Annotated in this window: 53 protein-coding genes and 1 pseudogene (1 of these 54 running past the window's edge); 34 read left to right on the top strand and 20 right to left on the bottom strand. The window is 67.5% G+C overall.

Annotated elements, in window-relative coordinates:
* From IAI59_RS19915 to IAI59_RS19905, 3 genes are all read right to left on the bottom strand, one after another.
* A protein-coding gene (locus IAI59_RS19915) for a sensor histidine kinase (RefSeq protein ID WP_207415169.1) crosses the window boundary here: on the bottom strand, positions 1-883 show its 5' portion. 446 nt of this gene lie to the left of the window's left edge; 883 of the gene's 1,329 nt are visible here — the first part of the coding sequence; it begins with the start codon at positions 881-883; its stop codon lies off the left edge, out of view.
* Positions 883-1,566, bottom strand: a complete 684-nt coding sequence (locus IAI59_RS19910) for a winged helix-turn-helix domain-containing protein (protein WP_207415170.1) — start codon at positions 1,564-1,566, stop codon at positions 883-885. Before IAI59_RS19910 ends, IAI59_RS19915 begins: the two co-directional genes overlap by 1 nt.
* A gap of 77 nt (positions 1,567-1,643) precedes the next feature.
* A complete protein-coding gene (locus tag IAI59_RS19905; protein WP_207415171.1) occupies positions 1,644-2,045 on the bottom strand; it encodes a helix-turn-helix domain-containing protein in 402 nt (133 codons plus the stop codon).
* Positions 2,046-2,747: 702 nt separating this feature from the next.
* On the opposite strand from IAI59_RS19905, the gene IAI59_RS19900 reads away from it, so the two are divergent.
* Positions 2,748-3,206, top strand: a complete 459-nt coding sequence (locus tag IAI59_RS19900; protein ID WP_207443987.1) for a YidB family protein — start codon at positions 2,748-2,750, stop codon at positions 3,204-3,206.
* A 662-nt stretch (positions 3,207-3,868) separates the two neighbouring features.
* Here IAI59_RS19900 and IAI59_RS19895 read toward each other — a convergent pair.
* The 3 genes from IAI59_RS19895 to IAI59_RS19885 all read right to left on the bottom strand — a co-directional run bounded on the left by IAI59_RS19895 (position 3,869) and on the right by IAI59_RS19885 (position 7,729).
* Positions 3,869-5,041, bottom strand: coding sequence for a mandelate racemase/muconate lactonizing enzyme family protein (locus tag IAI59_RS19895; RefSeq protein WP_207415173.1), 1,173 nt, complete (start codon positions 5,039-5,041; stop codon positions 3,869-3,871).
* Positions 5,038-5,937 (bottom strand): dihydrodipicolinate synthase family protein, encoded by a 900-nt coding sequence (locus tag IAI59_RS19890; protein ID WP_207415174.1) that lies wholly within the window; start codon positions 5,935-5,937, stop codon positions 5,038-5,040. Before IAI59_RS19890 ends, IAI59_RS19895 begins: the two co-directional genes overlap by 4 nt.
* Positions 5,938-6,004: 67 nt before the next feature.
* Positions 6,005-7,729, bottom strand: coding sequence for an SMP-30/gluconolactonase/LRE family protein (locus IAI59_RS19885; protein WP_207415175.1), 1,725 nt, complete (start codon positions 7,727-7,729; stop codon positions 6,005-6,007).
* A gap of 110 nt (positions 7,730-7,839) precedes the next feature.
* On the opposite strand from IAI59_RS19885, the gene IAI59_RS19880 reads away from it, so the two are divergent.
* The 3 genes from IAI59_RS19880 to IAI59_RS23485 are packed head-to-tail and all read left to right on the top strand — an operon-like array spanning position 7,840 to position 9,319.
* Positions 7,840-8,823: a Bug family tripartite tricarboxylate transporter substrate binding protein gene (locus tag IAI59_RS19880; protein WP_237180369.1), complete on the top strand. Its 984-nt coding sequence runs from the start codon at positions 7,840-7,842 to the stop codon at positions 8,821-8,823.
* Positions 8,823-9,203, top strand: coding sequence for a tripartite tricarboxylate transporter substrate-binding protein (locus tag IAI59_RS19875; RefSeq protein ID WP_207415176.1), 381 nt, complete (start codon positions 8,823-8,825; stop codon positions 9,201-9,203). The genes IAI59_RS19880 and IAI59_RS19875 overlap by 1 nt, the downstream gene beginning before the upstream one ends.
* On the top strand, positions 9,176-9,319 hold the full coding sequence (locus IAI59_RS23485) for a hypothetical protein (RefSeq protein WP_207415177.1): 144 nt from the start codon (positions 9,176-9,178) through the stop codon (positions 9,317-9,319). The genes IAI59_RS19875 and IAI59_RS23485 overlap by 28 nt, the downstream gene beginning before the upstream one ends.
* A 227-nt stretch (positions 9,320-9,546) precedes the next feature.
* Here the strand turns inward: IAI59_RS23485 and IAI59_RS19865 are convergent, their stop codons facing one another.
* Both IAI59_RS19865 and IAI59_RS19860 read right to left on the bottom strand, forming a co-directional pair.
* Positions 9,547-9,696, bottom strand: a complete 150-nt coding sequence (locus IAI59_RS19865) for a helix-turn-helix domain-containing protein (RefSeq protein ID WP_207415178.1) — start codon at positions 9,694-9,696, stop codon at positions 9,547-9,549.
* 321 nt (positions 9,697-10,017) lie between these two features.
* Positions 10,018-10,395: a hypothetical protein gene (locus IAI59_RS19860; RefSeq protein WP_207415179.1), complete on the bottom strand. Its 378-nt coding sequence runs from the start codon at positions 10,393-10,395 to the stop codon at positions 10,018-10,020.
* Positions 10,396-11,822: 1,427 nt separating this feature from the next.
* Here IAI59_RS19860 and IAI59_RS19855 point away from each other — a divergent pair.
* The 4 genes and pseudogenes from IAI59_RS19855 to IAI59_RS19840 all read left to right on the top strand — a co-directional run bounded on the left by IAI59_RS19855 (position 11,823) and on the right by IAI59_RS19840 (position 15,262).
* On the top strand, positions 11,823-12,134 hold the full coding sequence (locus IAI59_RS19855) for a hypothetical protein (protein WP_207415180.1): 312 nt from the start codon (positions 11,823-11,825) through the stop codon (positions 12,132-12,134).
* A gap of 158 nt (positions 12,135-12,292) precedes the next feature.
* Positions 12,293-12,730, top strand: a pseudogene (locus IAI59_RS19850) (transposase); the annotation flags it as partial.
* A 195-nt stretch (positions 12,731-12,925) separates the two neighbouring features.
* Positions 12,926-13,813, top strand: a complete 888-nt coding sequence (locus IAI59_RS19845) for an SMP-30/gluconolactonase/LRE family protein (RefSeq protein WP_207415181.1) — start codon at positions 12,926-12,928, stop codon at positions 13,811-13,813.
* 492 nt (positions 13,814-14,305) lie between these two features.
* Positions 14,306-15,262 carry a cytochrome c gene (locus tag IAI59_RS19840; RefSeq protein WP_207415514.1) on the top strand — a complete coding sequence of 319 codons (957 nt, stop codon included), beginning with the start codon at positions 14,306-14,308 and terminating at the stop codon, positions 15,260-15,262.
* 4 nt (positions 15,263-15,266) lie between these two features.
* On the opposite strand, the gene IAI59_RS23480 is transcribed toward IAI59_RS19840, so the two are convergent.
* Entirely contained in the window at positions 15,267-15,785 is a 519-nt protein-coding gene (locus IAI59_RS23480; protein ID WP_207415182.1) for a c-type cytochrome, read from the bottom strand.
* The gene (locus IAI59_RS19830) at positions 15,775-16,644 is read right to left on the bottom strand and encodes a cytochrome c oxidase assembly protein (RefSeq protein ID WP_207415183.1); all 870 of its coding nucleotides are present in this window, start codon (positions 16,642-16,644) and stop codon (positions 15,775-15,777) included. Before IAI59_RS19830 ends, IAI59_RS23480 begins: the two co-directional genes overlap by 11 nt.
* Before the next feature lie 133 nt (positions 16,645-16,777).
* On the opposite strand from IAI59_RS19830, the gene IAI59_RS19825 reads away from it, so the two are divergent.
* From IAI59_RS19825 to IAI59_RS19815, 3 genes are all read left to right on the top strand, one after another.
* Complete coding sequence (locus IAI59_RS19825) at positions 16,778-17,956, top strand: ATP-binding protein (RefSeq protein ID WP_336512453.1); 1,179 nt, start codon at positions 16,778-16,780, stop codon at positions 17,954-17,956.
* Between the two features lie 275 nt (positions 17,957-18,231).
* Positions 18,232-19,668, top strand: a complete 1,437-nt coding sequence (locus IAI59_RS23390; RefSeq protein ID WP_272877400.1) for a sensor histidine kinase — start codon at positions 18,232-18,234, stop codon at positions 19,666-19,668.
* Positions 19,669-19,702: 34 nt separating this feature from the next.
* Positions 19,703-20,059 carry a response regulator gene (locus IAI59_RS19815; protein ID WP_207415186.1) on the top strand — a complete coding sequence of 119 codons (357 nt, stop codon included), beginning with the start codon at positions 19,703-19,705 and terminating at the stop codon, positions 20,057-20,059.
* A 404-nt stretch (positions 20,060-20,463) separates the two neighbouring features.
* Here IAI59_RS19815 and IAI59_RS19810 read toward each other — a convergent pair whose 3' ends face one another.
* Entirely contained in the window at positions 20,464-22,383 is a 1,920-nt protein-coding gene (locus IAI59_RS19810) for a PAS domain S-box protein (RefSeq protein ID WP_207415187.1), read from the bottom strand.
* 543 nt (positions 22,384-22,926) lie between these two features.
* Here IAI59_RS19810 and IAI59_RS19805 point away from each other — a divergent pair.
* Entirely contained in the window at positions 22,927-24,147 is a 1,221-nt protein-coding gene (locus IAI59_RS19805; protein ID WP_207415188.1) for an MFS transporter, read from the top strand.
* A gap of 7 nt (positions 24,148-24,154) precedes the next feature.
* On the opposite strand, the gene IAI59_RS19800 is transcribed toward IAI59_RS19805, so the two are convergent.
* Positions 24,155-25,180 carry an ABC transporter substrate-binding protein gene (locus IAI59_RS19800; RefSeq protein WP_237180371.1) on the bottom strand — a complete coding sequence of 342 codons (1,026 nt, stop codon included), beginning with the start codon at positions 25,178-25,180 and terminating at the stop codon, positions 24,155-24,157.
* A 114-nt stretch (positions 25,181-25,294) separates the two neighbouring features.
* Between IAI59_RS19800 and IAI59_RS19795 the strand changes: the two genes are divergently transcribed.
* The 5 genes from IAI59_RS19795 (at position 25,295) to IAI59_RS19775 (ending at position 30,763) form a co-directional block, all read left to right on the top strand.
* Positions 25,295-27,496, top strand: a complete 2,202-nt coding sequence (locus tag IAI59_RS19795; RefSeq protein WP_207415189.1) for a TonB-dependent receptor — start codon at positions 25,295-25,297, stop codon at positions 27,494-27,496.
* 80 nt (positions 27,497-27,576) lie between these two features.
* The gene (locus tag IAI59_RS19790) at positions 27,577-28,242 is read left to right on the top strand and encodes an MBL fold metallo-hydrolase (RefSeq protein ID WP_207415190.1); all 666 of its coding nucleotides are present in this window, start codon (positions 27,577-27,579) and stop codon (positions 28,240-28,242) included.
* 156 nt (positions 28,243-28,398) lie between these two features.
* Positions 28,399-29,418, top strand: a complete 1,020-nt coding sequence (locus tag IAI59_RS19785; RefSeq protein WP_207415191.1) for a tyrosine-type recombinase/integrase — start codon at positions 28,399-28,401, stop codon at positions 29,416-29,418.
* Positions 29,415-30,005, top strand: a complete 591-nt coding sequence (locus tag IAI59_RS19780) for a hypothetical protein (protein WP_207415192.1) — start codon at positions 29,415-29,417, stop codon at positions 30,003-30,005. The genes IAI59_RS19785 and IAI59_RS19780 overlap by 4 nt, the downstream gene beginning before the upstream one ends.
* Positions 30,002-30,763, top strand: coding sequence for a segregation and condensation protein A (locus IAI59_RS19775; RefSeq protein WP_207415193.1), 762 nt, complete (start codon positions 30,002-30,004; stop codon positions 30,761-30,763). Before IAI59_RS19780 ends, IAI59_RS19775 begins: the two co-directional genes overlap by 4 nt.
* Here the strand turns inward: IAI59_RS19775 and uvsE are convergent.
* Positions 30,760-31,830, bottom strand: a complete 1,071-nt coding sequence (uvsE, locus tag IAI59_RS19770) for a UV DNA damage repair endonuclease UvsE (RefSeq protein WP_207415194.1) — start codon at positions 31,828-31,830, stop codon at positions 30,760-30,762. The genes IAI59_RS19775 and uvsE overlap by 4 nt on opposite strands.
* The gene (locus IAI59_RS19765) at positions 31,827-32,894 is read right to left on the bottom strand and encodes a single-stranded-DNA-specific exonuclease RecJ family protein (protein WP_207415195.1); all 1,068 of its coding nucleotides are present in this window, start codon (positions 32,892-32,894) and stop codon (positions 31,827-31,829) included. Before IAI59_RS19765 ends, uvsE begins: the two co-directional genes overlap by 4 nt.
* Before the next feature lie 133 nt (positions 32,895-33,027).
* Here IAI59_RS19765 and IAI59_RS19760 point away from each other — a divergent pair, with 133 nt between their 5' ends.
* The 3 genes from IAI59_RS19760 to IAI59_RS19750 all read left to right on the top strand — a co-directional run bounded on the left by IAI59_RS19760 (position 33,028) and on the right by IAI59_RS19750 (position 35,502).
* Positions 33,028-34,719: a methyl-accepting chemotaxis protein gene (locus IAI59_RS19760; RefSeq protein ID WP_207415196.1), complete on the top strand. Its 1,692-nt coding sequence runs from the start codon at positions 33,028-33,030 to the stop codon at positions 34,717-34,719.
* 73 nt (positions 34,720-34,792) lie between these two features.
* Complete coding sequence (locus IAI59_RS19755) at positions 34,793-35,098, top strand: hypothetical protein (RefSeq protein WP_207415197.1); 306 nt, start codon at positions 34,793-34,795, stop codon at positions 35,096-35,098.
* Complete coding sequence (locus IAI59_RS19750) at positions 35,095-35,502, top strand: acyl-CoA thioesterase (protein ID WP_336512455.1); 408 nt, start codon at positions 35,095-35,097, stop codon at positions 35,500-35,502. The genes IAI59_RS19755 and IAI59_RS19750 overlap by 4 nt, the downstream gene beginning before the upstream one ends.
* Here IAI59_RS19750 and IAI59_RS19745 read toward each other — a convergent pair.
* On the bottom strand, positions 35,499-35,660 hold the full coding sequence (locus IAI59_RS19745) for a hypothetical protein (protein ID WP_207415198.1): 162 nt from the start codon (positions 35,658-35,660) through the stop codon (positions 35,499-35,501). The two genes, IAI59_RS19750 and IAI59_RS19745, sit on opposite strands and share 4 nt — an antisense overlap.
* 280 nt (positions 35,661-35,940) lie before the next feature.
* Between IAI59_RS19745 and IAI59_RS19740 the strand changes: the two genes are divergently transcribed.
* The 4 genes from IAI59_RS19740 (at position 35,941) to IAI59_RS19725 (ending at position 39,915) form a co-directional block, all read left to right on the top strand.
* Positions 35,941-37,143, top strand: a complete 1,203-nt coding sequence (locus IAI59_RS19740; RefSeq protein ID WP_207415199.1) for an MFS transporter — start codon at positions 35,941-35,943, stop codon at positions 37,141-37,143.
* A gap of 92 nt (positions 37,144-37,235) precedes the next feature.
* On the top strand, positions 37,236-38,372 hold the full coding sequence (locus tag IAI59_RS19735) for a mandelate racemase/muconate lactonizing enzyme family protein (RefSeq protein ID WP_207415200.1): 1,137 nt from the start codon (positions 37,236-37,238) through the stop codon (positions 38,370-38,372).
* Positions 38,373-38,379: 7 nt separating this feature from the next.
* Complete coding sequence (locus tag IAI59_RS19730) at positions 38,380-39,078, top strand: GntR family transcriptional regulator (RefSeq protein WP_207415201.1); 699 nt, start codon at positions 38,380-38,382, stop codon at positions 39,076-39,078.
* Between the two features lie 48 nt (positions 39,079-39,126).
* Positions 39,127-39,915, top strand: coding sequence for a transporter substrate-binding domain-containing protein (locus IAI59_RS19725; RefSeq protein ID WP_207415202.1), 789 nt, complete (start codon positions 39,127-39,129; stop codon positions 39,913-39,915).
* Between the two features lie 54 nt (positions 39,916-39,969).
* Here the strand turns inward: IAI59_RS19725 and IAI59_RS19720 are convergent, their stop codons facing one another.
* On the bottom strand, positions 39,970-40,986 hold the full coding sequence (locus IAI59_RS19720; RefSeq protein WP_207443917.1) for a glycerophosphodiester phosphodiesterase family protein: 1,017 nt from the start codon (positions 40,984-40,986) through the stop codon (positions 39,970-39,972).
* Between the two features lie 491 nt (positions 40,987-41,477).
* On the opposite strand from IAI59_RS19720, the gene IAI59_RS19715 reads away from it, so the two are divergent.
* Genes IAI59_RS19715 through mdoH form a run of 10 tightly spaced genes read left to right on the top strand, consistent with a single transcriptional unit; the run spans position 41,478 to position 52,349 of the window.
* Complete coding sequence (locus tag IAI59_RS19715) at positions 41,478-42,683, top strand: inositol-3-phosphate synthase (RefSeq protein WP_207415203.1); 1,206 nt, start codon at positions 41,478-41,480, stop codon at positions 42,681-42,683.
* A gap of 29 nt (positions 42,684-42,712) precedes the next feature.
* A complete protein-coding gene (locus IAI59_RS19710; protein ID WP_207443981.1) occupies positions 42,713-43,573 on the top strand; it encodes an HD domain-containing protein in 861 nt (286 codons plus the stop codon).
* The gene (locus tag IAI59_RS19705) at positions 43,570-44,679 is read left to right on the top strand and encodes a class I SAM-dependent methyltransferase (protein ID WP_207415205.1); all 1,110 of its coding nucleotides are present in this window, start codon (positions 43,570-43,572) and stop codon (positions 44,677-44,679) included. Before IAI59_RS19710 ends, IAI59_RS19705 begins: the two co-directional genes overlap by 4 nt.
* Complete coding sequence (locus IAI59_RS19700) at positions 44,679-45,689, top strand: Gfo/Idh/MocA family protein (protein ID WP_207415206.1); 1,011 nt, start codon at positions 44,679-44,681, stop codon at positions 45,687-45,689. The genes IAI59_RS19705 and IAI59_RS19700 overlap by 1 nt, the downstream gene beginning before the upstream one ends.
* Complete coding sequence (locus IAI59_RS19695) at positions 45,680-46,531, top strand: MBL fold metallo-hydrolase (protein WP_207415207.1); 852 nt, start codon at positions 45,680-45,682, stop codon at positions 46,529-46,531. The genes IAI59_RS19700 and IAI59_RS19695 overlap by 10 nt, the downstream gene beginning before the upstream one ends.
* Positions 46,528-48,006, top strand: a complete 1,479-nt coding sequence (locus IAI59_RS19690; RefSeq protein WP_207415208.1) for a YcaO-like family protein — start codon at positions 46,528-46,530, stop codon at positions 48,004-48,006. The genes IAI59_RS19695 and IAI59_RS19690 overlap by 4 nt, the downstream gene beginning before the upstream one ends.
* The gene (locus tag IAI59_RS19685) at positions 48,003-48,830 is read left to right on the top strand and encodes a sugar phosphate isomerase/epimerase family protein (protein ID WP_207415209.1); all 828 of its coding nucleotides are present in this window, start codon (positions 48,003-48,005) and stop codon (positions 48,828-48,830) included. Before IAI59_RS19690 ends, IAI59_RS19685 begins: the two co-directional genes overlap by 4 nt.
* Complete coding sequence (locus tag IAI59_RS19680; RefSeq protein WP_207415210.1) at positions 48,827-50,065, top strand: glycosyltransferase family 4 protein; 1,239 nt, start codon at positions 48,827-48,829, stop codon at positions 50,063-50,065. Before IAI59_RS19685 ends, IAI59_RS19680 begins: the two co-directional genes overlap by 4 nt.
* A complete protein-coding gene (locus tag IAI59_RS19675; protein WP_207415211.1) occupies positions 50,062-50,790 on the top strand; it encodes a PIG-L deacetylase family protein in 729 nt (242 codons plus the stop codon). Before IAI59_RS19680 ends, IAI59_RS19675 begins: the two co-directional genes overlap by 4 nt.
* Complete coding sequence (mdoH, locus tag IAI59_RS19670; protein ID WP_207415212.1) at positions 50,787-52,349, top strand: glucans biosynthesis glucosyltransferase MdoH; 1,563 nt, start codon at positions 50,787-50,789, stop codon at positions 52,347-52,349. Before IAI59_RS19675 ends, mdoH begins: the two co-directional genes overlap by 4 nt.
* Here the strand turns inward: mdoH and IAI59_RS19665 are convergent.
* From IAI59_RS19665 to repA, 4 genes are read right to left on the bottom strand one after another with little or no spacing between them, the layout of a single operon-like run.
* Positions 52,337-53,413, bottom strand: a complete 1,077-nt coding sequence (locus IAI59_RS19665; RefSeq protein WP_237181241.1) for an SPL family radical SAM protein — start codon at positions 53,411-53,413, stop codon at positions 52,337-52,339. The genes mdoH and IAI59_RS19665 overlap by 13 nt on opposite strands.
* Positions 53,403-54,458 (bottom strand): spore photoproduct lyase family protein, encoded by a 1,056-nt coding sequence (locus tag IAI59_RS19660; protein ID WP_207443966.1) that lies wholly within the window; start codon positions 54,456-54,458, stop codon positions 53,403-53,405. The genes IAI59_RS19665 and IAI59_RS19660 overlap by 11 nt, the downstream gene beginning before the upstream one ends.
* Positions 54,459-54,510: 52 nt before the next feature.
* Complete coding sequence (gene repB, locus IAI59_RS19655) at positions 54,511-55,545, bottom strand: plasmid partitioning protein RepB (protein WP_207415215.1); 1,035 nt, start codon at positions 55,543-55,545, stop codon at positions 54,511-54,513.
* A complete protein-coding gene (gene repA / locus IAI59_RS19650; protein WP_207443964.1) occupies positions 55,545-56,750 on the bottom strand; it encodes a plasmid partitioning protein RepA in 1,206 nt (401 codons plus the stop codon). Before repA ends, repB begins: the two co-directional genes overlap by 1 nt.
* Between the last annotated feature and the right edge of the window lie 6 nt (positions 56,751-56,756).

The following is a 56,756-nucleotide window of genomic DNA, read 5'->3' as shown; positions in this document are numbered from 1 at the left end:
CCGGGATCATCGCCCCCTCCGGAACGCCGGCCTCGGCGCGGCCGATCCGCAGCAGGGCGGAGAAGGTGGCCAGCACGCCGTCCAGCTCATCCAGGCTGCGCTCCAGCGTTTCCGCATCCGCCTCGGGCGCGCGCGGGCGGGCCACCGCGGCTTCAAGCTGCTGGCGCAGGCGGAACAGCGGGCTGCGCAGGTCGTGCGCGACGTTGTCGGTGGTGACGCGCAGCCCCTCCACCAATGTCTCGATCCGCGCCAGCACGGCATTCATGGTGGCGGCCAGCCGGTCGAATTCGTCGCCGCGCCCGGCTAGCGGCAGGCGGCGCGACAGGTCGCCACCCATCACCGCCTGCCCGGCCTCGGACACCAGCCGCAGTCGCCGCTCCAGCCGCCGCGCCACGATGAAGCCGATCAGCAGCGCTGCCAGCGCCGCCAGCAGGCCTGCCACCGGCAGCGCCCCCACCAGCGCCGCGGCCCCGCGCCGCACCGGGGCAAGGTCGGCGCCAACACTGAGCTGCATCCCGCCGGGCAGCAGCGCGCCCAGCACCCGCAGGTCCCGCCCGTCCGGCGCGCGGATGGTGGCGAAGCCGCGCAGGCCGGCGGGCGCGCCATCCAGCCGGCCGGCGACGGCGGTACCATCGGCGGTGCGGAGCAGCATCAGCGCGCCACGCCGCCGCGACAATTCCCCCACCGCGATGGCGAAGCGCTGCGGGCCAAGGGTCTGGAAATCTTCCAGATAGCCTTCGGTATCGATCGCGATGGCGGCGTCGAGCTGTGCGCCCAGCGCCGCCGAGGCCCGCCAGTAGCCCCAGCCGAAGCCGGCCCCGCACACCAGCAGCACCAACGCCGCCAGCAGCCCCGCCACCCGCAGCGCGAAGCTGCGGGGCATCACGCCGCGCCGCCCCCCAGCACGTAGCCGGCGCCGCGCAGGGTGCGGATCAGCGGCGGCCCACCGGTGTCCAGCTTGCGGCGTAGTCGACTCACATGGACATCCACCACGTTGGTGGTGGGGTCGAAGTTGAAGTCCCATACCCGTTCCAGCAGCATGGTGCGCGTCAGCACCTCGCCAGGGTGGCGCATCATGTATTCCAGTAGCCGGAACTCGGTCGGCAGCAGCTCGATCGCCGCGCCGCCGCGGCGCACCGTGCGGCGCAGCAGGTTCATTTCCAGGTCTGCGACGCGCAGCACTGCCGCCTCCCCGGTATCGGCCTGGGCGGCGCGGCGGGTCATGGCGTCGAGCCGCGCGCGCAGTTCGCTGAAGGCGAAGGGCTTGACGAGATAGTCATCGGCACCGGCGTCCAGCCCCTCCACCCGCGCCTCGAGCTCGCCACGCGCGGTGATGACCAGCACCGGCGTCCGGTCGCCTGAGGTACGCAACGCGCGCAGGATGGAGATGCCGTCGGGGCCGGGCAGCATGCGGTCAGTGATCAGCGCGTCGAAGCTCTCGTTCAGCGCCAGGAACAGCCCATCGCGACCGGTGCGCGCCACCTCGACGACATGGCCGACCTCCTGCAGCCCCTTAGCAAGGTAGTCGGCGGTGGCCGCGTCGTCCTCGATGATCAGCACGCGCATGGTCGCCCGCCTCCCGTTGGACAAGGGATGCCATAGTAACCCGGTTCGCTGCTGCCGGATTAGATGCAACGGTCGCTTCAGGCAACGCCTTCGGCCCCGCATGTGGCATGAGGCAGAGCCGAGGCCGACATCATCCTCGCCACGGACATCAGAGCGTCGCGATGGCTAGGGTCGCGGATCGTCATAAATACTTCCAGCAGCATGGTCAGGTCGCTCACCGGACCTACAGCGCGGTTTGCGCCGTGGACGCCCTGCCCAGACTGTGTCGCCGCATTCAACAGGACATCAGCACGAATACCCAGTGCTTGGGCAATCGCCACCAGGCGGCTTGTGGTGATACCCGTGGTGCCGGTTTCGTAGCGATGCAGCTGGACGCCCGTGACACCAATGCGGGCTGCCACCTCCTTCAAGGTGAGCCCAGCTACGCGGCGCTGATGACGGATTTCCTTGCCAACGGCGGTCGATGTATTGTCCAGCAAAACACATTATCCTGGTTATTGAGACGCCATTTTGGATATATACCCAACCAGAAGTTGCTCTTATAGTTCCCCCAAATGTCTGAAAACGTAAAGATCTTGAACAAAACGTGATGGCTGCGCCTGGATATAGGTGTGATCCCCACGCTGAGGCATTCTCCTCAATCAACGGCACGAAGCCGACATGCCATGATGCATCGGCTAAAGCCTCGCAATTAAAGTTACCGAAGCGGCAACGTGAGGTCTGACAACCTGCGCACCGCACCCTACCGAAGCGTCAGCTGAACAATTGCTGTGAGTTGCAATGAGGTTTCCAGCGTGCATGGGGATCGATGGGAGGTAGCGTGCAACCAGGGCCGATTTGTCTTCGGAAGTTTAAGGCTGGCCTGCACCGATGCGCTGTAGACTGATCATCACCCAGCCGAAGCGCCATCACAGCCTTTAAGCCTCAGTTATCTAAAGCGGCTCACCGGGTGTCCGACCTCGGGTTCGGCGCAGCAGACAAACCTCGCGTCGCCCGCAGAGAGCTATCGAGGACCACTGAGTTCACGTGGGAAGACATGATGATTTGGTACATAGACGGCCGCATTCAGAGCTGGCCCCGTGAACGTCCAGACATACAAAAAACAAGAGAAAGTGAAAATAGCCGCAGTGAAACTTACTGAGCTAGCGCGTGCTTTCTTTGAACGTTTCCGGAGACATCACATGAATCGCGGCGTTCCATCCCTAACGGCTCTGCTGGGTGTGCTGGCGGTTGCCGGATATCAGAACCGTGACAAGCTTACGGAATTACTTGGAGGATTCACCAGTGGTGCTGCTGCCACTCCTGGTACAGGGAGTTTTCCAGCAACACAGGGACGCGAGAGAGAGCCTGGCGAAGTTCACAAGGACGGCAGCATTGCTGCGGTGCTGACGGATGGCCTGCGGAACTTAGTGGAACGTTTCCGCGAAGCTGGGCATGGGGAGACTGCGGATTCATGGGTAGCTCAAGGCCCCAACCGTGATGTCGCTCCGCAGCACATTGAAGGCGCGATTGGTTCCGATATGCTGGACACACTATCGAAACAGATCGGTCTATCCCGTGAGGAGATCATCTCTCGCCTCATCAAAGAACTGCCTAACGCAATCGACAAATATACTCCAGAAGGGCGGATTCCGGCTTAGGCCCGTTTGATAATGCTCGGGTGAAGTGTTTGGGCATCCTAGCGTGCCCAGAAAGACACTGTGACCAGCCCCCATTGAGTGGTCCTGGCAAAATGTTAGTACATGGCTGGCTTGGATAAGAAGGCGGCGCAATAAGCGTAGTACCATGCCTACCTGCAGACCAAGACCTGGCGCGCAAGGAGCCGCAAGGTGCTGCGCCGTGATCCTGTCTGCACAGCCTGTGGCAAAGCCCCATCCGAACAGGCCCACCACCTGACCTATGAGCGGATCTACCGCGAGCCCTTGTTCAACCCAGCCGGCGTTTGCCGTTCCTGCCACGCCAGTCTGCCTCGCCGGGACAAGCTCGATGAAGCCATCGAAAGCGTTGAACCCCCAGACGAGGACCTTAACTTCGGCTAGCGGGTGGTCAGGGGCAGGTCGAAGGACTGCACACCGGCGTGGCGTCCTGCACGTCGCCGACGCGGAAGCACTGCACTCGTCCAGGTAACAGGCCCTCCAGCGCTCGATCGGGTTACACGCCATCCAGTCGCCTTGGCGACTTGAATAGCGAGGCTACGCCACCAGCGAGGACGAGATTATCAGGCTGCATTAGTGCCCCGCCGCCTTCGCCATCCTGCCCTTCGGTTGCCATATGCCGTTGAACCAGGCGGAGCAGCCGCGCTTCAGCGTATCGGCTGCAGCAGCGCTAGTGTCTCAGCCGAAGGTGTGACGCCGAGCCCTGGCCCGGATGGCAGCGTGTAAACTCCACTTCGGCAATCCATATCGCCCTCCACCAGCCGCCTGTTCGGCTCGAAAACCGAATGCTGGTACTCGTGGTACTCCACCGCCGCCAATGCGGCACTGGCCTGTAAGCTCGCGGCCATGAAGATGCCTACGCCAATGGTGGCATGCGGCATGATGCGCAGATGGTGCGCCGTGGCGTAGTGCCCCATCCGCATGAATTCGGTAATGCCGGTATGGCCCATCTCGGGCTGTATGATGCCGCAGGCGCGCCGTGCGACGCGCGGCACCACATCAAACACCGTCCGCCATTCCTCGCCGGCCGCGACCGTGGTGGAAACCTGGGCGGCGACGCGGGCCAATCCGTCAATGTCCTCCGGCCGCACCGGCGCCTCGGCGAACCACAGGCCGTGCGGCTGCATGGCGTGGATCAGCGCGATCGCCTGCTCGGCGCTGTGCGCCCAATGCATGTCGCAGGCAATTCCGGCCTGCGGGCCGAGTGCCTGCCGCAGCGCCGCGATCTCGGCCACCACGCCATCATCGGCCACGGGCGCGGCGAATTTGAAGCGGTCGAAGCCGCGCGCCTGCCACTCCGCCGCCATCGCCGCCCGCTCGGGCAGCGTCGGCTTCGGCAGGCCGGAGATATAGGCCGGGATGCGCGCATGCCGCTGGCCGCCCAGCAGCTTCACCACGGGCAGGTTGCTGATGCGCCCTGCCAGGTCCCACAGCGCGATGTCGACGGCCGCCAGGGCATCGAGGTAGAAACCGCCCGTGTAGCCGCGCACCCGCATCAGGTCGTAAAGGTCGTCGTGGATGACCGAAACGTCGTGCGGGTCGCGCCCCACCACGAAGGGCGCCAGCAGGTCGTCGATGATCGCCATGGTGGCGCCGGGAGCGACGATGCCATAGGTCTCGCCCCAGCCGACGGCGCCGGAGGCGCTCTCGATCCGCACCAGCACGCTGCGGTCGACGGTGGGATAGACGGTGCGGTTGCCCCGCCGCACCAGGTAGCCGCGCTCGTTCACCGTCTCGCCCTCGCGCAGCGCGCCGAGATAGGGCGTGTCGCGCGGCACGGTGAGCGAGAAGACCTCGACGCGGGCGACGCGCTCGCTCATGGCCGCACGGCCAGCAGGTCGCCGATCCGCGCCAGCCAGGCGTCGATCTCCGCGATATCCTGCCCGTCCAGCGCCGGCAGGCGGGCGCGCACCGCATCGCCGTGCAGCACGCCGCGCCGCGCCAGCACGTGCTTGGTGAAGCGCATGCGGAAATTGGCCTGGATCACCAGCAGCGGCAGGCTGCGCATGTAGAGGTCGCGCGCCCTGTCCACCTCGCCGGCGCGGAAGGCGCGGTCGAGCGCGACATGCACGTCGGTCAGCTCCACCGCCGGCATCGCGCCGCAGGCGCCGCGCCGGTATTCCTCGACGATGTAGCGCGCGCCGCCGCCGCCGAGCACGCCCAGCAGATGCGGCGGCGCGCCGGCCAGGATGGCGGAGATCGGCCCGCCCGAGGGCAGCGTCTCCTCCTTGACGTAGGCGATGGCCGGGTTGTCCCGCACGATCTCCAGGATGGTTTCCGGGCTGAGGTCGGAGCCGCGCGGCGCGGGGGCGTTCTGCAGCACGATGCGCAGCCCCGGCACCGCTGCCGTGATGGCGGCGTAGAAGCCCGCCACGGCGGCGGTGCCGGCGCCGACGCTGCGCGGCGCCTGGATCATCACGGTGTCGATGCCGGCCGCCATGGCGGCGCGGCTATGCGCCACGGCCTCCTCCACCGTGCCGGCGCTGGCGCCGGCCACCACCGGCACGCGGCCGCCGACGCGCCGCACCACCAGTTGCAGCAAGGCCGTGCGCTCGTCCGGCGTCAGCTCGTCCACCTCGCTGGCGAAGCCGGGGAAGACCACGCCATCGGCGCCGCAGGCCAGGGCGAAGTCAACGATCCGCTCCATGCCGGCGGGGTCGATGGCGCCGTCCGGCAGGAAGGGGGTGGGTAGCACGGGCAGGATGCCTTGCAGCACGGACGCTCTCCCTCAAGTCCACATTATGGATTATGGTTCCTTCTTGTGGACTTGTGCCGGCCCGGCGTCAACCGGCGAAGCCCGGCTCCGGCAGCCCCGCCACCCCGGCCGCGATGGCAAAGACGCTGCCCGACAGCGGCGCCTCCCGCAGTTGCTCGGCCGACAGCCGCACCCGTGCGCTGGTGACGAACAGGGTCCGCAGGTCGGGGCCGCCAAAGGCGCAGCTTGTCGGGCGCGGCACCGGCAGCTCGACCCGGCGTTGCGGCACCCCGGCGGCGTCCAGCCGCTGCACGCACCAGCCGTCCCACATCGCCACCCAGACGCAGCCCTCGGCATCGACGGCCAGCCCGTTCGGCGTGCCCTGCCCTTCCGGCCACTGCATGAAGACCCGGCGGCCGGACAGTGCGCCGCTCTCCGGTTCGACATCGAAGGCGTCGATCCGGCGGCGGGCGGAATCCGCCAGGTAGAAGCGCCGCCCGTCCGGGCTGAAGCCCAGCCCGTTGGCGACGTGCAGGCCCGTGACCATGGCGGTGGCCGCGCCATCGGCACCGATGCGGTACAGCGCGCCGGCATCGGGCGTGGCGTCCAGCGCCAGGGTGCCCACCCAGAAGCGACCCTGGCGATCGCACTTGCCGTCGTTGAAGCGGTTGCCGGGGCGGTCGGCCTCCGGCACCGCCAGCGTCTTGCCCAGGCCCGTTGCTGGGTCCAGCGCCCGCAGGCCGGACCGCGCGGCGGCGACGAGCCCGCCCTGGCGGCGCGGCGCCAGGGCGCTGACCATCTCCGCCAGCGGCAACGCGGTGTCGGCGCCGGTGGCCGGGTCGCTGCTGTGCAGGGTGGGCTGCAGGATATCGACCCAGTGCAGCCGCTGCTCGGGCACCGACCACAGCGGGCCCTCGCCCAGCAGCGCCTCGGCCCGCACGGCCAGCGTGGCGCCGCTGCCGGCGCCGCCCGGGCGCGGCGCCACCTCCAGCGACATCGCCGATTGCCCGGCATGGCCGGAGGTGCGGCGCGCGGCCTCGATCACCTCGCGCCCCAGCGCGTGCAGCCGCGCTTCCGGCAGGCGGTAGGCGGGGCCGACGATGCAGATGGCGCCGAGCGGCCGGGCGCGGTGGTCCAGCACGGCGGCGGCGACGGCGTTCACCCCCTCCGACTGCTCCTCCAGCGAGATCGCGTAGCCACGCGCGGCGGTCAGGTCCAGCTCGCGCCGCAGTGCCTCGGGGTCGGTCAGCGTGCCGGGGGTGGGGGTCGGCAGCGGTTGCAGCCGGGCCAGGAAGCGGGCGCGCCCGGCGGGGTCGAGCTGCGCCAGCATCGCCTTGCCACAGGCGCTGGCATGCGCCTCCACCCGGCCGCCGACCCGGTTGGTCAGCCGCACCGCCTGCCGCGCCGCGTCCCGCTGGTCGACATACAGCACCCCGTCGCCGTCCAGGATGCCGAGCCGCGTGGTTTCGGCCGCCAGCTCGGTCAGCCGCGCCAGCTCCGGCTCGGCGGCGCCGCGCAGGTCGAACTCGTCCCACACGCGGTGCGCCATCTCGAACAGCCGCGGGCCCAGGCGATAGGTCTGGTTGCGCGGGTCCAGCCGCAGCAGCCGCGCCTCCACCAGCGCCGCCAGGATGCGGTGCACGGTGGGGCGGGACAGCTTGGCATGCGCCGCCAGGTCCACGAAGCGCAGCGGCTCGCGCGCCTCGGCCACGAAGCCCAGCAGGGCGATGCCGCGGGTCAGTGCCTGGGTGCCGGGCACGGCGGTGCCGGCGTCCTCGTCGGGCTCGGTGGTGTCGCGCTTGATCTTGGCCACGGCATTCCTCGGCTCGGGAAAGAGTTTGACCATCCCCGCCGCCCATTCCAAGATGTGGACAAGGATTTCAAAAAAATGTCCCGGCCGACCGGGACCCTTGGAGGAATGACATGCAGGCCACCCGACGCGCCATGCTCGCCGGCGGCTTTTCCGGCATCGCGGCCCTGGCGGCGCCCCGCCCGGTCCGCGCCCAGGCTTCCTATCCGGACCGCCCGGTGCGGCTGATCGTGCCCTTCACCCCGGGCGGCGCCGGCGACATCGTCGGCCGCCTCCTGGCCGCGCATCTGCAAAAGGAGCTCGGCCGCTCCTTCGTGGTGGAGAACAAGCCCGGCGCCGGCAGCGCGCTCGGCGTCGAGCAGATCGCCCGCGCGGTGCCGGATGGCTATGCGGTCGGCATGGCCAACATCGCCAGCCACGCCATCCTGCCCAACCTGCGCAGCCTGCCCTACGATCCCGTGAAGGATTTCGCGCCCATCGGGCTGGTGGCGCTGACGCCCTGCCTCCTGGTGGTCAATCCCGACCGCCTGCCGGTGGCCGGCGTGGCCGAGCTGGTGGCCCGCGCGAAGGCGAAACCGGACGAGCTGGACTTCTCGTCCTCCGGGGCCGGCACCAGCCTGCACCTGGGCATGGAGATGTTCATGCAGGCCGCCGGCATCCGCATGACGCATATTCCCTTCAACGGCAGCGGTCCGTCCCTGCAGGCGCTGCTGGGGGGGCAGGTCGGGCTGTCCATGGAGGTCGCCGCCGTGGCCTGGCCGCAGGTGCAGGAAGGCAAGCTGCGGGCGCTGGCGGTGACCACGCCGCAGCGCGTCGCCTTCGCACCGGATCTGCCGACGCTGGAGGAGTCCTTTGCCGGCACCGCCATCGCGCCCTGGCACGGGCTCGTGGCGCCCGCCGGCACGCCGCAGCCGATCATCGCCAGACTGGCTGCCGCGACCAGCAGCTTCTTGCGACAGCCAGAAACGCTGGAGCGGTTCCGCCAGCAGACGCTGGAACCCAAGGGCGCCGCGCCTGCCGAATTCGCCGCCTTCATCCAGGCCGAGCTGGCGACCTTCCGCGAGGTGATCCGGCGCGGCAACGTGAGCGTCAACTGATGCCGCTCGCCCGCCGCGCCCTGCTGGCCCTGGCCGCCGCGCTGCCCGCCGGCGCGGCGCGCGCCGCCTTCCCCGACCGCCCGGTGACGCTGCTGGTCGGCTATGGCGCGGGGGGCGCCACGGATGTCATCGCCCGTGCCCTGGCCGAGCGCGCCAGCCCGCGACTCGGCCAGCCGATGGTAGTGCTGAACCTGCCCGGCGCCGGTGGCACCCTGGCCTCCGATCGCACCGCCAAGGCGGCGCCGGACGGGCAGACCATCCTGCTGATCGCCAATGCGCATGCCGTGGCGCCGGGCCTCTATGCTAGCCTGCCCTGTTTGGCCTCCTGGCGCCGCGCGGCACCTCAGCGGCGGTGCTGGACCATCTGCACTCAGCTCTAGCGACCGCGATGGCGGAGCCAGCCATGCAGGCACGATTGACGGCGCTGGGCATCCTACCGCAGCCGATGACACGGTCGGAATGGGGTACCTTCTTGGCGGCGCAAACCGAATTCTGATCTGCCATCCCCCGCCGGGCATCCGTTCAACCCAAGTGACGATCGCCTTGGATTGCCGGTCGATCATCGCGGTGAAATCGATCATCGGCTTGACTTGGAGACCGTAGTCACGACAGCCAAAGAACCCGTGGAATTACATGGACATGACTGGAAAGGGATGGACGTCGCGGTAGCGCTGCTCAGGGCGGCCAGAGACGGGTCAGCAAGGCGCAAAACGACCATGCCGATCAGCCGCGGTGACGGGCGAGAAAGGCCTGCAGGTCCTCCTCGCTGATGCGGATTTGCCGGCCCAGCCGGTGCACGCGCAGGTCTCCCTGCGTGATTGAGCGACGCACCGTCTTGGTGGAGACGGCCAGACGCGTGGCCACCTCGACCACACTGAGCAACCGGGCCTGACGAAGCAGGGCAGGGGCCGTGGAAGGGGCACCAGCATGGCCCTGAGCCGCAGGAGAGGTGCCGACAGCGGGCGCCGATGAGAGGGACGCCGCCGGCGGGCTGGAGGAGCGTGGAGGGGGGTGGGATGGGTGCTTGGGCATGACTTGAAGCTGCCGTCACGACGCTTGGAAGCGGTAACGCCGGCGCAGCCAAAAGCCTCAGGCTCGGTCAGTTCATGCGAAACTGATCGATAGAAATTACCATTATAAGCAGAGGTTTAAGACGCCAAGCAGCTCGTCATGACACTGATCGATGCACGCGAATCAGCGCTTGCGTGGCCGCTTGACGGAGCTTGGGACAGGATCGCCGAGGAGGTCGAGCTGCGTCGGTAAAGCATCGGTGCCAACGTCAACCGGTGACGTTCGTTTCGATTTAGGTGGTACCGCTTTGGCTAGGTCCGCAGGTTCTGCAGGAGTGGCAACAGGCCGTGCCGGACGACGGGCAGATTTTCGTGTCGGCTGCGTCTGCTGAGCCTCGAGCAGATCGAGCGCCTGGGTCAGCAGCTGCTCATTGGTCAGGCCCGTTCGGTTGCGCAGCGTCTCCAGGCGCAGCAGGACAGACCGTGCCATGTCGAGCGAGCCAATCGCCTTGTTGGCCCGGTAGCGGCGCTGCCGTGCGACAGCGCTGGTGCCGGGATCCACATCGGCTTCAGGTGGGAGGGATGGCGGTCCGGGGGCCTTTGAGCGCGTCATGCAGAGTCCTATCGAGGTCTCACTGGGAGAACGCCAACTGTCGCAGGGCAAGCTCGTCCGTAACGGAGCAGGACCAGCCAAGGTTGGGAAAGTCGTTTCACGCCAAGGATGGCAGCGCTATCGTCCGCCCTCCCGCCGCCTCGCCTGATTGAGATTCGGGAGTAGAGCCTCTGGCTCGTGAGTGCGGTGGGGCCGATCAAAAGTTCAGCGGCACCCGCCCTGCGAGCAGGCGAGGCTCCCTTCTTGAGGCGCTTCGGTGGTCCCTGAGAAAGTAGTGCCACCAGCGTGCACCTCCGGCGGAGCCTGGCTTCGAGACCAGGGTTCCAGAGGCACGTCGGTACGGGACTTCCAATTGCTGCGCCAACTGGTCGCGGCCAACAAAACGTTGGTCTGGTTGCCATTCATCTCGAAAGACGAGTACCCACTCGCGGCAATCTCGCGCTTAAACGCGCCTATCGGGTGGGGCAAGCGAGAACTATCTAAACGCTGCGCGTGCAACACCATGATGTGTGCCGCACAATCAGCCGGATACAGGCGCCCGGACAGGCCCAGATGCAAAAACTCCGACCTTGAGGGCCGGGGTCTGTCGTCAAGCGGAACTTCCGATTGCTGTGCCATCTGGTCACGATGGAACCACATTCCACCCGGTTGCCAGCCTAGCCGAAGCTAGGTCTCCGAGCCTGGCAGGAGGCAATCTAATTGTGTGCCGGAACTGGCTCAAAATCTTCCACCGGGCGCACGTTGGATAGCATTCCATCGGTACGGCGACGCCAGCGGATCGAACGCTGCGATCAACCCGGAAGCCACCAAACCCTTGCCACCATCGCTGGCCTCGTCGGCACGCTGGCGCTCGAGCGTGCGAGAGTTATGAGCGCACCCCGGGAGGTCCGGGCCATATCGACCTCACGCTCGATACTGATAGATTATCGGACACCAGATGTGGGATGATGCATGCTTCTCACGGCAAAATCGACAGGCAAGCCGAGCGCACGATGTGAGATCTGCTGGATTGGATTGACCACCATCGTGTTGAGTGGAGCCTCCGTTGCTGTCCCCGGCTTCAGCGATCTTGCCCATGCCTCGCTCCTGACGCGTGTAGGTATTTCTGCGCTAATCGGCTTCGTGCTGTCGTGGATCTTTTGCCCGGCACGTCCGCAGCGAAATGGACGTAGCGCATCTGGTTCAGATAGAGCGGACGGCTCTTCAGGGGCAGAGGGGTCAGATGGATGTAGTAGCGATGGAGGAGACGGCGGTGAATGAAGTCGTCTTGGCTCAGCCCTTGGCTCTAAGACTCCGCTTTGCTCTGCTGAAACCTTATGGTTGGGCTAACGCTGGGAGGGCATCCGAACTCTGGACGCGAGGATGCGATGCGCAGCATGACGAAGTCGGCGGTTCAGGTGGCACGCGAGGCTTTGGCTGTCGGGCACCAGACCTTTCCGGCCTACGGCAGCCCAACCTCACGGCATGACTTTACCCAGGCCCAGCTCTTTGCCTTGCTGGTGCTGCGCCAGTTCCTGCGAACCGACTATCGAGGTCTCGTCACCCTGGTGGCCGAATGGCAGGAGCTGCGGAAAGCCTTGGGGCTACAGAAGGTGCCCCATTATTCTACCCTGGCTTACGCAGCACGCCGTCTCCTGCCGGAGGCGGAAGAAGGGGGGTTTTCCACCACGCTCAGGTGGTCATCGTAGAGCGTGCAGAGGCTGCCAGCCTGATCGATGCTTCGCCAGTAACCGCAGTCGACGCCACGGGGTTGGAAACGCGGCACGTCAGCGAACACTTTGGCAAGCGCCGAGGGGATGGCAAACGCGCAGGTCACCGCCAGCGGGCCTAGCCAAAGCTCACTGCGGTCCTTCATACCCACTCGCACCTCATCGTCGGGGCGGTGACGGGCATCGGTCCGAGCCAGGACTCTCCCGACTTCACGCCGCTCATGCGCCAGGCCGCCAGCATCCTGTCTTTCGGCATGGTGCTGGCCAATGCTGGCTATGATGCCGAGCACAACCACCACCTTTGCCGCGAGGAACCGAGCGTCACCCGAAGCGTGATTGCCCTGAACCGCCGCAACACGGGACGGCGCTGGCCGAAGATGCCCTACAGGCGGGCCCTCCGACGACGTTTTCCTCGGGCTTTGTATCATCAACGCTGGCATATCGAGAGCGGCTTCAGCCAGCACAAGCGCCGCCTCGGTTCAGCGCTGACCGCGCGAGGACATCAGGCGCAGCACCGCGAACTCATCCTGCGTGTCCTCACTCACAATCTCATGCTCCTCGCCGCAACCACATGAGCTTTTCAACAGAGCAAAGCGGACTCTTAGAGCTAGCCTTAGGCGCCCATACGGGGTCAAACGCTCTGCTGATCTACAGAAAAATCGCGACGGACTACCACTAAGGTGCCAAGGGATTGCACCCATGTCATTAATATATACAGTTTCCTGGCTATGGACGGGATACTCCATGTTGAATGACGGGACGAACAACACGTGAGTGATATTGAACTTGTCGTAGATGCGCACTCTCGGATCGGTGAATCACCACTGTGGAGTGCGTCGGAGCAGGCACTTTACTGGATAGACATCAAGAAGCCTGAACTGCGGCGGTACAACGAGGGGACCGGTGAGGAACAGCGTTGGCCGCTTCCTAGTCAGGTCGGCGCGTTTGCTTTGACTATGCAACCCAAAGGGGCCCTCCTAGCGTTGCGGGACGGACTCAAGCAGTTGGATTTCGCGACGGGCGCTATCGTGGACGTCGCGCCACCGCCCTATGATGCGACGCTGTTCCGCTTCAATGATGGGGCCTGCGACCCGAAGGGGAGGTTTTTTGTCGGGGTAACATTTGAACCTATTGAAGGCGATGGTCAGCCTAAAAAAGCGTCGCTACACAGTTTTACCCTTAGGGGAGGTTTGCGCCGGGAGCTGGACATCAGCACGCAACATAACGGCATAGCATGGAGCCCGACAGGCAGTCACTTTTATCTTGCCCACAGCAATGATGGTGAGATCTGGCGGTATCATTATGATCCGGCCAATGGCCGATTGAATGACCCTGAGATTTTCGCGCATGTTGCGCCGGAGGTGGGCGTACCGGATGGTGCGGCAGTGGATGCCGAGGGTTGTTACTGGTGTGCGCTTTACGGCAGTGGCCGCCTTCGCCGATACCGGCCGGATGGCGTGCTCGATCGCGAGATCGCATTACCGGTTAGTCAGCCAACCATGTGCGCATTCGGTGGCCAAGATCTAGGCACTCTTTACGTGACTAGCGCTGCCGAAGGGCTGGACCCTCAAACACTTGAAAGAGAGCCTCATGCAGGTGGGCTTTTCCGCTTTCGTCCTGGCGTAAAGGGTACAGCGCCCTGCGCCTATGTGCGGTGATGATAGTCGATTTACAGGATGTATCGGGGCCAAGCCCATCGTCAGGGCGATCTAAAAGCGCTGACCCAACCAAAGCTCGTTTGCCAATAGATATTATGACAGGAGTAAACTGTTAAACACAGCAGCCGATTATGGCTTCTTTATTAAGGTGCTTCGCAAGATAGTTAACCATCAAATTTTCCAGCGCTGCCGCATCGCTCAGTAATAGCAAGAAAATTTAGTTGGATAATTACTTAGCGCTTGCCCCTTGCTTACGAGCGCCACTGCGATGTTTCCAAAATCATGATTTCCGTTATCATGGTCGCGCTTCTTATTCGAAGCATCGCCTATTCATAACCCCCCTCAAGTGATACCAAGCGGCAGACCTAGTACCGCAACCTCGGCCATACTCGCTGGTTACTGAAATCGAACCGATCATCGCAAGGTCGAGTTATTCTCGTGGAAGTGGAACCGTGTTCGTTGGCCACGAGAAAATTTGAGGAATCCGCTGGGATGACAGTTTCCTCGTCAGGGTTCATCTCTGTCACATGGCGTAGGCTTTGGCCATTACCTGCGCTGCTCCTCACCGCCGGCATCTTCGCCGGCATCGCGACGTGGGTTCTGTCCGCGCCCGTCCGGGCATTCGAAGAATCCGAAGAGCTATTTTTCCGGAACGGCGATGCGGCGCGGGGCGAGCAGGTATTCCTGGCCGGGCAATGCGCATCCTGCCACGCTTCGCCGGGACAAAGCGACCGAACGCGGCTCGGCGGCGGGCTGCCGCTCGCGTCTCCCTTCGGCGCCTTCAACGTTCCCAATATCTCACCCGATCCGATTGATGGTATCGGCCGTTGGCGCGGCATCGACCTCGCCAATGCGCTGATGTCGGGCGTGTCGCCGGACGGGCGGCACTACTACCCGGCGCTACCCTACGTGGCCTATGCCCGCATGCGACCCGAGGAGGTGCGGGACCTGATGGCCTATCTGCGCGGGCTGCCGCCCGTCGCGGGCCGGCCGCCGCCGCATGACCTGCCGCTGCCCTTCCGCCTGCGCCGCGGCATCGGCCTGTGGAAGCGTCTGTTCCTCGACCGCTCGCCCCTCACGGACGACCCGTCTCACGACGCCGCCTGGAATCGCGGCCGCTATCTAGTGGAAGCCCAGTTGCATTGCGCCGAATGCCATTCCACCCGCAACTTGCTCTACGCCGTGTCGGACGACACGCGCCATGCCGGCGGCCCGGACCAGGAAGGCACCGGGCTGGTGCCGAACATCACGCCCGCCGCCATCGGCCACTGGTCGGACGACGACCTTGTGGTGCTGCTGACCACCGGCCGGACGCCGGACCTGCGGCAGGTGGCTGGCAGCATGGCGGATGTGGTCCGAAACACCGCGGCGCTGCCCGAGCCGGACCGCCGGGCGATTGCGGCCTATGTGCGCGCGCTGCCCGCGCGGCCCTCCCCGGACATGCCCTGACAGGTCAACGCGCGTAGAGATAGGCCGCCACGTCGCGCGCCTCGGCCGGCGTGATGCCGGTCACGGGCATGGCGCTGCGCGGTGACAGCGCGCGCGGGTCGACGATCCAGGCGACCAAGTTGTCTGCCGTGTTGCGCGTCACGCCGCCGACATAGACACGCTCCCGCAGCTTTGCCAGCGGCGCCGCCACGCGGCCGTCGGCACCGGGCACGCCGGGGATGGCGTGGCAGCCGCCGCAGCCGTATCGGATCAGCAGCGCCGGGGCGCGGTCCGGCTCCCCGCCGGTGATGGCGCGGGCCAGCTCGGCGTCCTGTTGCCGCTGCATGAAGGCCGCCCCCGACGCGCCGGCGGTACCGAGCAGCAGCAGGGTGCCGAGCGCCAGCAGCCAAAGGCGCCGGGCCGGGCGCGCGGCGGGCATGGCGGCGGCGGGCGGGGGCACGGCATCGGCGGCGTCGTCCGCGCGCCCAGCCAGCCAGCCCAGCAGCCCGCCTAGCAGCAGCCGCGCCAGGGTCCTACCGCGCATCGGCCACCCCCGCCGCCCGCCCGGAGCGTTGGATCCACACCGCAAGGAACGCCAGCGCCGCGCCGGCATAAACCGTGCCGGCGGGGATCCACATCACCAGCCCGGCAAGCTGCTGGTCCTCCAGCGCGGAAAGGCCGAGCCGGGCCGAGCCCGCCGTCTGCGCGCCGTAAAGCACGCGCGGCGCCAGCGCCATCAGCGTGCCCAGCAGCCCGGTGTGCAGCATGGTGACGAACAGGTGCATCGCCGCGGCACCCGCCGTGCAGCGCCTCAGCAGCGCCCACCAGAACAGCAACGCGGACAGGATGAAGCTGAGATGCTGCAGCCGGTGCAGGGTGACGTGCTGCACAGCGGCGTCGAACAGCGCGGGCACGTGCCAGGCCCAGATGGCGATGCCATGGGCGATCGTGGCGAAGACCGGCGCCGTCAGCAGCGCCTGCAGGCCGCATGGCCGCCAGCGCAGCGCCGGGCGGCGCCAGGCCGCTGGCAGCGCCCAGGCCAGCGCCCCGGCCGGGCGCGCCAGCACCAGCAGAGGTGCTGCCAGCGCCATGACCACCTCGTGCTCAATCATGTGCAGGGTGAAGACCCGCTCCCCCAGCCAGTGCAGCGGCGACAGCAGCGTGCCCGCCATCAGCGCCCATCCGGCCAAGTAGGTGCCGAGCTGCCAGGGCCGGATGCCGCGCCCGGGGCCGGCCCGCCGCCACAGCCGCGCGGTGCCCGCAGCATAGGCACCGAGCGACAGCAGCAGCGGCAGCACCACCCAGGGGTCGAAGGTCCAGGACGCGCCATGGACCTCGTCGCCATGCGCCTGCGCAGCGGCGGGCAGGAGCAGCGCCAGCAGGGCGGGGATCAGCGCGTGCATGGGTCCACCAGAATGCCGGACAGCGCCTGCAGCAGCAGCGCGAACCCCACCACCAGCCCCATCAGCAGGCCGAGCGAGCCGAGAAAGCCCGGCGTGCCTGCCTCGCCACCATGCGATCGACGTCACCGCCCAGGTGATCGCCGAGCGGGCGCTGGCCCGTTCGGAGGAGGCCCTGCGCCAAGCACAGAAGATGGAAGCAGTAGGCCAGCTCACCGGCGGCCTTGCGCACGACTTCAACAACCTGCTGACCGGCATGATGGGCAACCTGGAGCTGCTCCAGCTCCGCGTCGCCCGCGGGCAGCTCGACGACCTCGACCGCTTCGTTAGCGCGGCGCAGGGTGCGGGGCGTCGTGCTGCTGCGCTGACGCAGCGCCTGCTCGCCTTTTCGCGGCGGCAAACGCTGGACCCGAGGCCCACCGACATCAACCGGCTGCTGCGCGGGCTGGAGGACATGCTGTCGCGCACCGTGGGGGCGACCGTGCCGATCGAGATCATTGCGGCGCCCGAGCTGTGGGTGGCGGACATCGACGCCGGTCAGCTCGAGAACGTGGTGCTCAACCTGTGCATCAACGGCCGCGACGCGATGCCCGAGGGCGGCCGGCTTTCCATCACGACTGCGAACCACTGGGTGGACGAGCGCATGGGCCGGGAGCTCGACCTGTCGCCTGGCCAATATGTCTCGGTGGGCGTGACGGACGCCGGCGTCGGTATGACGCGGGACGTGATGGCGCGCGCCTTCGAGCCCTTCTTTACCACCAAGCCGATCGGCCAGGGGACAGGCCTCGGCCTGTCAATGGTTTATGGCTTTGCCCGGCAGTCAGGCGGCTCCATCCACCTCCAGTCCAAGGTCGGCGAAGGGACAACCGTCTGCGTTTATCTGCCCAGGCATCATGGCAAGGCCGACGACGCGGGAGCCGCGGAACAACTGAAGCTGGCTGCCACGTCGAAAAGCCAGACGGTCTTGGTCATCGATGACGAGGCGACCATCCGGCACCTGATCGACGAGGTGCTGGACGAGCAAGGCTACATCGTCATCAACGCGGCGGACGGGGCGGCCGGCATGAAGGTGCTGCAGTCGAGCGCAGAGATCGACCTGCTGGTCACCGACGTCGGCCTGCCGAACGGCCTGAACGGCCGCCAAGTGGCTGATGCCGCCCGGTTGCTTCGCCCCGGCCTGAAGGTGCTGTTCATCACGGGGTTCGCGGAAGCGTCCGCATTGGAAGGCGGGATGCTGCAGCCCGGCATGGAACTGCTGACCAAGCCCTTTACCCTCACCGACCTATCAACGAAGGTGGCAGGAATGTTGGATTAGCGAGCAAAACTAGTTATTTTTTTAAGGAAGGCGATGGCTATCAATCGCCTGTGGTAAAGCCATCAGTGCCGGTCACAATCCACCTCCGGGCTCACTTGCTCAGTGGCTTCAGCAATAGCGCAATAATCCCGTATTGCCGAGCCTATTTGTGTTGAGCGTAAGAAGCCGCTGAAAGCCGTGGCTTTGCGCTATCCGATACCTTACAAGCCCGCGCCCTTGATCATACAGTTGGTGAACCTGTGGATAAGCTGTCCCGCGACGAGCTCGAACAAGAACTGCGCAGCCGACGGTTGCAGGCAGACGCCATCGACCGTGCCCTACGCCGCGATGCAATCTTCGAGAGCGCCGTGGACTTCGCCATTGTCGTGTGTGATCAGGCAGGCGTCATCACCGATTGGAACAGGGGTGCTGAGTGTACCATGGGCTGGTCTGCCGCTGAGATGATCGGCCAGACCACGCATCGCTTCTATACTCTCGAGGATCGCGCCAATGGCCGTGTCGAGAGCGAGATGTCAAACGCGCTGCGCGATGGCAGTGCGCCGGACGAGCGGTGGCATCTGCGTAAGGATGGTTCCCCGTTCTGGGCCTCGGGCGAATTGATGCCGCTGCGCGACGACAACGGCGTCCACCAGGGTTTCGTGAAGATCCTACGGGACAGGACCAATCAACGCGTGGTCGGGGAGCGCCTGCGGGTCAGCGAGGAGCGCTTTCGTACCCTGTTGGAAGCCGTTGAAACGGCCTTCGCCATTGTGGAGGTGCGCTTCGACGCCGACGACCGGCCGGTCAATTATCGCTTTCTCGAAGCCAATGCCGCCTTCACCCAGCAGGCCGGCGTCGACCTGCGCGGCAAATGGGTCACAGAGTATGCCCCGGACCTGGAGCCATTCTGGTTCGAAACCTATGGGCGGGTAGCCAAAACCGGCGAGCCCGCGAACTTCGAGAACTACGCCAACACCTTTGATCGCTGGTTCGATGTCAGGGCCATGCGGATCGGTGACCCGGCGGAGCGGCAGATCGCGATCTTCTTCAATGACGTCACGGCCCGGCGTCGCCTGGAAGAGCAGCGGGTCGAGCTGACCCACGAGATGGTCCACCGGATGAAAAACATCCTGGCCATGGTGCAATCCATCGCGACGCAGACCTTTCGTACGGCCAGCAGTGTCGAGGAGGCCCGCGACGCGGTATCGGGGCGGATCTCAGCCTTGGCCCGTGCCCAGGACATCCTGACCGAAACGCAGTGGCGGGCAGCGCCGATCCGGGATGTGCTGCAGGCAGCGCTGGCGCCGCATCGCGACACCGGTACGAATCGTTTCACGTTCCAAGGCCCGAACATCGAGTTGACTTCAGAGCAAAGCCTCGGACTGTCGCTCGGGATGCATGAGCTGGCGACCAATGCGGCCAAGTACGGGGCACTATCAACCGCCGCTGGTCATGTCAGTATTTGCTGGAGTTGCGATATGGAGGGCGGGTTTCGCCTAGTCTGGCAGGAGACTGGGGGCCCTGCGGTGGCACCTCGGCAGCGGCAGGGCTTTGGCTCACGCTTGGTAGAGCGCTTGGTCGCGAATTATTTTGCTGGAACAGCCGAGCTGTTGTTTCAACCCGAAGGCGTGAAATTCGTTCTCACTGGGCAGGTGGAAGTTTCAATGTCGGCAACTCAAGCTAAACCTCGGCTGGGTGTCGAGATCAGGCCGGATATGAGAAAGCGCAGTTAGTCAAATGGGATCGATACACCCCCCCCAATACGCGGTGCTGATCGTCGAAGACGAGCCATTGCTACGCATGGATGCCATGGACTTGGCCGAGGACGTCGGGTTGCGGGCTTATGGCGCAGCGAACGCTGACGAAGCCATCTCGCTCCTGGAGCAGAACAATGACATCCGTATCCTGTTCACGGACATCCAGATGAAAGGGTCGATAGATGGCCTGAAACTGGCGCATGCGGTGCGCAAGCGTTGGCCGCCTATCCAAATCTTGGTCACTTCGGGCGTCGCAAAGGTTACCACCGATCAGCTGCCGGAGAACGGGTTGTTCTTCACGAAGCCCTATCCTCCACAGCTCCTCATGGACACCATGCGACGCATCGCGGCACGGATTATTTCTTAACGCCCACGACCTATGAGTTGCGGTTTGGGATGGTGTCCTATTTGGACTGCTTGCGGCCTTTAGCAAAGCCATCCATCCATTGAAGACGCTCTGCTAGATGGTCGTGCGGGTAAGGACATTCGCTAGCCTGCGAATTGAGATCAGATCCAACCGCAAGGCCTTGCCTGCTTCTTGGTGAAGGTTTGGCTCGCGATGTTCCATTCATTCCCTATGCCTACCGTCCTCCCCCCCCCCACCAGCCACAAACGCTGACAGGCAACATAAAGCGTTTCCCCCGGCTCGCAGGACTAGGCCCGATATGCAGTTATCGCGTGCCTAGGACAGGAAGTCAGATGTCGTAGATAGGTGGAAAGCGGCTGTAGCAGAACGCTAACTGAATTGCGTCCTCCGCGGCGCCTTAAGCGTCAAACCGTACATGGGCGTAGGGGAGCCATCTCGCCTAAAGATCGACTGAGGAGAGGCATCTCGATCTGGCAGGTGACACCATCGGCACCAAGCGTGAACAGTGTTCTTGACCCCGTCGAACGTGACAGCACCCGCTCGATCAGCACCCGACCATAACCGTGTCGAGATTGGTCCGCCGGCATGACGACGTCGCTCTCGCGCCAGTTCAGCACGAGCATCGGTCCGCGGTCCCCGTCCTGCGTGACCACCCAGCGCACCTCCAGCTGCCCCCTCTCCTCTTTCAGAGCGCCGTGCTTGACCGCGTTCGTCGTCAGCTCGTGCAGAACAAGAGCTAGGTCCTGAACGCGTTCGCCGGGGAGAAGGACCAAGGGACCGGCAACGGTGACCCTGCCATTCTCATCCCCGCCATAGGACCGCAATTCGAGCCGGACGACCTCCTCCAGCCCGATCTCATCCTCACGGTCCTGGCCGATGAGGCTCTGCACGCGCCCGAGGGCAACCAGCCGGTCGATAAGAGGCTTTGGGGTAGCCTGTCGCCCGAGCGTCTGCATGACGATCGCCTGTGCGACGTTCAGCAGGTTGCGGGTGCGATGATGCAACTCGGCCACCAGGACCCCCTGCCTCTCCTGAAGGCGCTTCAGATCATCGATGTCGGTCGAGGTGCCCAGCCACTCAAGCACGCGGTCTTCCGATCGACTGCTGCCGGAACTGTCATGCAAGGGCACGGAGCGGGTGCGGTGCCAGCGGTAGGCTCCGTCGGAAGCGCGACGCAAGCGGTACTCCACATCCAATCCGTTCTGATCGCGCGCTACGTGCCAAGCCTGCATCGTGGCCTCCCGATCATCGGGGTGCACGGCTTGCAGCCAGCCCAGGCCATGGGTCTGCTCCTGGCTCTGGCCGGTGTAGTCCAGCCACTGTGGGCTGGCCCAAGTCCAGTTCCCCTCGTCCCCAGAGCGCCACACAAGTTGCGGCATGTTCTCGACCAGTAGACGGAAGCGCTCCTTTTCCTCGTGCAGCCGCTCCTCCGACATGAGGCGCTCGGTCACATCCTGGCCGAGCCGGAGAAAGCCGAGCAGGGCGCCGTCCTCGTCGTACAAAGCCCGGGTGGAGCCCTCGACAAAGATCCGCCTGCCGCTCTTGTGGAGGTGCCAGCGGACGTTCGGGACGACACCATCCCGGCAGGCCGTCTCCGCCTCCCACCTGTCCTGCTGGCTTTCCCGGTCCTCGGGCGAGAAGGTGATGGCGGCCGACTGTCCGATCACCTCCGCCGCCGTCCAGCCGAACACGGCTTCTGCCCCGGGCAACCAGTCCGTGATACGGTCCTGCGGATCAGAAAGAAAGATAGCGTAGTCACGCACCTGCTCGACCGTGAGGCGGAAGCGCTCCTCGGTGGAGCGCAGGGTCCGGCCTAGGAGCAGCCGGTCGATCACCGAGCCTAGGATGGTGGTATAGGTGCGCAGGAATTGCACGTCGTGCTGGTGGAAGTCGCGCGGCTCGGTCGCGTCCACTTGCAGGAGGCCGAAAACGCGTCCACCGGGCAGGAAAATCGGCGCATTCACCAGGGCGACCACCCCGGCCTCCCGCAGGAAAGGCAGAATCTGAAAGCGCTCTTCCTTGCTGATGTCATGGGAGATCACGGGCATGCCGGCCTCGATCGCGAATGTCTCGGAGGAGTGCTCCTCCAGGGGTAAGCGTATCTTGCCCACGATGCCGGGATCCCAGCCCACCCCCGCCCGGACGAGAAGCTGGCGATCCGCGTGAAAGATCTCCAGGATCTTGGCACGCCCGGTACTGAGCGCCTCACCGACGAGCCGGCAGGCCTCTTGGAGAACTTGGTTGATGTCCTGAGAATGCAGAACGAACTCACCGAAGTCCCCAAGGACCTGCTGCCGCTTCATCATGGCATCAAAGTCGGGCATCACAGGTCCCTCTGATAACAGCCCCACTCTGACGGGAAGCGGCTGCGCGCCGGTCGCTTACTAGAGACCTTCGTATCTGGAACAACTCGAGGTTGCCAGAGTGGCTGCCTTGCGACGATGAGACCTGGGCCCGCTGGGGTCGACTGCTGATATGCCTGAACCGTGGCACCTGGGCGCCCCCTCCTGGCTAGACCCGGTATTTTTCTGTTCGTCAGCTTCGTGATAGCTGTCCTGACTCTCTGATTTTACATATCGATTTGGCCTCGCCGAGGATCGCTGAGCACGATAACATTCTATTATCGATCCTATGCTTATCAAGGGCGAGATAGCCATGAATAGGGCAGCGGATAAGGGCGGCAAGCCACGCGGAACTGAGTTCAGGGAGTATTGAACCGCCGCAGTGACATCACCTCCGGTGGCCAAATGCTTCCGAGCGCCCGATAGGGCCGTGGCGCAGCATTTTGACGATCTGGTCCGGCGCGCGTCACATTCGGCGAGGCCCCCTGCCGGGGCATCTTGGATGGGTGGAACAGGACATGCGGCATGACCGGTAAGGCACCCAACCTCGCCCTGATCACCATTGCCCAGGTCCTGGCGCTTTCACTTTGGTTTTCCGGCACGGCAGCCGGGCCGGGAATCGCCATGGAAGCAGGGCTCCCGCAAGGTTCGGCCTTTCAGGCGTTGCTGACGGGCGGGGTGCAGGCCGGCTTCGTGGCCGGCACCCTGGTCAGCGCGGTTCTGACCTTGGCCGACCGGTTCGACCCGCGCCGACTGTTCATCGCCTCCGCCCTCATCGGCGCCACGGTGAATGCGGCGATCCTCCTGCTACCCGCAGGGTCAGGCATCACCATCGCGGCGCGCTGTGTCACGGGTGCCGCCCTGGCGGGGGTGTATCCCGTTGGCATGAAGCTCGCGGTCGGCTGGGCGGGCCGGCGCGACACCGGGCTGGTGATCGGCATCCTGGTCGGCGGGCTGACGCTCGGGTCAGCTTCGCCACATCTGGCCAATGCACTGGGTGGGCTGGACTGGCGGCTGACCTTGCTGGCCGCGTCGCTGGCCGCGGTGGCCGCAGCCGGGTTGATGGCAGTGGTGCGGCTCGGGCCACGCCACGCAGTGGCGGCGCCCTTCCGGCCCGGCACGGCGCTGGAGCTATGGCGCGACAGGGGCACGCGGCTCGCGACGCTGGGTTATCTCGGCCACATGTGGGAGCTTTACGCGATGTGGGCCTGGGTGGGCGCCTATCTAGCGGCCAGCTTCGCGGCTTGGCGGGGCAGCGGCGGCGCGGCCGCCCCGGAGCAGGCGGCGCTGGCGACCTTCGCGGTCATCGCGGCCGGGACGCTGGGATGCGTGGCGGCGGGGCTGCTGGCTGACCGGCTGGGACGGGTGCGCGTGACGGTCGGAGCCATGGCGACCTCGGCCGCCTGCTGTCTGCTGGCGGGGCCGGCCTTTGGACTGCATCCGGCCGTGACGGTGGGGCTGTGCGCCGTGTGGGGCATCGCGGTGGTGGCTGATTCCGCGCAGTTCTCGGCCAGCGTTGCGGAATTGTCCGACCCCCGCGTGACCGGCACCATGCTGACGGTACAAAGCTGCTTGGGCTTCGCGTTGACCCTGGTCACCATCCACCTGATGCCGGTGCTGGTCACCACCCTGGGCTGGGGCGGCGCCTTTGCCGTGCTGGCGGTGGGTCCGGCGCTGGGCTGCGTGGCCATGCTGCGGCTCGGCCGCAGCCCGGCGGCGGCGAAGCTGGCCGGCGGGCGCGGCTAGCGAGCCGTCAAGGCGCCAGCCCGGCGCGTTTGGCGGAGGCCACAGGTGTTGCCGGGTCACCATCCATCGCGGCCGCGATCTCGCCTTCCAGCGCATCCAGCGCGAAGGGCAGCGACAGCACGCTGCCGAACGACAGCGCGGCCGCCGGCACGTCGCTGACCAACATCTCGCGGCCTTCGCGGTGCGCGCGCAGGAACGGCCGCATGGGCAGCGCCGCGATGTCGTTCGCCGTGCCGCTGGTGGAGATCCACACCAGCAGGTCTGCATCCAGCGGCGACAGGTCCTCGGGCGACAGCTTGGCGTAGAAGCCGCGCGTGCCGCTCAGCCGTTGCAACTCAGCCGGCACCACGAAGCCCAGTTCCGCCAGAAACCGCCCGCGCGTGTCCTGCCCGGTGAAGGCACCGGTTTCGCCGCCGAAATTATACGCGGCCACCGCCGTCCTGCCGGCCCAGTCGGGATGCCGGGCGCGCACCTCATCGAAGCGCCGTCGCGTGGCGGCCACGCGTTCGGCCGCGCGGTCCGCCAGCCCCAGCGCCAGCCCAAGGCGGGACACGATCTCGTCCCAAGGCTCGAAGCTCGCGGCACCGGCCTGCATCAGCACGGGCGCGATGCCGGACAGCGCATCGTATTCAGCGCGCGAGATGCCCGAGCCGATGCCGACGATCAGGTCCGGCTCCAGCAAGGCCACCCGCTCCACCGACACATCGCCCACCAGCACCGCCGGGGGCGGACCTGCGAGCAGGGGCCGCGCCCACGGCCAGATGGCATCTGGCTGATCGCCAAACCAGCGCCGCACCGCCACGGGCTGCACGCCCAGTGCCAGCAAGGCATCGCCCGTGGTGTAGCCCAGCGACACCACCCGGCGCGGCACGCCCCGCAGCACGGTTTCTCCGAACACATGCGGGATGCGCAGGCTGTCCTGCGCCAGGGCGGGCCACGTGGCGAGCCCGGCCACCGCGGCGCTTAGGACGCTGCGGCGCCGCAAGCCGCGCGGCGCCGGCGGGCTAGCATGGTCGATGCGCTGTGCGGCCAAGAAAGCTCTCCCGAAAAAAGGACGCGCCGCAGCTTGCCCGATCCGCCGGCTGCGTGATATTGATAATTATTCTCAAAATCTATTAGATGTGCCTGAGCACGGGGAACTGCGGTCATGGGTCGGACACACGGCAAGCGTCAACTGGGTTCGGCGCGTCCCCGCGGCAAATCGGTGGGGGTGCAGGCCACTCCGCTGGCGCGGTCGCTGGCCACGGGGGTGCTGGCTTGCAGTCTGGCAGGCCCGGCCCTGGCGCAGGCGCCCCAGGAAACAACATCCCCCCTGCTGCTGCCGACCGTGGAGGTGACCGCGCGTGGCGGCGTGGCCCCGGGCGAGCTTCAGCCAGCCTATGCGGGCGGTCAGGTGGCGGAAGGCGGCTCGCTGGGCCTGCTCGGCAGCACCCGCGCGCTGGACACGCCGTTCAGCACGCAGAACTTCACCTCGCAGCTGATCGAGGACCAGCAGGCCCGCACGGCGGCCGATACGCTGATCAATGATTCCTCTGTGCGCCTGACCACCGGCTCCAACGGCTTCAGCGACGAGTTCCAGATCCGTGGCCTCGCGGTGCCGGCCGGCGACGTGGGCTTCAACGGGCTGTACGGGCTGCTGTCCTCCAACCGTGTGCCGGCGGAGCTGATCGAGCGGATCGAGCTGATCAAGGGCCCCAGCGCGCTGATCAACGGCATCGCGCCCAATGGCAGCGTCGGCGGTGGCATCAACATCGTGCCCAAGCGCGCCGGCGAGGAACCGCTGACACGCCTGACCACCACCTATCTGGGCGCCGCCAACCTCGGCGCGCATGTGGATGTCGGGCGCCGTTACGGCAGCAACAACGAATGGGGCGTGCGCTTCAACGGGCTGATCCGCGACGGCGAAACCTCGATCGACGGCGGCGACCTGCGCAGCAACCTCGCCACGCTGGGCCTGGACTACCGGGGCGAGCGCTTCCGCTGGTCGGCCGACGCGATCTTCCAGCGCGACGAGACAGATGAGTTCCGGCCGCAGATCAGCATCCTGACCGGCGTCACCGAGATTCCGAAGCCGCCCAACGCGCGCCGCAACTGGTTTCCCGGCACCACGCTGACCCAGCAGGACACGACGCTGGCGACACGCGCCGAATACGACTTGACCGATGACCTGATGGTCTACGGCGCCATCGGCTACCGTGACGGCAAGAACCAGCAGATCTTCCCGGTCGCGGGCGGCATCGTGCGAAACGGTGACTTCACCCTCCGCAATTCCTACTACGATTCGTATTCCGAGACGTTAAGCGGCACCGTCGGTGCACGCTGGCGCTTCAACACGGCAGGCATTGGCCATACGCTGAACGTCGCCTATACCGGTTTCCAGCAGGAAAACGGCAACGCCTACATCCAGTCGTCCGCTAGCGTTCCCTCCAACCTGTACGACCCATCGCCACTCCCGATCATTACCGCGCCGCGCACCGATCCGCGCCGCTCCAACTTCACCACGCTCAGCAGCTTCGCGGTGGCCGACACGCTGAACTTCGGGGACCGCGCCTACCTGACGCTCGGCGCCCGGCAGCAGAACGTCGATGTGAAGAGCTACAACACCACCACCGGCGCGCGCACCTCGGGTTACGACGCCAGCGCCACCACCCCGCTGGCCGGGCTGGTGATCAAGCCGCTGGAGAACGTTTCTCTCTACGCCAGCTACGCAGAGGGCCTGACGCGCGGCGCCATCGTCGGTCCCAGCTACACGAATGCGGGGGCTGTACTGAATCCTTACAAGTCGGAGCAATATGAGGCCGGCGTGAAGGTTGACTGGGGGCGCATCACCACCACCGCCGCCGTGTTCCAGATCACGCGCCCGTCGTCGGCCGTGGATGCCAACAACAACCAGGGCTATGGCGGCGAGCAGCGTAACCGCGGCATCGAGCTTTCGGCCTTCGGCGAGATCGTGCCCGGCCTGCGCGGCATCGTCGGCGCCACCTTCCTGCAACCGGAGCTGACCAAGCCTGCCATCGCCTCGCAGCGCGGCAACGACGCCGCCGGCGTGCCGGACCGCACCTTTTCCGCCGCGCTGGACTGGCAAACGCCGTTGGAAGGCTTCGCGCTGACCGGCCGCATGATCTACACCTCCGGCGCCTACCTCACCACGGCCAACACCCAGCGCTTCGATGCCTGGACGCGGTTCGACATCGGTGCCCGCTACCGCACCGTGATCGCGGACAAGCCCGTGGTGTTCCGTGCCTCGCTGGAAAACGTCTTCGACGAGCAGTACTGGCTGACGGCCGGCACCTATGTGACCACAGGCTCGCCGCGCACCGTGCTGGTGTCCGCTTCCATCGACTTCTGACCGGCGCGGCCACGGGGCATCGCCGCGTGGCCGCCTCCCCCCTGTTGACCCCTGCCGGCCCGCCATGGCACGCAGGCCGCATGCCCCAGCTCCAGGCCACCCAGATCCCCGTCACCCCCTTCCAGCAGAACTGTGCCCTGGTATGGGACGCGGATAGCGGCCGCGGCACCGTGATCGACCCGGGCGGCGATGTCCCGCGCATCCTGGCCGCGCTGGACAAGGCCGGCTTTCTGGTGGACCGCATCCTGCTGACCCATGGTCACCTGGACCATGCCGGCGGTGCCGCGGCATTGAAGCGCGAGCTGGAAGCGCGGCAAGGTGGCAGCGTGCCGGTGGAAGGCCCCGACCGCCGCGACGAATTCCTTTTGCAGGACCTGGCCGGACAGGGTGCGCGCTTCGGCATCGAGGGGCTGGAGAACGTGCAGCCTGACCGCTGGCTGGCGGAAGGCGATACGGTGTCCATCGCCGGGCAGGACTTCGCCGTGCTGCATTGCCCCGGCCACACGCCCGGGCATCTGGCCTTCGTGTCCACGGCGCTGTCTGTCGCGGTGGTGGGGGACGTGCTGTTCCGCGGTTCCGTCGGCCGCACGGACTTTCCCTATGGCGACCACGCGGCACTGCTTGCTTCCATCCGGAACAAGCTGCTTCCCCTGGGCGACGACATCCAGTTCCTGTGCGGCCACGGTCCCGGCTCGACCTTTGGCGAGGAACGGCGAAACAACCCTTTCCTGAACGGCCGGGCCTGATCCTCCGGTCGCAGGGTGTGGCCGGCGGATCGCGCATTGCCAGGGCACGGGCGGTGGGGGCACTTTGGCGGCAGGACCAGGGCAGGCGGAGGACAGGACCATGAACCAGTTGCTGATGCGCCTTCCTGATGACGCGCTTTATGTCCGGATGCCCGCATGACCGCGCCGGTGCCGCGCATCCCCGCCGCCGTGCAGCGCCTGCTGGACGAGACGCTGCCGCCCGAGGCCATGGAACTGCTGTCTGGCCCGGTGGGCGAGGCCGTGGCCCAGGCCGCGGGCTATGCCAGCCAGGCGCTGTCGGACAACACGCGCCGCGCTTATGACAGCGACTGGCGCGCCTTCACGGCCTGGTGTGCGGCGGGTGGCATCGTGCCGCTGCCGGCGGCACCCGTGGTGGTGGCCGGGCACCTGGCGAGCTTGGCCAAGACGCTGGGCCGCAGCGGGCTGCGCCGCCGGCTGGCCGCCATCGCCCACCGGCACCGCGCGGCGGGCCACCCGTGGGAAGCGCGCCATCCAGCCATCGCCGCTACCATGCGCGGCATCCTGGCCGCCCATGGCAAACCGGCGCGCCCGGCGGCGGCGCTGACCTCGGTGGAGGTCAAGCGCCTGCTCGCCGCCTGCGGCACGGACACGGCAGGCGGGCGCGACCGCGCGCTGCTGCTGCTCGGCTTCGCCGGCGCCTTGCGGCGGTCGGAGCTGGTGGCCATCGACCGCGAGCACCTGCGCTTCACTTCCGAAGGCATGACCGTCTTCATCCCCCGCTCCAAGCGCGACCAGGAAGGCGAGGGCGCGACCCTGGGCATCCCGCGCGGGCTGAACCCCCTGTCCTGCCCGGTGCGGGCCATGGAGGAATGGCTGAAGCGCACGCGCATCGAATGGGGCGCGGTGTTCCGTCGCGTCAGCACCGGCGGCGCGTTGGAGGACCGGCTGAGCCCGCAGGGCGTGTGGAAGATCCTGCGCCGCCGGGCCGAGATGGCGAAGCTGACGGTGGATGAAACCGAGCGTCTGTCACCGCATGGCCTGCGCGCCGGCTTCATCACCGAAGCCTATCTGAAGGGCGCGCTGGACGAGCAGGTGATGCACCACGCCCGGCAGAAAAGCATCGCCACCACCCAGGGCTACCGCCGCCGCGCCCGCATCACCCGCGACAGCCCGGCGCGGCTGCTGGACCTGTGAGCGGGGCGGCCACCGCCGAGCATGTCGACTGGCTGTGGAACGAGCTGACCCTGAGCGGCCCCGTCGCACCGGTCGAGGAATTCCGCGAGGCCGCCGCCGGCGCGGGCGTCGTGCCCTGGACCCTGGATCTGGCGGCGCTGGAAGAGGAATTCCTGCTGCCCATGCTGTCGCCGCCGGACGGGGTGCGGGCCATCAGCCTGACCGGCGCCAAGCTGCTGGCCCGGCGGCTGCGCGATGCCGCCGCCGCCAACCACCAGGCCGCCATGGCCCGCGCCGACGCCGACCGGTCCTGCCCCTTCGACCTGCACCGCCTGTTGCCCGTGCCCCCCGCCATCCTGGCCCTGGGGCCAGAGGAGCCGGCCAGCCGCGACTGGCTCCGCGGCCATTGGGGCGTGGCGCGGCCGTTGCGCCACGTGCAGGGGTTGCCCGGCACGCTGGACCGGCGGAAGCGCAAGATGGGGCAGTTGCGCGTGGGCTTCTGGTCCGCCGACTGGTCCCCCTGGGCGGCGGTGGGCCGGCTCCGCCGGCGCTGGCCCATGCTGTCCTTTGAACTGGTGCCGCATTACCCGGGCGCCGGCCCGGCATGAGTGGCAGCACAACGCCCCGGCTCAGCGTCCAGGGCTTTGACGGGCCGCTGGACTTCCTTCTGGAGATGATCCGGCGTCAGCGCGTGGATCTTGGGCGCCTGTCCATCCTGCTGCTGACCGACCAGCTGGTCGCGGCGATCGAGGCGGATGGCGACACGCTGGAACACCGGGCCGACTGGCTGGTGATGGCCAGCGAACTGCTGTTGCTCAAGGCCCGCCTACTGGTTCCCGCCACGCCGGACGAGGCAGAGGATGCCGAGGCCGCCGCCGCCCGCCGCCTGGGGCTGCTGGAGGAGCTGGCCCGCATGCGGGCCGCTGCCGGATGGCTGGGCACGCGGCCACAACTCGGCCAGGTGGTCTTCGCGCGCGGGCAGGCGCTGCCCCGTCCCGCACGGCCCCAGGCCGAACTCTATGTCAGCTTTCTGGAAGCCACGCTGGCCATGCTGGAAGGCCCGGCACCGCGTCCGGCCGCCCCCCCGGCGGTGTATCGCCCCAACCCGCCGGAGCTGTGGCGCGTCCCGGATGCGCTGCGCCACATCGCGGAGCTGCTGGAGCGCCACCCCAGCGGGCTGACGCTGCTGCAATGCCTGCCGCCCGTCGCACAGGATGCGGCGGACCGGCGGCTGCGGCTGCGGGCGGCGGTCGCCTCCAGCTTCGTCGCGGGGCTGGAGCTGGCGCGCGACGGCCGGGTGGCCATGCTGCAGCCGGCGCCCTTCGGGCCATTGGCCTTGCGCCCGGAAACCCGGCAGGCGGCCTAGCCGCCCTCGTCCACGTCTGGGTCATCGGCCGGGTCGTGGTCGGCTTCCAACCCGGCCTCCTCGGCGTCCAGCGCCGCCGCCTCGGCCGGAAACACGCCGAAGCGGGCGGCCACGTCCGGTGCGTAGCGCAACAGGTCCGGCCGCAGCTTCAGCAGCGAGATGTCCTTGGACTTGCCTTCCAGCATCACGTCGAATTCCAGGCCCTCCGCATCGCGCATGAAGCGGGCGAACTCGAAGGGATTGGTGAAGTCGGCGTGGCCGGTCCAGACCGGCGGGCGCAGCACCTTGGTCTTCTTGCGGGTTTTGCGATCCGTCTTCACCAGTTCGCGCAATTCGGTACGGGGGGAAGAAAAGTGAATCTTCGGCCGCGCGTCTGCGGGCCAGGTGGCCAGGATGCGTCGAAGCACATCCACCATGTCCGACTGCGTGGGGTTGAGGCACCAGTGGTGCTGGTAGTCGAAGATCAGCCGCACGCCGGTTTCGCCATGCACCCACAGCACGTCCTCGGCCGAGAAGCGGATGTCGTCATGCTCCAGTACCAGCCGCCGCTTCACGTGCTCGGGCAGCGTGGTCCAGGTCTTCGCCCAGCGGGCACGGGAAGTTTCCACGTCGCCATAGGCGCCGCCCACATGCGTCACCATCACCGCCTCGGGCCCCAGCTCCATGCGATCCAGCATCTCGGCCTGGGATGCCAGGTCGCTGATGCTTTTGCGGGTGATCTCCGGGTCCGGGCTGTTGAGCAACACGTATTGCGAGGGATGGAACGACAGCCGGATATCCAGCTCCCGCGCCTTTTTGCCGATGGCGCGCAGCTCGGCATCGCTTTCCGCGACCATGTTGTGGAACTGCGGCATGTCGGGATGCGTGGCATAGGGCGCGAGGTCGGAGGACATGCGGTACATGTCGATCCGCCGCTTGGACAGGTAGTCCAGGATGGCGTCGATGTATTCCAGCGAGACCTTGAGGTGCGGGTTCTGCTGCCAGCGCCGGGTGTCGTTGCTTTTCAGCCCCTCCCGCCCCATCACCTTGACGGGAAAGCCGAGGCGCAGCGGCGCTACGCCGCTCACGCCGCCTGCTCCGGCACGGAAAACTCAGGGCCGAAGCCCAGCCCCTGGACGAAGCTGTTCCAGCTTTCCGGCCGCAACGCGCCGCCCGTCGCCTGGCGGTGACCGGAGCCGTACATCTCGTCCGCCCCCGGTGGCCGGTGCTCGGCCAGAAAGGCAATCAGGTCGCGGTCGCGCGCCGAGCGGATGGCGAAGTGCACCCAGCCGGGCCGGTATCCGGTGTTGGCCGCCATGACGACGTTGTCCTTCAACCGGCCGCGCCACTGCTGGGCGATCAGCGGGTGGATCTGGGTGGGAGAGCTGAAGCGGATCAGCGCCACATCGCCCCGCACCACGGGCGCCACGCGGCGGGCGGCGTCCAGTGCCGCCTTCACCTCGGCGCGCGCGGCGAGCAGCGCGGCGGCCTCGGGTCGGTCGGTGGCCAGCAGGTCCTTGGGCCCGTCCGCGGCCAGCAGCAGCGCCAGCGCGGGGCCGGCGTCGCCGGAGGCGCTGCGGCGCGGTGCATTGACCAGCGCCGCCGTGTCCCGCAGTGCCGTGACGCCGAAGCGTCGTGCCGCCTCCATCTCCGGAAAGCCCGCCTTGTCCGCCATGTCGCCGATCAGCCCCACGGCGGCCAGCCACAGCCAGGGCTCGGCGTCGGCCAGGGCGCCGGCGCACCAGAAAGCCAGCAGCGACGCGGTCGGGATAGGGTCCTGCCCGAAGCCGGTGATCACCGTGGCGCCCTCCGGCGGCGCGCCGGGCACGTGATGATCCACCACCACGGTCGGCACGCCGGGCCGGGGCAGCGCATCCTGCACGCCAAGATCGGTGATCACCAGCCCGCCCATCGGCTCCGCCGCCAGCTCGGACCGCATGCTGTCGGACCACGGGCTTTCGCCACGCCCGACGATGCGCGTGCGCACCTCCCAGCCCGCGGCCCGGAAGCCGCGCGCGAACAGCGCGGTGGCCGACAGCCCGTCGGCGTCGTTGTGGCCGAGCACCCAGACCGGGCGGGTGCGGTCAAAGGCCCGGATGGCGTCGGCAAAGCGGGAGGCGGTCGCGGCGCGCGCGTCGGCGGGGGCTGTCATGCCGGACACAAAGCGCCAGCGGGGCGGAAGTTGTGCCGCGTCGGGCCAAGCCTGAGGCACATGCACACGAAACCTTTACGGAATCGCACCATCCTCGCGAGGCCGAATTTTTCGGTGTCCGGAGATGCCGCCCATGGCCAGCCTGTTTCAACGTTTCACCATCCGATCCAAGATCCTGTCAGCCTTCGCCTTCGTGTTGTGCTGCGCGCTGGCGCTCGGCGGCTTCGCGCTGGACCGCCTGGGGGCGGTGGGTGCCGCTGGTGCAGACATGCGCGACAACTGGTTGCCGTCCACCCGCTACCTGGGGCAGTTCGCCGCCAGCACGGAGCGGCTGCTGGCCAGCCACCGGTCCGTGGCCATGACACCGGACGCCGCCCGGCAGGACGATCGCATGGGGGCTGGCCGCGCGGCACTGGCCGAGGCGCGGCAGGCGCTGGACCGCTACCGCCCGCTGATCGACGCCGGCGAGGAAACCCGGCTGGCCGCCATCATGATGGCCGCCTGGAGCCGGCTGGAGCAGGCCGACCGCGACTTGGCCGCCGCTACGGCGCGGCGCGACGCGACGCAGCTCGCGGCCCTGCTGGACGGCCCGCTGCAGCAAGCCGGCCAGGCGACGCGCGCGGCGGTCGCCGAGCTGGCCAACTTCAACATGGTCGGAGGCGTGGCCGCGGCCAACCGCGGCGCCGCGCTGGAAGCGGCGGCATATCGGTGGGTGACGGCCGCCATGGTGCTGGCGGTGCTGCTGTGCGTGCTGTGCGGCGTGGCCATCGTGCGCGGCGTGTGCGGCCCGGTGGCCGCCATGACGGCGGCGATGCGACGGCTGGCCGAGCACGACCTGGGCGTCGGCATCCCAGGGCTGGCGCGACAGGACGAGATCGGCGCCATGGCCCGGGCCGTGGCGGTGTTCCGCGACAACATGGCCACCGCGGAGCGCCTGACGGCCGAGCAGGACGAGGCGCGGCGGGCACGCGAGGCGCGGGCGCAGAAGGTGGCGGAACTGGTGCGGGACTTCGAAGGACGGGCCGGCGGCATGGTGGGCGTGCTGTCCGCCGCCGCGACGGAGCTGGAAGCCACCGCCCGTGGCATGCGCGCGACCGCCGAGCAAACCGACGCCCAGGCAGGCGAGGTTTCGACCGCCGCCGGCGAGGCCGGACAGGGCGTGCAGACAGTCGCGGCCGCAGCCGAGGAGCTGACCGCCTCCATCCAGGAGATCAGCCGGCAGGTCAGCCAGGCGTCCGGCGTTGCCGGCCAGGCAGTGGGCGAGGCGCGCCGCACGGACGACACGGTGCGCGCGCTGGCCGAGGCTGCGGGGCGGATCGGCGAGGTGGTGGGGCTGATCAGCAGCATCGCGGGGCAAACCAACCTTCTGGCGTTGAACGCGACGATCGAGGCGGCCCGTGCCGGCGAGGCCGGCAAGGGCTTCGCCGTGGTCGCCAGCGAGGTGAAGTCGCTGGCCAGCCAGACCGCGCGGGCGACCGAGGAGATCGGCCAGCAGATCGGCCAGATCCAGAACGCCACGCGCGATGCGGTCTCGGCGATCCAGGGCATCGCCGGCACGATCGAGGAGGTCAGCGCCATCACGGTGGCCATCGCGGCGGCGGTCGAGGAGCAGTCGGCGGCGACCAGCGAGATCGCCCGCACGGTGCAACAAACGGCGCAGGCGACCGATACGGTGGGGCGCAACATCGGGGCGGTCAGCCGCGGCGCCAACGAAACCGGCGCCGCCGCCGCACAGGTGCTGGCCGCCGCCGCCGAGTTGTCACAGCAGTCCGAGCGGCTCACCGGCGAGGTCCATGCCTTCACCACGGAGGTCCGTGCCGCCTGAGGCGAGGCGGGCATGCAGGGGTGCATCCTTCGCCGCCCTGGGGCGCTAGGGAAGGGACACAGGGAGAACCGTCATGCCGCAAACCATCACCGGCTATTTCGACACCCGCCGCGACGCCGAGATGGCCGTTGAGCGCCTGGTGCAGGACCAGGGCCTGGACCGCAAGCGCGTGCAGGCCATGGCGGAAGGCGAGGACAACAGCTCGGGCACCGTGGTGTCCGGCGCCGATGCCGCCGATGCCGCGGCGGGCGACACGCCGGACGGGGTGCGCCGCGGGCGCATCGTGGTGCGGGCCGAGGTGGAGGATGACATGCTGGAAGCGGCCCTCGCCAGCTTTCGCGACTGCAACGCAACCGGCCTGACGCCGGACCGGGCGTGACCGGCCCGGCGCCGGACCACCGCCCGCCGGATGCGGCCGGCGGCCCGCAATTGCGCGTCGTCGCCATGCCGCGCGACGCCAACGTGGGCGGCGACGTATTCGGCGGCTGGACCCTGTCGCAGATGGACCTGGCGGCCGGAACCTTCGCTGGGGAACGCGCCGGCGGGCGGGTGGCCACCGTCGCCATTGAGGCCATGCGCTTTCTGCGCCCCGTCGCGGTGGGCGACGAGGTGAGCTGCTATTGCGCGCTGCAGGGCACAGGGGACACCTCGGTCAGCGTGCGGGTCGAGACCTGGGCGCGCGGGCGCGGGCGCGGCAAGCCGCCGGAAAAGGTGACCGAAGGCATCTTCACCTTTGTCGCGCTGGACGATGACGGCAAGCCGACGGCGTTGCCGGCCGACTAAGGCCGCAGCGCGCGCGGCCAGAAGGCGACCAGCGCACGATCCGGCAGGCGGGCCGGAGCCGGCTGCTCCACGGCGGCCGGCGGCATGGCCGGTGCCAGAAGCGGCACGGGGGCGGGGACGGCCTGCGGCGGCGAAGCCGGCTCGGACAAGAGCTGCAAGCGCTGGGTTCCGGCAAAAAGAAAGGCGGCGCCCGAAAGGACCGCCGCCGAGTTCAGGGAGGAAACGTCAGAAACCGGCTTTGGGGGATTTCCCTGGGCCATAACCGCTCCGTAAGCTCCTATTTCTCTGACCGCAAGTATTTTTTGTGCAGCGCAAACTATTTTCAGCATTGCCGTGCACGCGATGGCATCGGGTGGCTTGTGGCCAAGCCGGGGGCGGCGTAGCCCGATGAGACCGTCTCCTTCTTTCCGCCCGCCCGAGGCCGAGAACAGCCGCCCCATGCCCTGGTTTGCTCCCCTCGCCGCGGTTCTGGTGATCCAGACCACGGCCACCATCCTGTCCCGCATCGTGGCGACGCTGGCACCGCCCATGCTGGCCGCACACGGCTGGTCGGCCGGGATGATCGGCTGGCTGTCGGCGTTGAACACCGCCGGCTCGGTCGCCTTTCTCCTCGCCGGTACGCCCTTGATCTACCGCCTCGGTTCCATCCGCAGCCTGCAGGGCGGCATGGCGGTGGGCGTGCTGGGCGCATTGATGCTGGTGCTGCCCCTGCCCGCCGCGGCGCTGGCCGGTTCATTCTTGATGGGCCTGTGCTACGGCCCTTCCGTGTCGGGCGGCGGCGATATCTTGCAGCGCCTGGCCCCGCCGCAGCACCGCAACTTGTTGTTTTCCATCAAGCAGGCCGGGGTGCCATTGGGTGGCGTGCTGGCCGGCTTGGCCTTGCCGTTCGCCGCTGCGGCGCTGGGCTGGCGTGGCGCCATCCTGGCCGTCGCGCTGTTGCCGGTGCTGTCCATCCTGGCGGTGCAACCCATGCGCGCCGGGCTGGACGCGGGGCGGGACCGCACGCGCCGCCTGGATGCCAAGTCCTTTCTGTCCCCCGGCAACCTGCTGCGGCCATTGTCCGTGCTGGGGCGGGCGCCGGGGCTGGTGCCCATCGGGCTGGCCGGCTGCTGCATGGCGATCGGACAAGGCGCGTGGTTCGCCTTTCTGGTCACCTACGCGGCGATCGAGTTGCATTTCACCCTGCCCATGGCCGGTGCCCTGTTCGCCACCATGCAGATGGTATCCATCGGTGGGCGCATGCTTCTGGGCTGGGTGTCGGACCGCGTTCTGCCAGGGTTGCTGGTGCTGCGCTGCTGCGCGCTTGCCTCGGCGGCGGCCACGGGCGCGCTGGCGCTCAGCGGGCCGCACTGGCCGGCCTGGACCGTGTTTGCCTTGGCGGCACTGGCGGGCATCGCGGTGTCGAGCTGGAATGGCGTGCAGAATGCCGAGATGGCGCGGCTGGCGCCGCCGGGCATGATCGCCGAAACCATGGCTGGTGGCACCATCCTGATCTTCCTGGGCTACATCGTCGGGCCGCCGGTATTCGGTGCCGTGACGCTGTTGGCGGGCGGCATGGGCACGGCCTTCATGGTGAACGCTGCGGCGACGCTGCTGGCGCTGGTGCCGCTGACCTGGCTGAGCATCCGCCGGTCCAGGTGAGACGCCAGTCCCTGCCGCCGTGGCTCCCTTGTAACTTGTATCCTAGTTTACTAGGATGCTTATGATAAGGCCTGGGTGGTGACAGCAAGACCATGAAGATCAACAGCATCACGGTGAAGGGCTGCCGGCTGCCGCCCAGCACGCCTTGGGAGGACGCGACCAACAAGGTGCAGGGACTGGAGCTGATCTTCGTGGAGTTGCGCACCAGCAGCGGCCTGACCGGCACGGGCATCAGCTACACGGTGGACATCGGCGGCACCGCCATCCAGGCCCTGATCGAAGATTACCTGGCCAACCTTGTGGTCGGCATGGATGCGCTGGACTACGAGCGCATCTGGGCACGCATGCACCGGCAGTCCCGGCGCCTCGGGCTCGGCGTCAACTCCATGGCGATGGCCGCGATCGACATCGCGGTCTGGGACGTGATCGCCCAGCATCACGGCCTGCCGCTGCACAAGCTGCTGGGCGGGGCTCGGGATCGGGTTCCTGCCTATGTCAGCGAGATCAACCTCAGCAGCGCCGATACCGTGGCTGACCTCTTGCGCCGCGTGGACGACTACAAGGCGCGCGGCTTCAACACCGTGAAGATCAAGATCGGCCGCGACGACATCGAGGAGGATATCGAGCGCATCCGCCGGGTGCAGGAGCGACTGGGCCGTGGCGGCAGGCTGCTGGTGGACCTGAACCAGAAGTGGAGCGCTTCCGAAGCGCTGGTCAACGGCGCGCGGTTGGACGGCCTCGGCCTCGGCTGGATCGAGGAGCCGACGCTGTATCAGGACGTGGAAGCGCATGCCGCGTTGAAGCGCGCGATCCGCACGCCCATCGCGCTGGGGGAAAGCCTCTACAGCAAGCAACAGGTGCTGCAGTACCTGCGGGCCGAGGCGGTAGACTATGTGCAGGCCGACGTCGCCTTTGTCGGCGGCATCACGGAATGGCTGAAGATCGCGCACATGGCCAATGCCTTCGGCAAGCCGGTCGCACCACACTACATGATGGAACTGTCGCTGCCCTTGCTGTGCGGGGTACAGAATGCCTTCATGCTTGAGGACGTGGTTGGCGGCAGCCTGACCGAGCTTGGCCTGTTACAGGAGCCGATCCGCGTCGAAGACGGGATGGGCGTTCCGAGCGAGCGACCGGGCCATGGCATCGTGCTGAACTGGGATGCCGTGCAGGCCCATGCGCTGACGCCAGAGCGCGTGCGAGGCAGCTTCTCCGGCGGCAGCAAGTAGCGCCGCCATGCGGGCCGGGGACCTGTTGGCCGAGCGGCAAACGCTGGACGGCGTGATCTATGAGGAGCTGCGCCGCCGCATCGTGTCGCTGGCCCTGCGACCCGGCGCGATGATCTCGGAGAACGCCGTGGCCGCGGAGTTCGATGTCAGCCGCACTCCGGTGCGCCAGGCTTTCTTCCGCCTGGCGCAGGAGGACCTGCTGCGCATCCTGCCACAGCGCGGCGCGCAGGTATCGATGCTGTCCGCCGCCAAGGTGCGGGAAGCCCAGTTCGTGCGCGAAACCCTCGAAATCGGCGCCTTCGCCGAGGTGGCGCGCCGCTGGGACGAGGTGAACCCGGACCACCGGCGCGCGGCCGGTGCGGTGGAGCGGTGCATCGCCGCACAAACGGAAGCCGTCCGCCAGGACGACCACCTGGGCTTCATGCGGCTGGACGAGGACTTCCACAACACCGTCATCCGCCTGTCCGGCAACAGCACGCTGCTGGGCATCGTCAACCACATGCGCGCACACCTCAACCGGCTGCGCTTTCTGGAACTGCGCGAGGCGCGGCACGAGGCGGAAGCGGTGGAGCACCACCGCGCCATCCTGGCCGCCATCCGCCGCAACGACGTTCCACAAACGGAAGCGCTGCTGCGCACCCATCTCAGGATGCTGGAAGACTTCCGGGAAACGCTGTTCACCCGGCATTCCGACATCTTTTCCTGACGCGACGGCCGCGCGACCACCTCGGCCGCAACACGGAGGATCACAGGAATGAACCGCAGGACCCTGCTCGGCGCCGGCGCCGGGCTCGTCATCGCGTCCGGCCTCGCCCGCCCGGCGATGGCCGATACGCTGGATACCATCCGGGCGCGCAAAAAGCTGACCGTTGCGCTGGACCTGGGCTCACCGCCCTTCGGCATGACGGACGCGCAGATGCAGCCCACCGGCTCGGATGTCGAGACCTCGCGGCTGCTGGCCAAGGACTGGGGCGTGGAATTGGAGCTGCTGCAAACCACGGCGCCCAACCGCATTCCCGTGCTGCTGACCAACAAGGCGGACCTGGTGATCGCGTCATTTTCCGTGACGGAGGAGCGCAAGCGGGTGGTTGATTTCTCTGACCCCTATGGCGTCATCCAGGTCGTGGTGGCGGCGCCACGCGGCATGGAGATCAAGGACTACGCGGTGCTGGCGGGCAAACGTGTCGGCACGACGCGTGGCAGCTCCAACGACAAGGAATTCACTGACCGCAACACCGGTGCGCAGATCGTGCGCTTCGATGACGACGCGACGCTGATCACGGCACTGGTGTCCGGGCAGGTCGATATCATGGCGACCTCGCCGCAGATCATGGATGCCGCCAACAAGCGCGGCGGCGGGCGGCAGTTCGAGGTCAAGCTGGTGATGCGCACCAACCCCTATGCCATCGGCCTGCGCAAGGGCGAGGACAAGCTGCGCGTCGCGGTCAACGAATGGGTGCACGCCAATCTGCGTAACGGCAAGCTGGGCGAGATCTTCAAGCGCTACAACGGCACGGAGCTTCCCGCCGTGATGCTGAGCTGAGCAAAGGCGGTGCCGGCCCCGCGGGAGGGGCCGGGGGCCGGCACCGGCGCGCCGTCAGCGCTTGCGGCGGCGCAGACCAACGAGGCCCAGCAGACCCATGCCCATCAGCGCCAGGCTGGACGGCTCCGGCACCGGGGTGGGCGCGGGCGGGAACACCTGATCGCGCACCGTGCCGGCCAGGTCAGGATAGTTGGTGAACACGCCGTCCACACCCTGGTTGTAGGCGGTCACGTACTGCGCCGGGTCGTTGGTGTAGGTGTAGGGGATGACCGTCAGGCCGGCGCGGTGCGCGGCGCCCGCGCAGGCGGCCGTGACCTGGCCACGCGACGGGCCAATACCGTCCGCGATGGCCGCGATGGACCGGGCGGCGGTGTCCGTGGTCGGGCAAACGCCAAGATAGCTGACCGGCACGTCAGAGTTTGCGTTCAGGTAGCTGACCTGAGTTGCGTCGAACGACTGCGTCAGGGCATTGCCCATGGTGGTGAAGTAGCCGTTGTACTTGGGGTCGTTCAGCCCTGCCAGGATGGCCTCCGCCACGGCCAGCCCGCTTTGCTTGGCTTCCGGGAACACGCCGACCTGGGTGCCCGTGGTCAGGTAGTTGTTGTAGGCCAGATCCAGGAATTCGCCGTAGGTGGCCAGCGTGTAGGAGGTGTTCGGGTTGAAGTATGTGCGGTCGGTGCAGTAGCCGGCAGCAACGCGGCAGGTGCCCGACAGCTCCTTGAGCTGGGCCAGAGTGAACTTCGTGACGTCGTAAGTGCCATTGGCCGAGCGCAGCGCCGCGATCTCGGGGTGCGTGGCAGCATAGGCCACGACGTTGGTGGTGGCGTTCAGCGTGCCGTCATGCAGCATCACGGCCACCTTGTCGGCGGTCAGATAGACATCGCCTTCGATGTAGTCCGCTCCCATCGACATGGCCAGCTGGTAGGCCTGGATGGTCTCCTCAGGCAGGTACCCGCTGGCGCCGCGATGGCTAACGATGACGGGGCGGTCGCCGTTCAGCGTCATCGGCGCGGCGTGCGCAGCACCGGCGGCCAACAGCACCGTGGCCAAAGTGACAAGACGAAGTTGCATTTGACTATCTCTCGTTGCATGCACGGCAGATCCGCACAGGCATCGATTGAGCAATAACTGGGCCATAACTTAAAAACACAGTAAAACAATGGGGTGGCGGGACACTTTTATTACAGTCACGTGAACGTGTAAAATTTCACGGCAACTATTTGCGCTTTCCCTCAACGCGAATTTCCGTCGTCAATCGTTTGGCGCTGGGCCCTGGCAGGCGGTGAGTTCAGGTTAGACTAATGGTGCGGCGCAGCAAAAATTCAGAGCGCCATTTTCCGGAATGACACAGGTACATGCTTGCGTAGTTGCGATGCGAGCTGCGCGCTAAGCGAAGTCACTATCGGGTCATGCGGCGTACCGCGATCCGGGCTGATCACATAGCTTCGGAATGCCAAGCTCGTGGTTAGCTGGGCGAATACGGTTTGATAACACGTTCTTGTGATTGGCACAATTCCGAACCAACCCAAGTATCGCAAAGCAAGAATTTGGAATGATTCATCATGTCGATGACGGGTACCGGGCGGCGGCTGGGCGTGGCGGTGGTTGGACTGGGGGGCGCGGTGGCAACCACCGCAGTGGCCGGGATCGAAGTGATCCGACGCGGCAGCAACCGTCTGGAAGGCCTGCCCCTCGCCGAAGTCAGCGTCCCGGGCCTAGCCGAGTACCGCGATATGACCTTTGGCGGCTGGGACCTGGATGGCTCGGACCTGTCACTGGCCGCCAGTCAGCACCGCGTATTGAACGATGCGCAGCTGGCCGAGACGGGTGATGCACTGGCTGCCATCCGCCCCTGGCCTGCTGTCGGCAGCGGTGAATTCTGCCGCGGCGTGGACGGCGCCAACAAGCATGAGGCACCTGGCCACCGCGCCGCGATCAAGGCCATTGCCGCCGACCTGGAACGCTTTCGCGAAACCAGCAAGGCCGACGGCATCGTCATGATCAATCTGGCCTCCACCGAACGCACGCCGGGCGACGAGGCGGCACTGAATTCCATCGAGGCTTTCGAGAAGGCGCTGGACAGCGACGACCCGTGCATCGGCCCGGCCATGCTCTATGCCTATGCAGCAATCGAGAGCGGCGTGCCCTATGGCAACTTCACGCCCTCGCTTGCCGCCGATGCACCGGCCCTGAAGCAGTTCGCCAAGCAGCGTAACGTGCCGATCGCTGGCAAGGACGGCAAGACCGGCCAGACCATGATGAAGACCGTGCTGGCGCCCGCGCTGCGGGCGCGCGCGTTGCACGTGGACGGCTGGTTCAGCACCAACATTCTGGGCAACCGCGATGGCGAGGCGCTGCGCGACCCGGACAGCCTGAAGAGCAAGCTCGACACCAAGGGCAGCGTGCTGGACAGCATCCTCGGCTACCATGTCGAGGACCATCTGGTGGACATTCGCTATTACCGCCCGCGTGGCGACGACAAGGAAGCCTGGGACAACATCGACGTGTCTGGCTTTCTTGGCCATCGCATGCAGATCAAGGTGAACTTCCTGTGCAAGGACAGCGTCCTGGCCGCGCCACTGGCGCTGGAGATCGCGCGTGTTCTGGATCTCGCGCAGCAGCGCGGTGATGGCGGCGTGCAGGAACAGTTGTCGATTTTCTTCAAGGCCCCCATGGTGGCCAATGGCAACATGCCGGAGCACGCCTTCCACGTGCAGGAAACCATGCTGATGGACTGGCTGGGGGCGCCGCAGGTTTCCTCGCATTGAGCGCTGCGGCTGTCGCGCCGCCGGCCGCCATGCTGGGCCTGCTGCGTGAGCTGGGTGAGTTGAAGCGTATCCGCTCCGCGGCGCACCAGGGTTCCATCGCGCAGCGGCTGTTTGCCGCTGCCTGGAGCGCCCTGGTGGCCGGGCAGTCACCAATGGCGGTGATGCGCGCCACGACCGCCGCCGCGCTGGCCGCCACCCGGCTGGGCGATATCGACCGCACGGTGCTGGCCGAGCTGGCTATTCCACCCGCTGACGCAGAGGCGATCCTCGACCGGGCGCTGCGGGAAGCCACAGCGGAGCTGCCAGACTTCTCTCTTGGCATGCCGGAACCTTTGACGACCGGCACCCCGCCTCGGTTCGCGACATTGCTGGCGCGGCAGCCACGCGCCGGTGTCACCTGCCCAGGCCGTCCGCGCCTTTTGCTGGAGCCGCCGGAGGACCATGCCGAGCATTGCCTGATGGTCGCCGTCTATGGCGTGCTGTTGGCACCGGTCTACGGCGCCCGGCCTGCGCCAGTGTTCCTGGCCTCGTTGGCGCATCACCTGCACAACGCTTTGATCCCGGATTCAGGCTTCGCGGGTGAGGTGTTGCTGGGCGAACATCTGGAACCGGCCTTCGCCCGCGCTACGGAACACGCCATGGCGGAACTGCCGGCCCCGCTGGCCGAAGCTGTGCGACAGGCCCGCACTATCCTGCCCGATGCGGGAACGGCGGAAGGCCGCGCATTCCATGCCGCCGATACGCTGGATCGCGTGCTGCAGATCGAGCAGCACCTGCGGGCTGGCAAGGCCAGCATGGGGTACGTGCTGAACGATATGGCCCTGGTTCACGAAGGCCCCGTCAAGGACTTCCAGGATCAGCTGCTGGCTGCCGTGGGCCTGGCGGCGTGACACCCGACACGCCGCACTCGCTGCGCGACACTCAGGGCCGCCGCTGGCCGGTGATAGACGGCATCGTCTTTGCCCGCGCGTCCCGCCCCGACTTGGCGGCGGAGGCCTTGGCGCTGCTGGATGCCGGCCAGCGCGAGGCAGCGCTGGTCCTGCTGCTGGCGGACCAGGACGATTGGTGGCGCGGCCCGACTGCCGAGCCGGAGGCCTTGCGTCGTCTGGTCCGCGAACGTGATACGCTGACGCTGCGGGACGCCATGGGTCTGCTGGCCTGGGGACCCGTCGCGGATTACTTCGCGCACCGCTGGAGCGATCCGACCTTCCTGGCCGGGCTGGCCCTGATGGAAGCGCACTGGGCCAGCCCGCGCAGTGCCTTCGAGCTGGCTTGCGGCATCGGCCACTACCTGCGCGCCCTGTCGCAGCGTGGCGTGGCCGTGGCAGGGGCGGACGTGGTCTTCGCCAAGCTGTGGGTGGCGCGGCACTGGGTGGCGCCAGAGGCGGAGTTGATCTGCCTGGACGCCGCGATGGAGCCCTGGCCAATTGCCGAGGATCGGCGCTTCGACCTCGTGGCCTGCCACGACGCTTTCTATTTCCTGGAACCCAAGGGGCCGATCCTGGCACGGCTGCGTCGCATGGCGGGAGATGGTGGCCTGCTGACCATCGGCCATGTGCACAACAGCGAATGGCCCAACCTGTCCGCCGGCGCGGCACTGGATGCCGAGGCATTGGCCACGCTGTTCCCGGACGGCACCGTGTATGACGATGCCGAGCTGACGCGCGCCGCCATTGAGCAGCGCGCCCCCTGCCCGGCCGCGCCGGCCGCGCTGCGCGGCGCGGAGGCCTTCTCCGTGGTGGCCGGCCCGGCGGCAGCGCCGCCGCGCATTGTCGAGGGCTTGCTGGCCCTGCCGCTGGCGGGCGCTGCGCTGCGCCGCAACCCGCTGTACCGGGACGGCGCCATCGTCTGGCCGTCCGAGCGCTACGGCCGCGAATACGGTCCCCGCGCCACCTACCCTGCGCATTCCACCGTGCCGGATCGCGCGACGGCCGGTCCGCAGACCGCCGGGTTGGCGCTGCGGCGCGAGTTGCTCGATCTGCCGGAGCGCTGGTGATGGGGATCGGCTGGGGCATCGTCGGATATGGCTGGGTGGCGCGTGACTACGCGGCCCCTGCCATCCTGGCTGCCGGGGATACGGTCTGTGCGGTCTGCGACCCAACGCCGGCGGCATTGGCGGCGGCCGGAGCCTCGCACCCCACCGCCGCCCTGTACGACACCCTGGAACCGCTGCTGGCGGATCAGGCCGTGCAGGCCATCTACGTCGCCACGCCTAATCATCTGCATCGCGCCGCCGTGGAAGCCGCGGCGGCGGCCGGCAAGCCGGTGCTATGCGAGAAGCCCATGGCCGCGACGCTGGCCGATGCCCGGGCGATGGTAGGAGCGGCGGAACGCGGCGGCATTCTGCTCGGCACCGCCTTCGACCAGCGCCACCACCCCGCCCATGCGGCGATGCGCGGGGCCATCCTGGCCGGGCGCATCGGCACGCCCACCGTCATCCGCATCGCCTATGCCTGTTGGCTGGCTGCCGGCTGGACCGTGACGGGCGAGGGTGACAACTGGCGCGCTGACCCATCGCGCGCCGGCGGCGGCGCTTTGATGGATCTGGCGCCGCACGGGCTGGACCTCGCTGACTTCCTGCTCGGCGAACCGGTGCAGCAGATCGCCGCCCTGACGCAGCGCCGCGTGCAGTCCTACCCGGTGGATGACGGCGCGCTGCTGATCGGCCGCACGGCCGGCGGCGTGTTGGTGCAGTTGCACGTGGCCTATAATTGCCCCGACGCGCTGCCGCGCCGGCGGTTGGAAGTGCTGGGCTCCGCCGGCCAGGTGGTGGCCGAGAACACCATGGGCCAGGACGCCGGCGGCCACGTGACCGTGACGGACGACGCAGGCAACGTCGCGCCGCTCGACATACCGGACGCCGAGGCCTCGCCCTTCACGCGGCAGATGGCGGCCTTCTCGCGCGCGGTGCTGGCGGGCGACGACGGCTTCTTCAACGCGCAACGCGACCTGCACACCATGCAGCTTCTCCACCGCGCCTATGCAGAGGATCCCGCATGCCGCTGACACCCTGGGCCTGCGCCAATTGCGGCTTCTGGCAGAAGCATTTCGAGCCGCGCACCTGCCCGGTCTGCGACGACACGCGCAACGACCTGCCGCATGACGGCTGGCACTTCCTGCGTGAGGAGGAGGTGGCGGCCAAGCTCACCGGCTCCTGGAAACGGCTGGAGCGGGACATGGTGGCCTTCACCACCTCCCCCCCATTCGGCCTGAATGGCACCGGCTGGCTTCTGCTGCATCCGGATGGCAACATCGCCTTCGAGGCCGCGCCATATTACACGCCGGAGATGCTGGACGAGATCCACCGGCTTGGCGGCATTCGCTTTCTCGCCGCCAGCCACTGCCACGGCTATGGCGCGCTGTGGCAGTTGCAGGATGTGTTCCAGCCTGAGGTGATGGCCATCCAGAAGGATGACCTGCGGATGACCAAGGCCTTTCGCGTCACCTGGCCCTATGACGAAGCTCTGGAGCTGCGTCCGGGGCAGACGCTGATGCATGTGGGTGGCCACTACGAGGGCCAGGCGGTGCTGCACGATGCCGGCCGCCGCATCCTGTTCTGCGGCGACGCCTTCAAGATCGACCAGGGCGAGGCGGGCGAGAACGTTGCCGTATCCACCCATAAGGCCTTCCACAAGGACATCCCACTGTCACCGGGCGAAGTTCGGAAGTATCGCGACGTCATCGGTTCGGTGGAGTTCGACACGGTGTGCACACCCTTCGAGTACGCGCCCGGCATCACCACGGAGATCGCCGTCGCGGTGCTGGACGACCAGCTGCGCGGCCCGCCGGGCGTGCGCCACATCCCCATGGACGAGCTGCGCCAGCGCGCGAGGAGCCAGACCGCATGAGCGACGAACTGCGCCGGGTGGCAGATGCCTTCCGCGCCACCATGCCCGCCCAGTCCCATGTCTCGGTGTTCCGCATCGACCACCTGGACCGTACCGGAATTCCCGTGGTGCAGGCCAACCTGATCTTGGAGAACGAGCCGGCGACCATCGGCTTCGGCTACGGTTTCTCGGAGGTGGAGGCCGAGGTCGGTGCACTGGGCGAGCTGTGCGAAGAGGTGCATTGCGGCGCGCATGTCGCCAAGGCCCCCCGTGTCACCGGCAGCTACGCCGAACTGTCACGCGACCGCGCCGTGGCCGACCCCCTGACGCTGTGCCTGCCCGCCGGCTCCGACTACACTGCCGACACCGTGCTTCCCTGGATCGAGGCGCGCCGCTGGCCGTCCGGCGAGCCGGTGCTGGTGCCGCGTGAATGGGTTGCCGCCTACCCTTACCAGCTTGGCGAGGCGCCGAAGCTGATCACGCCCATCACCAACGGCCTCGGTGCCGGCTTCGACCTTGAGCATGCGGTCGCGCACGGTATCATGGAAGCGCTGCAGCGCGATGGGAACGTCGTATCCTACCGTGCGCTGGACCAGGGCGTGGTGGTGGACCTGGACAAGGTCGAGGACCGCGCGGTGCGCGAGTTGCTGGAAAAGCTGCGCGGGCTCGGCATCAACGTCACCGCCAAGCTGGCGGCGGATGATTTTGGCATGGCCAATCTTTACGTGGTGGGCGATGACCAAGGCGAGCCCGTGGCGCCTATTCAGGTGACCGCCTGTGGCGAGGCGGTTGGTCCGGACCGCGAGCGCAATCTGCGCAAGGCATTGCTGGAGTTCTGCGGCTCGCGCGCCCGCAAGGCCGCCACGCACGGCCCCATCCCGATGCTGCGCGAAGCGCTGCCGCGTGACTATGTCGAGCGTCAGCTCGCCGTCGCCATGCTGGACGAGGAGGAGCAGCGCGCCATTGACGCCATGGTGGAATGGATGGAGCAGGACGCGGCGGCATTGCGCGCGCGCCTCGCGCCCACCGTGTTCTCGGAGCGCAGCCGCCGCCCCTTCTCGTCGCTGCCCACCGTGCCGCCGGCCGCCATCGCCCGTTCCGCTGACCGGCTGGCATTGCTGGTCGAGCGGCTGGCGGCGGAAGGGCTGGAGGTGCTCTACGTCGACTGTTCGCCCCCCGATGGGGCGGTCAAGGTGGTCAAGGTCATTGTCCCGGGGCTGGAATCCGAGACGATGAGCTATCATCGCATCGGCTGGCGCGGCGTGCGCCGGTTGCGCGCGCGCCGCGACCCGCTGGTGCTGGACGCCGCGCGTGAGGGTGCCAAGCGCGTGCTGCTGCGCCCTGAGGACGAGGCGAAGTGCGGCGGCCCCGCTTGGTTCGATGCCGCCCTGGCCGACCGCATCGTCGGCAGCCTGTATCCGATGTATCGCGAAACGGGCACCTTCTCTGCTCAGATGGTCCTGGCGCAACGCCGTGGGGAGCCTGTTCCGGCATGAGCCTGCGCTTCGCCTTCAACACCAACGGTGCGGCGAATCACCGCCTAGCCGATGCCGTCGCCATCATCGCCGATGGCGGCTACGACGGTGTCGCGCTGACGCTGGATCACCACCACCTCGACCCGATGGAAGATGGCTGGGAGCGCAGGGCCGAAGCGCTGGCCCGCGACCTGGCCGCCCGGAACATGGGCTGCGTGATCGAGACCGGGGCGCGCTTCCTGCTGGATCCGCGCATCAAGCACGAGCCCACGCTGCTGACGGCCAGCAAGGAAGGCCGCGCGCGGCGCGTCGCCTTTCTCAACCGCGCGACCGATATCGGCGCCATCCTGGGTGCGGAGGCAATGTCCTTCTGGGCGGGCGTGCCGCGCCCGGGCGTGACGCCGGCGCAGGCCCGGGAATGGCTGCGCGACGGTGTGGCCAAGGTGCTGGAGCACGCCCACGCCCGCGGCGTGGCGGCGGCGCTGGAGCCGGAGCCGGGCATGCTGGTGGAAACCGTGGACGACTGGGCGGCACTGGACCTGCCGGGGCTGACCCTGGCGCTGGACCTCGGCCACCTGCTGGTGACGGGGGAGCGCGAACCCCCGGCGGCGGTACGCGAGTTCGCGCCGCATCTCGGCACGGTCGCGATCGAGGACATGGCGCGTGGCAGCCATATCCACCTGCCTTTCGGCGAAGGCGACATGGACATTCCCGCCTGCCTCGGTGCGCTGGAAGAGATCGGTTTTGCCCGCCTGGTCTGCGTCGAGCTGTCTCGGGAAAGCCATCGGGCGGACAGCATGATCCCGCAGTCGCGCGCCTGGCTCCGGGATTGCCGCGCCGCATGAGGGTGCTGTTCCTGTCCCGCCGCTTCTTTCCCGCCATCTCCGGCATGAGCGTCTATGCGGTCAACCTGCTGCGGGAGTTGGTCGCTGCGGGGCATGATGTCACCATGATCAGCCAGTATCGCGGTGACGCAGCGGGTACCCGCGTTTATGGCGGCGGCCCGCCGCCCGACGTGACGGGCGTGCGGGTCATCGGCCGCCGCTCGCTGGGCGAGGAAGCCTTCGCGCACCCCGGCGGCGCCGATTTCGAGCGCGACGTGGACGACATGGTGGAGACCATCCTGGCTGAGCACGCGCGCCAGCCCTTCGACGTACTGCACGCGCAATACGGCTACCCCACCGGCTGGGCAGTGCTGCTGGCGGCGCAGCGCATCGGTATTCCCACCGTGGTCTCCATCCAGGGCGGCGACGGCCATTGGGTCGGCTCCTGCTGCGAAACCCACCGCCAGGCGATGCTGCGCGTGTTGAACCATGCCGACCGCCTGCTGATCGGCTGCGACAGTTTTGCCAACGAGGTCGTGGAACGCCTGGGCGTGGCGCGCGACCGCTTCACCATCGTGCCCGGTGCGGTCGAGGTCGATCGCTTCCACCCCGCCCCCGGCCGCGCCCCGGGCGATGCCACCGATCCGGTGCGGCTGTTCTACCACGGCCGCGTGGACCGGCGGAAAGGTGCCCTCGACTTCCTGGATGCCCTGGCGCTGCTGCGAAAGCAGGGCGTTCCCTTCGCCGCCACCATCTCCGGCATCGGCCCCGACTTCGACGCCTGCGTGGCGCGCGATGCGGAACTGGCGCTCGGCACGCGGTTTTCCGGCTATGCCGACTACGCCGCCGCCCCCGCGCTGTACCGCGAGCAGGACGTGTTCGTGTCCCCAACCTATGCGGAGGGATTCTCCAACACGGTGTTGGAAGCCATGGCCAGCGGCATCACCTGCGTGTCATGCCGCGCGGTGGGCGTGATGGATTGCCTGCGGCACGAGGAGAATGGGCTGTTATGCGAGCCAGGCGACGTGCCGGCCCTGGCCACCAACCTGCGCCGCGTGATCACCGATGTACCGCTGCGTGCCAGACTTGCCAGCACGGCGCTTCAGGAGTGCCGGGCTACCTATTCCTGGCATGCGGTCGGCCGACAGATCATGGACGTCTACGAGACGCTGCGTGGCACCGCGCCTGACACGGGGTTCGACCCCGTGCTGCCGATATCCGAATGCCGCTTCCGCGCGGCGCCGCACCTGCTGTGACGGGCCGCGCCCTAGCCCTTTCCCCGCATCTCGACGACGCCGCCTTTTCCGCCGGTGGGGCCCTGGCGCGTCTGGCACAGGACGGCTGGGACGTCGTGATCGCCACGCTGTTCACCGCCAGCGTGCCGGACCCGCAAGGCTTCGCCCTGGCCTGCCAACTCGACAAGGGCCTCCCGGCGGACGTGGACTACATGGCCATCCGCCGGGCGGAGGACGAGGCCGCCTGTGCGGCGCTGGGCGCGCGTGCCATGCACCTGCCGCTGCGCGAGGCGCCTCACCGCGGCTACACCAGCGCCGCCGCCTTGTTTCAACCGCCGCATGCCGGAGACGTGGCGGACGGGGATGCGTGCGATGTCGTGGCCCCGTTGCTGCGGGATCTGAAGCCCGACCTGTTGCTAGTGCCACAGGCGATCGGCGGCCATGTGGACCATGTGATGCTGGTGCGCGCCGTTCAGGCGCTGGCACCTTCCGCACCCATCCTGTGGTGGTACGACTTCCCCTACACCACCCGTGCCGACACGCCGCGCCGGCCGTTCGAGGATGTGTTGGCCAGCTTGCCGGAAGTGCCTCTCCCCACCGATCCGGCGGCCAAGCTGGCAGCCTGCGCCGCCTACGCCACGCAGCTCGGCTTTCAGTTCGGCGGCGCGGCCGGGCTGGCGCGGGCGCTGGACGCCACAGGTGGTCGTGAGGTCGCCCGCCTGCAGGGCACGATGCCAGCCGCATGAGGCGCTTTGGCTTCGCCACATTGGCGCTCGGTCTGTCCGGACTACTTTTGTTGCTCGGCGTGCGGGTGATGGCACCGGGCGGCTGGTCAGTATGGGAAATGCTGCTGTTCCTGTGTCTGGCACTGAATGCACCCTGGATTGCGCTGGCCGGCGCCACGGGGCTGGTCGGGCTGCTGCTGCGCCTGCGCGGCCGAACGCCCGTGCCCATTCCGCAGGCCCCACCCATGTTGCGCACCGCCATCGCCGTATGCGTGCGAGACGAGGCGATGGATGCCGTGCTGCCCCCCTTGGCCCGGCTACTGGACGGGCTGGCCGCGCATGGCGACCGCTTCGCCCTGGCCATCCTGTCGGACACCACGGACCCCGCCCGGGCGAAGGCCGAGCAGGCGGTGGTCGATGCCTTCGTCAAGACTGGCCGTGCCGTTCGGTATCGCCGCCGCTCCGACAATGCCGGCTACAAGGCTGGCAACGTCATGGACTTTCTGGACCACCACGCCGACGGCTTCGACCTGATGCTGCTGTTGGACGCCGATTCCGAGATGACGCCCGCCGCCGTGCTGCAGATGGTCCATGCCATGCAGGCCGATGCCAAGCTGGCCATTCTGCAGGCGCCCGTCAGCGGCCGCCCTGCCGCCGCGTCCTTCGGCCGCTTGTTCAACGTCGGCCACCGGGCGGGTGTGCAAACCTGGATCCTAGGCCAGGACTGGTGGCAGGGTGCCCAGGGCCCGTTCTGGGGCCATAACGCGGTATTACGTGTGGCTCCGTTCCGGCAGCATTGCCGCCTGGGTCTGCTGCCGGACGGCACGCATATCCTGTCACACGACCACGTGGAAGCCGCCCGGTTGCACGCCGCAGGCTGGGGCGTACGTGTTTTTCCGGACCTCGCGGCCGATGGCAGCCTGGAGTCGCCGCCGCCCGATCTGTTGGCTTATCTGGCACGCGACAGCCGTTGGGCCGCCGGCAACCTGCAGTACCGCAGCCTGTTGCGCGACCGGTCGCTCAGCCGCGTCGGGCGCTTCCAGATGCTGCAGGCCATCCTGCATTACGTGCTGGCGCCATCCTGGTTCGCCATGTTGCCCCTGGCTGCGCTGAACGCCGCCCTGGACGCAGAGGGGACGCCGCGCGGTGCCCTGCTCGCTCTGCTGCTTCTCGGCTACGGGCTGCTGCACCTGCCGCGTCTGGGCGGGCACGCCGCGGCGCTGTGGCAGGGCCCACCGGAAGGCCGCGCCGCCTATCTGAAGCTGGCGCTGTCCGAAGCTGTATTTTTATTGTTGTTTGACCCCATCATCGCTTTTCACAAAACAAAAGTCGTGTTGTCGCACTTGCTAGGGCTGTCTCAGGATGGCTGGCCGGCGCAGCGACGGGCCGAAACCCCGGTGCCCTGGCGTGAGGCGGCGACGCTGTTGTGGCCGCACTCTTTGGCGGGGCTGCTGGTTCTGGGATTGTTGTTCAGCAGTGGCTCAGGCTTCGCGTTGCTGCTGGGACTGCCGGCCGCGGCGGGCCTGGTACTCGCCATTCCCTTTGCCGTGCTGACGGCCGCGCGCCCTCAGGTGAAATAGAGGACCCGCGCGTCTGGCAGATGCCGGGATACGCTGGCTTCCAGGCTCGCGCGCAGTTCCGTCATCAGCGGCTTTGGAAACACGTACTTGGCCGAGCCGAATTTGGTCAGCTTGCGGGTGCGCTGCGTAGGGTCCATTTCCAGCTCGCTGCCCGGGTACCAGCCCTCCAGCACCTTCTGGGAGCCTTCGGTAAAGCGGTGGGTAATCAGTTCCACCGTCAGGTCCGGGTCCGGCACGCCGGCAAGGGCCGCTGCGCAATCAGCCAGCAGAAGGTCGTAAGCCTCGCGCCAGTCCGGCAGGTTGAGAATGGGCGCGACCGTCAGACCGATGCGAAAGCCCGCCAGCGCTGCTTGGCGCATGGCGGCAAGCCGATTGGCGACGCGCGGCGCCCCGCCTTCGAACCGCGCGGTGCCGCGCGCATTGATCGAGAAGCGAATGCGCGTGCGCCGGTTGTGCGGCAGCGCCAGCAACGGCCCGATAGTGTCGTACTTGGTGGTGAAACGCAGCTGTACCGCCGCATCCCAGGCACCGAAAAAGCGGATGGTCTCGGCGAGGCTGCCAGTGATGTGCTCGATGCCCAGCGGATCCGTGTAGCAGGATCCCTCATAGGTGGTGCCCTCGCCGGCACGGGCGGCGTTGCGAGAGGTCACCTGCCCCTCGCCCAGCAGCGGCGGCAGCGTGGCCAGGATCTCCGGCAGGTTGGCATAGGCGCGGATGATGGGCGGACCAGCTAACGAGCCAGCGAGGTAGCAATAGCTGCAATGCGCCGGACAGCCTTCCGCCAGATCGAACCGCCAATCGGCCGAAGGCGGGATCGGCTGCGGCCGCCGCCGGCTGGGCGAAGCGACCACCACCGCCATGGTGGTCTTGCTGTCGCGATAGTTGTCCGGCAGGCCCGACAGGCGGTCGGCCTTGAGCTGCACCACCTCAGCCCCCAGAGCCGCCGCGCGTTCCGCCATCGCCGCGCCCTGTGGCCAGGACAGCGCGGCGGGCGTGATCAGCACGCGCTTCGGCCGCCATAGGGGGTGCGGGCGGTACGTTGCCTCCATGGCGTCAGAAAGCATAGCGCACCCGGCAATAAGGCATCCGTGCCGCCAGCAGCGCCTGAAACCGCGCGAGCCATGTGCCCTTCCAGCCCCTGCGGTAGCGCAGGTTCACACCGCCGCCTTCCGATACCTTGCGCTCCTGGATATCAGGCCGCCACAGGATGTCTTCCGCCCTGGGGTGCCAGGCGAGGTTTACCTCGTGCAGTCCCTCGTTATGCGTCAGCATGATGATCTCAGCCGCGAGTTGATCTTTGATAGGCGTGGGCAGGACGTCGTCCAGTTCATCGAACAGCGCGCCCCATTCCGCTTCCCAGCCCTCCCGCATCACGACGGGCGAGAAGTTCAGATGCACCTCGTAGCCGGCGCGATGCAGGTCAGGGATGGCGGCGATGCGCTCGGCTACCGGCGCGGTGCGCACGTCTAAAAGCTTGGCCAGTGCTGGCGGCATGAGCGACATGCGAACGCGCGTGCGGCCCTGTGGATCGTAATCGAGCAATGACGGATTGACCCATTTGGTGGCGAAGCTGCCCTTGGCATTGGGCAGCGTGCGGAACAGCGCCACCATGTCCCGGACATTGTCCGAAATCCCGGCATCCACCGAGAGGTCGCCGTTCTCGCCGAGGTCATAGACCCAGGCGGCGGGGTCCACTTGATCCGGCACCGTCTTCGGCCCTTGCCGCGCAGCATGGCGGGCAGTGGCTGCCAGGATCGCATCGATGTTGACGAAGACGCTGACGGGATTGGAATGCCCCTTGCGCCGCGCGACATAGCAATAGGCACAGGCCATGGCGCAGCCGTTCGAGGAGGACGGAGCGATAAAGTCCGCACTGCGGCCATTGGGGCGGAAGGTCAGCCCCTTTTTGACGCCCAGCACCAGGGATTGCCGTTTGGAGGACAGGTAATCGCCGGGGTCCGCATCGCGCAGTTCCGGAATGCGCCAATGCGATTCGACGGGGATGCGTTCCGCATTCGGAAATCGTGCCAAAATTTCCCGACCACGCGCATGGTCGGGCACTGCAGGCTCCAGGTAGATGCGGGCGATATCAAGTGGAATGGCGGCCATCATTCCCAGATGTGGTGCCGCCTCCCTGGCTTCACAGGGGCCGGGGCGATGGCTAGCGCCGAGGGCGCGGCTTTCGGGCACCCTCGGACAGGAAGCGCGAATACAGCTCCTCCATCTGATCGAGCAGAAAGCTGTCGAAGCCGGGGGCCACCGCCGTGTCGATGCTGAGCAGCGTGGCACGGTCCGTGCCCGTAACCCGGACCACCTGGGCGCCACTGGAATGCGCCCAGACTCGCGCTGGCTGCCGTGCGATCCGCGGCTCCTCCCCTGCCCCTCGCGGCCCGGTCGCCCAGGCGAAGACCTGCTGGAAGCGTGCATCGGAATCCGCCATGCGGAAGCTCTTGGCCGCGAGGCGTTGCACCACGTCGCGGGGCGGCCTGCCCTGCTGGAACAGCGCGGCAAGTTCGGTCCAACGGTCGCGACCCGTTGCGGGCGCAGGCCCGATCGCGTCGATCACCCCGGCCGGGATACGCTGCACCACGGTGATCAGGCGGGACACCGTGGTCTTGTCGGTGCTGAGCGCCTGCATGATGGTTTCGCGGTCATAGCCGCCCTCCTCCAACCGGTGGGCGAAGCGGGCGCGCTCGATGAAGGACAGGTTGGCGCGGGCGCTGTTTTCCTGCCCCTGCGCCAGCACTAGGTCACGGTCCGACAGGTCCCGCACCACGGCGCGTACTGGCAGGCCGAGGTCGGCAGCCGCGCGCAACCGCCGGTGCCCAAAGGCCACCTGGAACCTGCCCGGTGCGGAAGGATGCGGCCGCACCAGGATCGGCGACCCCTGCCCGCCCTGCGCGATGCTGTCGCGCAACACCCGGTAATCCTCGTCATCCTGCGACATGCGGTCGGCGATGAAGGACGCGTCCACATCGGCCGCGTTGAGCTCCACCACCACCTGGCCGGATACCAGCCGCGCTTCCAGAGCCTTAGCGGCGTTGGCCTTGCTGGCGAGGTCGTCAATGCTGCGGGTGACTGCACCCACCGCGCCTCGGCTGGTGAAGGGCAAGGGCGCCGCTCGGGGTGCCGGCTCGGAGTTGACGGCCGTCAACTTTGGCAATGTCAGGCTGGCGAGCAGGTTTTTGCGGGCCATCAGCTACGTCCCCAGGCTGCATGGATCAATTGCTCGACCTCCCCATTGACGGCATCGAGGCATTCCATGGCGCGGTCATAGGTGGCGGGCGTGAACAGGCGGCGCTCCACTTCGTAGAGCGTTTGCTTGGTGATGCCGGCGTCGGAAATCGCGACGCTCTTCAGCATCGGGTGGGTCAGCACATGACCGCCGAACAGCGAGCGCATGAAGGCCACCATCTGGGTTTGCGGCCCGTCGCTGGGCTCGTAGCGCGTGACGAGGTAGCGCAGCCAGTCATAGCGTAGTTGGCTGCCGGCAGCCTTGAGGTGCCCGAGTACGTCCCCCAGCATCAACAGGAACTGGCACATGGACATGACATCGAGCATCTGCGGATGCACCGGGATCAACACCGACGTGGCCGTGCAGAGCGCCGCCATGGTGAGGTAGCCAAGCTGCGGCGGACAGTCGATCACCACCACGTCGTAGTCGTCAGCCACCGTCGCCAATGCGCCATCCAGCCGCGCAAAGAAATCCCGCCCCGTGGCGCCGCCCTCATGCGAGGCGAGGACGCGCGGCGTGTCGTATTCGAACTCCATCAGCTCGATATTGGCGGGAACGATGTCGAGCCCGGGGAAGTTGGTGTGGCGGATCAGCTCCCGCAGCGGCCGCGCTTCATCGTCGTATCGCAGCGCAGCGTAGAGCGTCTCGTTGGGGCCGAGGTCGAATTCGGGTTGGAAGCCGTGCAGTGCCGACAGGCTGGCCTGGGGGTCGAGATCGACCGCCAGGACCCGGTGTCCGGTCAGCGCGAGGTGTTGGGCAAGGTGCGCCGTGGTGGTGGTCTTGCCACTGCCGCCCTTGAAGTTAACCACAGCCACGACCTGAATGTGTTCCAGCCCGCGTCGGTGCGGAACGTAGCGGCGGCTGGCCCGGCCGGTTTCTTCCAGATAGGCCCGCAGCTGCTGGATCTGCGCGGCGCTGTAGGACCGACGGCCGGATGGTGTGACGCTGGGCGCCGGGCCTTTGCCCTCGAGCGACAGGTTGCGCAGGTAGCCGCTTTTGACGCCCAGCAGCTTGGCGACCTCGGCGGCCTGGAACGCCCGCATCGGCTTTTCCGCAGCGGGTGGGAAGAGCTCCAACCGGTGCTCCTGCAGCTTCTCCGACAGTTCCTGCGCCTGGGCGCTGATGATCGTGTCGATATCGGCTACGGGCTTGCGATGGCCGGTCAAGCTATT

Origin of the sequence: Roseomonas haemaphysalidis (genome assembly GCF_017355405.1) — a bacterium.
Classification (GTDB): domain Bacteria; phylum Pseudomonadota; class Alphaproteobacteria; order Acetobacterales; family Acetobacteraceae; genus Pseudoroseomonas; species Pseudoroseomonas haemaphysalidis.
Note: the sequence above shows the minus strand (reverse complement) of the source record. Positions and strands in the feature narration are given on the sequence as shown.

Bases quoted from the DNA above. Each gene is read 5' to 3' on its own strand.
- IAI59_RS19910 (WP_207415170.1), bottom strand. From the start codon at position 1,566: ATGCGCGTGCTGATCATCGAGGACGACGCGGCCACCGCCGACTACCTT.
- IAI59_RS19900 (WP_207443987.1), top strand. From the start codon at position 2,748: ATGAATCGCGGCGTTCCATCCCTAACGGCTCTGCTGGGTGTGCTGGCG.
- IAI59_RS19895 (WP_207415173.1), bottom strand. From the start codon at position 5,041: ATGAGCGAGCGCGTCGCCCGCGTCGAGGTCTTCTCGCTCACCGTGCCG.
- IAI59_RS19880 (WP_237180369.1), top strand. From the start codon at position 7,840: ATGCAGGCCACCCGACGCGCCATGCTCGCCGGCGGCTTTTCCGGCATC.
- IAI59_RS19875 (WP_207415176.1), top strand. From the start codon at position 8,823: ATGCCGCTCGCCCGCCGCGCCCTGCTGGCCCTGGCCGCCGCGCTGCCC.
- IAI59_RS19855 (WP_207415180.1), top strand. From the start codon at position 11,823: ATGACGAAGTCGGCGGTTCAGGTGGCACGCGAGGCTTTGGCTGTCGGG.
- IAI59_RS19840 (WP_207415514.1), top strand. From the start codon at position 14,306: ATGACAGTTTCCTCGTCAGGGTTCATCTCTGTCACATGGCGTAGGCTT.
- IAI59_RS23480 (WP_207415182.1), bottom strand. From the start codon at position 15,785: ATGCGCGGTAGGACCCTGGCGCGGCTGCTGCTAGGCGGGCTGCTGGGC.
- IAI59_RS19830 (WP_207415183.1), bottom strand. From the start codon at position 16,644: ATGCACGCGCTGATCCCCGCCCTGCTGGCGCTGCTCCTGCCCGCCGCT.
- IAI59_RS19810 (WP_207415187.1), bottom strand. From the start codon at position 22,383: ATGCCCGACTTTGATGCCATGATGAAGCGGCAGCAGGTCCTTGGGGAC.
- IAI59_RS19805 (WP_207415188.1), top strand. From the start codon at position 22,927: ATGACCGGTAAGGCACCCAACCTCGCCCTGATCACCATTGCCCAGGTC.
- IAI59_RS19795 (WP_207415189.1), top strand. From the start codon at position 25,295: ATGGGTCGGACACACGGCAAGCGTCAACTGGGTTCGGCGCGTCCCCGC.
- IAI59_RS19790 (WP_207415190.1), top strand. From the start codon at position 27,577: ATGCCCCAGCTCCAGGCCACCCAGATCCCCGTCACCCCCTTCCAGCAG.
- IAI59_RS19785 (WP_207415191.1), top strand. From the start codon at position 28,399: ATGACCGCGCCGGTGCCGCGCATCCCCGCCGCCGTGCAGCGCCTGCTG.
- IAI59_RS19775 (WP_207415193.1), top strand. From the start codon at position 30,002: ATGAGTGGCAGCACAACGCCCCGGCTCAGCGTCCAGGGCTTTGACGGG.
- IAI59_RS19765 (WP_207415195.1), bottom strand. From the start codon at position 32,894: ATGACAGCCCCCGCCGACGCGCGCGCCGCGACCGCCTCCCGCTTTGCC.
- IAI59_RS19760 (WP_207415196.1), top strand. From the start codon at position 33,028: ATGGCCAGCCTGTTTCAACGTTTCACCATCCGATCCAAGATCCTGTCA.
- IAI59_RS19755 (WP_207415197.1), top strand. From the start codon at position 34,793: ATGCCGCAAACCATCACCGGCTATTTCGACACCCGCCGCGACGCCGAG.
- IAI59_RS19740 (WP_207415199.1), top strand. From the start codon at position 35,941: ATGCCCTGGTTTGCTCCCCTCGCCGCGGTTCTGGTGATCCAGACCACG.
- IAI59_RS19735 (WP_207415200.1), top strand. From the start codon at position 37,236: ATGAAGATCAACAGCATCACGGTGAAGGGCTGCCGGCTGCCGCCCAGC.
- IAI59_RS19730 (WP_207415201.1), top strand. From the start codon at position 38,380: ATGCGGGCCGGGGACCTGTTGGCCGAGCGGCAAACGCTGGACGGCGTG.
- IAI59_RS19725 (WP_207415202.1), top strand. From the start codon at position 39,127: ATGAACCGCAGGACCCTGCTCGGCGCCGGCGCCGGGCTCGTCATCGCG.
- IAI59_RS19720 (WP_207443917.1), bottom strand. From the start codon at position 40,986: ATGCAACTTCGTCTTGTCACTTTGGCCACGGTGCTGTTGGCCGCCGGT.
- IAI59_RS19715 (WP_207415203.1), top strand. From the start codon at position 41,478: ATGTCGATGACGGGTACCGGGCGGCGGCTGGGCGTGGCGGTGGTTGGA.
- IAI59_RS19710 (WP_207443981.1), top strand. From the start codon at position 42,713: ATGCTGGGCCTGCTGCGTGAGCTGGGTGAGTTGAAGCGTATCCGCTCC.
- IAI59_RS19700 (WP_207415206.1), top strand. From the start codon at position 44,679: ATGGGGATCGGCTGGGGCATCGTCGGATATGGCTGGGTGGCGCGTGAC.
- IAI59_RS19695 (WP_207415207.1), top strand. From the start codon at position 45,680: ATGCCGCTGACACCCTGGGCCTGCGCCAATTGCGGCTTCTGGCAGAAG.
- IAI59_RS19690 (WP_207415208.1), top strand. From the start codon at position 46,528: ATGAGCGACGAACTGCGCCGGGTGGCAGATGCCTTCCGCGCCACCATG.
- IAI59_RS19685 (WP_207415209.1), top strand. From the start codon at position 48,003: ATGAGCCTGCGCTTCGCCTTCAACACCAACGGTGCGGCGAATCACCGC.
- IAI59_RS19680 (WP_207415210.1), top strand. From the start codon at position 48,827: ATGAGGGTGCTGTTCCTGTCCCGCCGCTTCTTTCCCGCCATCTCCGGC.
- mdoH (WP_207415212.1), top strand. From the start codon at position 50,787: ATGAGGCGCTTTGGCTTCGCCACATTGGCGCTCGGTCTGTCCGGACTA.
- IAI59_RS19665 (WP_237181241.1), bottom strand. From the start codon at position 53,413: ATGCTTTCTGACGCCATGGAGGCAACGTACCGCCCGCACCCCCTATGG.
- IAI59_RS19660 (WP_207443966.1), bottom strand. From the start codon at position 54,458: ATGGCCGCCATTCCACTTGATATCGCCCGCATCTACCTGGAGCCTGCA.
- repB (WP_207415215.1), bottom strand. From the start codon at position 55,545: ATGGCCCGCAAAAACCTGCTCGCCAGCCTGACATTGCCAAAGTTGACG.